This is a genomic window from Niabella terrae (assembly GCF_054783135.1).
In genome coordinates, this window is the sequence record NZ_BAAGRD010000014.1 from 57672 (window position 1) to 115342 (window position 57671).

Sequence of the window (57671 nt, forward strand, 5' to 3'; positions counted from 1 at the left end):
TCAGGATGTAAAATTGGCAAGGTTTGCTGACTAGGACAATACCGGAAAAACAGGATTTTACCAACTACCCGATAATGGTGAATCCCACCGGTTAGCCCTTCATTGCCCCGCATGGCCTTACCTTGTTATATAGCGCTTACAGGTGGTGGAAAGGTCACTGGTTAAAACTCTACTAAAAATTTCATTTGTTTAAATTAATTCCGCATCTTGCATGGATTTATGATAAGATCCGGCATTTTTACACTGCTTATTCTGTTAACCTTCGCCTGTAAACAAAAGGAGACCAAAGTTGCAACGGCACCTGTTGATACGGTAGCGGTGAAAAAAACCGAACCCAAAGAGGCGCCCAAACCGACCTACACCTATCAGTTCATGCCCAAAAAAGACTGGCAGGCACTCAAAGACAGTTTTGAAGGCCATTCTCATCTGAATATCCTTAATGCGATCAACCGCGTGGATACTACCCACCTGAAAAGACTGGACAGCATTCTGGTACCCAATGATTACAGCGGTGAAGTGAAGGATTATCTGCCCTTCCCGGATCATCTGGCGGTATTGGATCCGGTCAATAAGATCATCCTGTTCTCCAATCCGACCCAGGCATTTGCGGCTTATGAGAAGGGGCATATTGTACATGCCGGGCCCACCAATACAGGCCGTAAAAACAATCCTACCCCTTCGGGACTTTATTTTACCAACTGGAAGTCCAAAAAATCTGTCAGTACAGTCAGCGATGAATGGATCCTGAAATGGAATTTCAATATCGATAACCGCCATGGCATCGGTTTTCACGAATATGGTCTGCCGGGTTATCCCGCCTCCCATAGCTGTATGCGGCTGTTGGGCGCCGATGCCCAGTATTTATACTATTGGGCGGAACAGTGGATATTAAAAAATTCCCGGGAACTGGCCGCCAGCGGCACGCCGGTCCTGGTGCTGGGCAAGTACCCCTTCGGCGAAGACAAACCCTGGCTGCAGCTGGCCAGTGATCCCAAAGCATTGAACCTGTCTGAAGACAGCCTCACTGCTGCCATCCAGCCGCATCTTCAAACCATCCTTGACCGGCAGAAGCAGCGCCGGCAGCTCACCGCTCCGAAGACGATAAACGACAGTCTATCCGCTTCATCACGGTAATTAACTTGAACAGGGGATTAATCCGGTTGTAGGCGCCTGTGAAATCAGGGCATAAATTACATTCGGCATAATTGGCCTGATTTTTCTACATTTGACCGGATCATCCAATAGCTATAAACGGTTGCCTTACCCCCGATAATAAACCGCTGTCTGTTCGCCTGAACATCAGTCCGGCGTACGTCTGTTCCGTTCAGCTGTTGAATAGCTTGAACTCAAAAATACACGCATGAAAAATCAACGCAGCCCCAGGATGCAATTCCTGACCATCTATGCCATTATCTCTTCACTAGCCATTTTATTTTTGTTTTATTCCTTTACGGTCAAGGACCGACAGTTGACAACCGATGAAATCACCGCCAAGAAAATTAATATCATCGGTGAGGACGGCAGTCTGCGTTTGGTACTCAGTAATGAAGACCGCCAGCATTCGGGTATTGTCGCCGGCCGGAAGTTACCCGCCAGGCAGCGACCCGCAGGCCTGATTTTCTTTAATAATCAGGGAGACGAATGTGGCGGACTGATTTATGAAGTCAGTGGGGATGGCCAGGACACCACCAATGAAATGATCCTGACCATGGATAATTATCATGACGATCAGGTAGTCCAGATCCTGAATAAGGAAATATACCGTGACGGCAGTCCCCGCATCACCCGGGGCCTGCAATTCAATGAATACCCCGAGGGCACTTCCCTGATGAGTCGTTATGATCGCTATAAGGAAATTGAAAAAATCCGGGACAGCAGCCTGAGATCCGAAAAAATTACAGCCATCCATAGCAGGGAGGAAGCCAGAAAGCGGCTGTTTATTGGCCGGAATGCCGATGAAACCACCGGCCTTTTTCTATACGACCAGCAGGGAAGGCCCCGAATGAAAATCTACCTGGATAGTACCGGCGCACCGCGGATGGAGATTCTGGACGTTCAGGGCCGGAGCCGGCAGCTCCCCCTGGACTAGCATGCTCAATTAAAAAACCGGTACCAACTGCAAAGCCCCGCGATGCGGGGCTTTGCATAAATTCCTAAGAAAGATATTTTTATTGCAACACCGGTTCCAGCCAGCCATAGCTGTCACCCAGTTTATTTTCCTTGTAATCCAGAAGCTGCTTTTTCATCTCTGCTGAAATGGTCATTTTGTCCACATCAAATTCCATAACAAAATCCCGGTACCTGAGCTCCCGTACATGGGAGATGGTAGCCGCCGTTCCGGCACCGAAGACTTCTTTGAGCTGTCCGGCTTTAAAAGCCTCAATCAACTCATCGATGGAAACCCGGCGCTCCTCTACCGTATGGCCGGCATCCTTGAACATCTGAATCAGACTCATCCGGGTAATACCGCTCAGGATGGTACCGTCGGTAAGATCCGGCGTAACGATCGTATCTCCGATGATAAAGAAAATGTTCATAGCCCCCACTTCCTGTACATACTTATGTTCCAGGGCATCCATCCAGAGTACCTGATCATAGCCTTCCTTTTTGGCTTCTGCAGAAGAAAGCAGTGATACGGCGTAATTACCGCCGGTCTTGGCAAAGCCGGTACCACCGGGTACCGCACGCACAAATTTTTCTTCCACATAGATACGCGCCGGGGCGGAAAAGTAAGAGCCTACCGGGCTGAGGATGATCATAAATTTATAGGTACTGGAAGCTTTTACGCCCAGTGTTTCCTCGGTGGCAAACATAAAAGGCCGTATATACAGGGATTCATCATAACCCCCGGGGATCCAGGCCTGTTCCAGTGCGATGAGCTGTTTCATGCCGCCGATGAAAATCTCTTCGGGAATTTCGGGCATCGCCATGCGGGCAGCTGAACGGTTGAACCTTTTGAGGTTCTCATAAGGCCGGAAAATATGGATCTGGCCCTGTTCATCCTTATGGGCTTTCTGGCCTTCAAATATCGTCTGGGCATAATGCAGGACGGATAGCGCAGGTAGAAAATCCATATCCTCATAAGGCTTGATCTGCAGATTGGTCCACTCCCCGTCGACGAAATCGGCTTCCAGCAGGTGATCGGTAAAATACTTGCCAAAACCCAGATTACTGAAATCAACTTTTGCTAATTTAGACTCTTTTACTCTTTTTACGGGTATCTGCGCTGCCTCTATCATAATATACTATTTTTGAACACTATTAATGCGAAGATACGAACAATCGATGGTCAAAATAACGACTGTTCGGGGATTAAAAACAAATTCTGTATCCATCCATGAACAATCTCAATGATATACAGTTACCCGCCCAGGTAGTAGCAGATTTATACCCCACAAGTCTGGTGGGCGCCGGCGATCCGGAAGTCCCCTGGAAATTTCTGGGCAATAACCGGCAGCAGGTGCTGGTCGTCGTTCAGGTTCCCGGCGTGACGCACCTGCCGGATGACCAGCTGGAACTGCTGACCCGCCTGTTACAGGCCTGCGGTATGGACCTGGGCGATGTGGCCATCCTCAACCATACCCATTACAAAGCGCTGCCTTATACCCGGATCCTGGAATATTTCCATCCCCGGATCCTGCTGCTTTTCGGTCTCAGTACTGAGGCTTTCGGATTCCCGTTTGAAGTTCCTGCTTATCAGGTGCAGTCTTTCACCGATTATACCGTGATCCATGGCCCCGCACTGGATGCCCTGGCTGATGACAAGGAAGCCAAGGGATTATTATGGGCGGGATTGAAAAAAATATTTAAGCTATGACCCTGATATTTGCTACCAATAATGCCCATAAAGTCGCTGAAGTCCGGGATGCGCTGCATGGTGAGATGGAGATCATCAGCCTGAAAGAAGCGGGTATCGACCAGGAGATTCCGGAACCCCATCCTTCCCTGCAGGACAATGCCCGGCAAAAAGCCCGGACTATTTATGAACTGACCGGCAGTAACTGCTTCAGTGAGGATACCGGTCTGGAAGTCGATGCCCTGAACGGTGAACCCGGGGTAAAAAGTGCCCGCTACGCCGAGGGACAGCCTCAATACAAAGGTATTGTCGATAAACTGACGTCAAAGATGCAGGGACAGACCAACCGGCGGGCCCGGTTCCGGACGGTAATTTGCCTGATCCTGGAAGGCAACGAGACATTGTTTGAGGGCATCTGTGAAGGCCGGATTACCGACAGCGCGGCGGGCAGTCATGGTTTCGGATACGATCCCGTTTTCATTCCCGAAGGTGCGGACAGGACCTTCGCGCAAATGGAGCTTTCGGAAAAAAAAGCATACAGTCACCGGGCCAAGGCCCTGACCAAATTAATTAATCATCTGAAAATCATCAATTTAACAAATAATTAGTCGCTACACCTCCCGGCGATGCTGCCCCACCGGCAATCCTGGAAGGACCAAAAATTTACAGTGTAAATAGGCGCATGTTGATATATTTGAAGAACTTTTTAAATATTTAAAGAATTTGGAATCTGTAAGCAACCATACCATCCCGGAAAACGACTTAATTACAGGATGCATAGAGGGCGACCGAAGAATGCAGGAAGAGTTGTACCGGAGGTTCTCTCCGAAAATGTATGCGGTCTGTCTGAGATACGCTTCCAATACAGAAGAAGCTCAGGATATTTTGCAGGACGGCTTTATCAAGATCTTTAAAAAACTGGAAAGTTTCAGGGCCGATGGTTCTTTTGAAGGCTGGATCCGTCGGATTTTCGTTAATACGGCAATCGAGTATTTCCGAAGAAAAAAATACCTGCAGCCTGTTACCGAGAAAGAGGAAAATACGATCGAAGGTAAATATGTATCGGTGCTGGACGAGTTGGGAGAAAAAGACATCATGGACCTGATCGGTCAATTATCGCCGGGCTATAAAACGGTTTTTAACATGTATGTGGTCGAAGGCTATTCACATAAGGAAATTGGAGAGATGCTGGGCATCAGCGAAGGTACCAGCAAATCCCAGTTGTCCCGGGCCAAGGCCATCCTGCAGGACCTGGTAAGAAAACATTTGGATACAAGAAAGTAATACGGAGCATTTTTGAAATGGACCCCTTAGAAAAAATAAAAGCTTTTGAAGTCAGACCTCCCGAAGGACTCTGGGATCAGATTGCCGAGAAACTGGATCAATCCGATGCAGCGGAGCGGCTCGCCACAAAGATCCAGGCGGTGGCTATCCAGCCGCCTGCGGGCATCTGGGACCGTATTGCTCAAACCCTGGACGAGGAAGCACCTTATTTACAACTCGGGCAGCGACTTCAGGCTATCGAAGTCCCGCCGCCAACAGCTGCCTGGAATCAGATTTCCTGTCAGTTGGACGACAGTCAGGCGCTCCAGATCATTGAACAGAAACTGGCGGATATGGAAATGACGCCCCCGGCTGCTGCCTGGACGCATATCCGCGCCGAACTGGAAGGCCGCACCCCTGCCAGGCTGGTTCCGATATCCGGTGCACACGGCTGGCTCAAATATGCCGCTGCGGCCTGCGTGATTGCTATTTTCAGCATTACCGGCTATTTTATTTTTAGTGATGGCGGCGACGCTGCCCCTTATACGGCGCAGGATAAAACCAGCGCCAAGAGTGGCTATGCAGGTTCCCCTGGAGATAACGGGCGTATCCAAACAGTAAAAAACCAGGGTACCCGTAGGGTTAGTACCCCGCAGGAACAAATGATGGCCACCGTACGCACCAAACTGGGCAACACTTATACCACAACCCTGGAGAAAAACAGGGAACTGGAGGACCGTTATATCGTGCTGATGACCCAGGACGGAAATATCGTGCGGATGTCTAAGAAACTCGGCAAGATGGCAGACTGTATTGCAGGCGCAGACCATAGCTGTGACGAACAGATTTCCAAATGGCAGAAGGAAATGGCGGCGATGCCGGCTAGTGCTACGCCGGACAACCTGCTCAGCATACTAGATATGGCTTCGGGCGAACAACCCGCGACACCGCCCGACGGCATGTAGGTCTTCCCGTCTTTACCCAACAGTTCCTGATACCTGATCCCGACAAATCTCATGGCTATTCACCCACCGGAGCCCCAGATTCCAGAAAAGAGGGCCACCTAAATAAAGACCCCAGTTTTTTTCTCTTCGTCCATCTCTTTACCGTGAAGCAGCGCGGAGCGGTAAGAAAAGTCCTGACTTGCGGGGCTTCTTTGCTATCGGAGTTTAAATAAGACAGTGTCGGGCTTTCCGCCTTTACAACCAACTGTAAAGGTTGAATCACTCAAAACAAATTGTAGTGTCGTGTCCTCTTTTATTTCGTAACTAATCAAAAACAGTATCTCTCGTAATCCTGTAATACTGTTTCATTATCGCGTTAAGCAATTGCCTACCTGAATAATATTTTGAGCCGCTGCATTTCCTTTCTTAGCCCATTCCTAAAAGCCTGGACAAAAATTGAAAATCAATTCAGGCATAGTAAATGTATGGACCATGGCAAAAACAAAAAGACCGTTCACCCCTGAGGAGACATACAGTGTCCTCCGGGAATATATTTTATGTAGCATCCGAGCTTTGTCAAGTCCGGAGAAGCGCTATTTTTGATAAAACCCCGATTATGGCAAGAGTAAAACTATCACTCCCCGAAAAATTTTCATTCCGGACCCGGATACCCGTCCGCATTACGGATTTGAATTACGGCGGTCATCTGGGCAATGATGCCCTGTTGGCCATTATTCATGAAGCCAGGGTCCGGTTTCTCCAGCAGTTGGGGTATACAGAGATGAACCTGGAAGGTGGCGGTCTGATTATGGCAGATGTGGCGGTAAGTTTTCAGCAGGAAGCCTTCTATGGGGAAGAACTGATTGTCGGGGTCACGGCAGCCGATATCAGCCGGGTAGGTTTTGATCTGTATTACCTGCTGGAAAAAAATACCGCACAGGGCATGGTACGGGTCGCGTCAGCCAAGACCGGTATGATCTGTTACAATTATGAGCAGAAAAAAGTCAACACCCTGCCGGAAAAAGCAGCCGCTGCTTTAAATAAGGGTTAACCCCTCCTTGAGACCTGTCCGGTACAGCTTAGAGCGCCTGGCGGATGCGAACCAGTTGTTCCAGCAGGCCCTCCAGCAGATCCAGGCGAAGCATATTGGCACCATCGCTTTTGGCTTGCGCCGGGTCGGGATGGGTTTCGATAAACAGCCCGTCTGCACCCGATGCGATCGCCGCTTTGGCGATGGTCGCGATAAGTTCAGGATTGCCCCCGGTGACGCCACTACTTTGATTGGGTTGCTGCAGGCTATGGGTACAGTCCATGATCACCGGCACCTGGTGCGCCTGCATCCAGGGTATATTCCGGTAATCCACTACCAGATCCGTATAACCAAAGCTGTTTCCCCTTTCTGTCAGCATCACTTTTTCATTGCCGGCTTTATTGATTTTCTCCACGGCAAATTTCATGGCAGGACCACTGAGAAACTGCCCTTTTTTGACGTTGATGACTTTTCCGGTGGCTGCCGCAGCTTCCAATAGATCGGTCTGGCGGCAGAGAAAGGCCGGTATCTGCAGTATATCAGCATAGCGGGCCGCCACCACGGCTTCTTCATGGGCATGGATATCTGTTACCGTAGGCAATTGAAAATGCTGTCCCAGTTTACCCAGTAAGGCCAGTGCCGCTTCATCCCCGATGCCTGTAAAGGAGGCACCGCTCGTGCGGTTGGCTTTGCGGTAGGAGGATTTGAACACATAGGGAATACCCAGTCGTTTGCAAATGCTACTGACTTTTTCGGCCACTTCCATAATCAGTGGTTCCGACTCGATGACACAGGGGCCCGCCAGCAAAAAAAAATTCTTTTCATCGTATTGCTGCTGTCGGAATAAGGTTGGGAGAAAGTCTTGCATCCTGCAAAGCTATTGAAATCCCTGCTCCTGTCAAAAGATGGTAACCGGACCTGCCCCAGTTGCCTGCGACCCTATGGAAGGAGCCGCAGGAACCATTCCCAGACGCGGGACAGGGCTTAATAACCAGGTAAAACGATTGCGCAGCTTTCGCAACAAAACAGTTAATTCAATATGTTTGCAACTCAACTGTTTTGCTATGGTAAAAGAAAAAATCCTGGTTATCGGATCTTCTGGTCAGATCGGTGTGGAACTCACCCTGGCCCTTCGGAAAATTTACGGCAATCATAATGTGGTGGCCTCAGATCTCAGGGAGGAAAATGAACTGCTCAAGGGCACCGGGCCTTATGTCAGCCTGGATGTGATGAACAAGGAAATGCTGCATGTGCAGGTCATCCGGCAGAATATCACCCAAATCTACCTGCTGGCTGCCATCCTTTCGGCCACCGGCGAGAAGAACCCCGGACTGGCCTGGCACCTGAATATGCAAAGTCTGTTGAATGTGCTGGATATTGCCAGGGAAGAAAACCTGAAAAAAGTCTACTGGCCCTCTTCCATTGCGGTGTTCGGGCCTACCTCACCCAAACAAAACTGCCCCCAGCAAACCATCATTGAGCCCACTACGGTCTATGGAATCAGTAAATATGCCGGGGAGTTTTGGTGTAATTATTATCATATTAAATATGGTATCGATGTCAGAAGCCTGCGCTATCCGGGACTGATTTCCTATAAGTCTGCACCCGGCGGGGGCACTACGGATTATGCCGTTGAAATCTTTCATGATGCGCTGACCGATAAGCATTATACCAGTTTTCTGAATGAAGACACTTATCTGCCCATGATGTACATGCCGGACGCCATCCGGGCTACGATTGAACTCATGGAGGCACCACAGGAAAATATTACGGTCAGGACCTCCTATAATCTGGCGGCATTGAGTTTTTCACCGAAAGAGATTGCGGCGGAGATCAGGAAGCAGATTCCGGAGTTCACGATCAGCTACGAACCGGATTACCGACAGGAAATCGCATCCAGCTGGCCCCAGAGCATCGATGACAGTACGGCGAGGAAGGATTGGCACTGGAAACCCGAATACGACCTGGTCACGATGACCAGTGACATGCTTAAAAATGTACCGGACATGCTGGAGGGCCAGTAAACAGGCTGCTCAAAGCATGATTTTTACCACCAATTCTTTCAGGAGGTCTTCTTCTTTTACTTTGGAGCTGTCCACGCCAATCAATTTTAAATTATACTGGTGCAGGAGCAGCAGGATCTTTTCCACCCCCGTATACCCGTAAGTTTTCGCGGTGCGCTGGTAATCTTTCAGAAAATAGGGTGAAACGCCCATCTGCCGGGCCAGGTCATTGTCATTGCCGTTAGATCCAAAAAGCATGTAAACCTTGGAGAAAAAAGCATATAAGGTCGGCAGAATCATTTGCATCGGTGCTGATTTCGGATTATCACCGAAATAACGGATGATCCGGGTGGCTTTGGCCATGTTTTTTTCCGAAATCGCTGACCGGAACTCAAAGGCATTGAATTCCTTACTGATGCCTACAAAGCGTTCCACATCCTCTTCCGTAACAGATTTACGATCTTTCAGATTGATCAGGATCTTATCCAGTTCGTTCTTTATCCGGCTGAGGTCATTGCCAATATGATCCACGATCAGTGCAGTAGCTTTTGGCGTCATGGTATAGCCCATACCGGACATCACCTGCTGCACCCAGCCGGGTAATGCCGATTCACTGATTTTCTTGGAATAAAAATACTGGGATTTTTCTTTTACCAGCTTGGCGAAGCGCGTCCGGCTGTCCAGCTTTTTCTCTTTATAGGCGACCACAAAGACCGTGGACGCCAGTGGGTGGACCAGATAGGGCTCCAGTTTATCCAGTTCCCGCATCTGTTGGGCTTCCTTGAGCAGGACCACCTGCCGGTCTGAAAACATGGGATATTTGCGGCAGGCATTCAGGATATCGGCCCACTGGGCATCCTTACCATAAAAAACCGTGAGATTAAAGGATGCTTCGCTTTCGTCCAGAATCCGGTGCTCGGCGTAGTCCACCAACTGGTCAATATAGTACTCCTCCTCTCCTTCCAGCCAATAAACCGGTTTGAATTCTCTTTTTTGCCAGGCGTTCAGGATATTCTCCACACTCATTTTGCAATATTACCGGTAAAAATTCACAAATTGGAAGCAAAATGGTATGATAATTGATTTTGATGCTCTGTTTGGCATAGTTTATGTTCTGCTAGGTCAACAAGGTTTTTCAATTTCATTAAGAACTTTAAAATCAATGCTGTAGGTAGAAACAGCAGTTAAAATTTCATTTTTTATGGCAAATACAAATTACCCCTCTGCATCTCAACCGTCCGGAAATACAACGCCCAGTTCTGGAGGAGGTAGAAATGTAATTATCGGACTTTTAATCGCCGCCTTATTAGGAACATGGGGCTATATGTTATGGAACAAAAATTCCAATAAATCCGCAACTGACGGAATACCCAATTCAGAAATCCAGTCAGAAACCGCCATGTCTGAATCCGATTCACTCAGACAAATGTTCAACCTCGCAGAAATGCGTCTGGATTCCATTACCGGTGCCAATAACAGCCTGCAGGGCGAAAAGACGGCCCTTCAGAAAGAAATCGACACCCGTAAATCCGAAATCAACAGAATCTTAAATGACCGGAACGCCTCCGCTGCTGACCTGAAAAAGGCCCGCCAGCTGATCGGTGAACTAAATGGTCAGATCGGCCGGCTTGAAGCGCAGGTCACCCAGCTGAAAGGTGAAAATCAGGAGCTGACCGCCCGTAATACCCACCTGACCTCCGAAAAAGATGTACTGACACAGAACCTGGCTACCCGCACTTCTGAAAATGATGAACTGGCCAGCACGGTAGATGTCGCCAGCACCCTGAGTGCCTCCGGCATGTCCATCACACCGCTGAAGGATAAAAGAAACGGCAAGGAAAAAGAAACCAAGTTTGCCCGTAAAGTGGATAAACTCAAAGTAGCTTTCAATATCGAGAACCGTATTACCACTTCCGGCCCTGCCGATTTATATGTGGTGGTTACCGATCCTAAAGGAACGATCGTTCAGAATATCGATCTGGGTTCCGGTGCCATGACCACCCGTCAGGATGGCGACCGTAATTTCACCGCCAAAGTCCCGGTAGAATATGAAACCGGCACCCGCAAAGGGGTTTCTTTCCCGATTAAAAATCCTGATGGATTTGTACCCGGTGATTACAAAATCGAAGTATACCACAACGGGTTCAAAATCGGCGAAGGCATCAGAAGCTTAAGAAAAGGATTATTTGGTTAATACCAAACAACGTATCAAAAACCTCAATTATATGGCCGCCTTTTCGGGCGGCCTTTCTTATAGCCGGTTGAGCCGCCATAAGAAAGGAGCTGAAACCCCCATTCGGCAAAGACAGTGTTGCAGGGGCTGCGATAAGAATACTTACCGCTCACTGCCCGCATTTGGTTTTGATCGCTATTCCGCGACAACCGCAGTGGCTTCCAGGCGGGATGCATATTTACCCAAAACATCCCAAATCCCATAAAAACAATCATTGCCTTTCTTATCCGAAATGCTGGTATTACACATCATGATTCTCCCAGTACTTGTCCCGGGGTCAAAAAAGAGCATGGACAATACCCCGGGGTCGCCCCCGGTGTGCCCGATATAACCGGTATAGCCAAATCCAATGAATATCCCTACATTGTACGACTCACTGTAAGGGTTTTGCTCATTGCGATCGTTGAACTGGGAAGCTTTCAGCTGCGGCGCATAAAACTCCCGATAGGAACTCTTTGAAAGCAGTGTCCCCTTCCCGTTGTATCCTTTAATCAACTCTGTCAGTAATTTACTTAAATCCGATACTGAACTGATAAAACCCCCATCCGGATAAGTAACCAATTCATAATAAGGCAGTGGCGTTTGGGGGTTTTCATACAATCTCGCGCATGCAGCAAACGCTACATCCTGAAAACCCCAGCCGGAATCTTCCATGTTCAATGGTTGCAGCAGGTATTCCCGGGTAAATTCCCGAAAGGACAGCCCGGTGGCTTTTTCAATCATAAAGGCTGCCAGTGTGGTTCCCATATTCGAGTATTCGTAGATCGCGCCCGGCTTATCCCTGGAAAAACTATTCCGGTTCCATTTCCCCTCCACCGACAGCACATTTTTCAGGAATTCCTCCAGCATCGTAACCAAATCCGGGGATAGGAATGACTGCGCTTCATCAAAGCTCAATGTCACTCCTTTCAGGTCCTGACCCCGCTTGAGATAATAGTTTCTACTGAGATAGAACTCATTATCCGTTATGGAGGAACTGTGGGTGGCCAGTTGCCGGATCGTGATCTTTTCGCGGGGGAAATAGGGGTTCACAACAGGAAATGACAGGTAGTTTTCAATCGGGTCGTCCAGGTCCAGTTTCCCCAGTTCCCGGGCTTTTAACAATGCCATACCCACTAGTATCTTGGATACTGAAGCAATATGCTGAATCGTCCTGGTGTACTTTTTTTGGTTAGCCATATCGGCCCATCCAAAACCCTGTTGGTACAGCACCCCCTGATCCCCCACAATGGCAACGGCAAAACCGTTAAATACGCCTTCCTTATTCCATTCGCTGACCTCCCGGGTTATGGCGTCCTGATAACGCGGGGCGACCGGTTGTCGGGACCGGTTGCCGACCTGGCAGGAAGCCAGAACAAAAAGCCCACTGACGAACATATAGCATGGCCTCATAAACTGATTTATGCACAAAAATAGGCTTTCATGTGCTGGTGAGAAGGACAATGTTACATCCGGACCTTCCAGACAGCCTCCTAGCGAATTTACCCCGGGCGCTTAAAGAATCTCGGCTTCTTCCAGAACCATAAACAGAAGAATGCAGCCGGAATCTTTACCAATGGCGGGGGGTATTCCTTTTTGAACCCGTTACGCTATCTCGTTAAAAAATTCTACGACAGGCAAACAGCCATCTATTGTCCCAAGATGTTTCCAACAAATATGGATCGGAAAACACCATCCGATTTTGTCATATTTAATGGTCAAAATCGCACATTGACGAGATGATCAAAAAAGGTTCAGGAATATATTGAAAGTAATTTTACACGGATAATATCCTTCGAAGAAGCGCTTCGGGAAACCCGCAGTTGGCCGAAGAAACTTCGATCGCAGATTTACGAAAGCCACCGGCAATACCCCACTTGACAACCAGCAAAGGGTAAGATTTGAAACCGCTAAAAAAAGCACTGGGAACTACCCGAGAAAATATCTATGAAGTCATGTATGAAGTCGGCTATTCAGACCTAAAGGCATTCGGGGAAGTGTTCAGGAAAATAACCGGCATAGCTCCCCTGCCATACAGCACCAAATATAACGGGTATGCCTGAAATCGATCTGAATCTAACAACCATACCCCACCGCATTTTCGGGGAAAGACAAAATACAGCTGGCTAGTTCACAAAACCCCAATACACGCCAAAACGGATCATCAGGCCCGGATACGGATATTCGGGGGCGGCAAAATTATTATTGGTAAAGCCCCAGTTGCCATTCAGGTTGCGGTAAGTATTGAGGTTTTCTGCCCGCAGGAAAGCCCGGAATGAATTAATCCGGAAATGTACATAGGCGGCAATATCCGGCAGATTATAATGAACATTGGTGCTGTCCTGATAGAAGAACTGGCCCAGTACCGGCGAGTAATTATTACCCTTGAAATCAGTACGGTAACGGGTATCAAAACCAAAGGCAATGTTTAACTTGTTAAAGCCCAGGTTCCCTTCATACCCCAGCCGGTTACGGGTAAAAATGGTGGGAATATTAACCGGGGCACCACCCAGCACCTGCTGAAAATAGACATCGGCATACCAACGCCACTGCTTGTGCCGCCCTACGGCAAAAACCTTGCTGGCGGCTATCTGCAGCACGTTGAACAGGGAACTGTATTGCTGCAGCTTGTAAAAATCTGTATAATAAACATAATTACTAACCAGGTAGTAATGACCGCTCAGCCCCAGCTTTATCAGCGGCTGGTAGATATTGGCGTAGAGATGGGTGTTATTTTCCTTTTTCAGATCCTTGAGTTCCGGATCCAGGTAAAAGGCACTATTGGGGTTGGTAATATAGGAAGGTGTCCGGTTAACATTCTCAAAACCGAGCTTAAGGGTTCCTACTTTTTTGCCCAGGGATCGCTGCAGGCTGGCAGCCGCATCATAATCTCCCAGGTTCATCCCTGCAAAATATAATTTACCGCTGGCCAGCATATCCCATTTCTGATTCTTGGTGCGGTTGCGGTATTCCGCATGTCCATATATATTCACGCCGCTGTAGGAGGCGGTATCGGTACCATAAAAATGCCCGGTGAGGTTTTGCATGGCCACGCCCAGTTTGACAAACTGCTGGGTATTTTTTTCATCCGGAAAAGTATAAATCGAAAAATCATTCACCAGCTCCTTCCAACTGTCCAGTTTTTGCAGGCTGTCACTACTGGTTGCCAGATCCATATTATAATAGTTCTGATAATAGGCCGGGTCAGGGGACGCATCGATATAATTGAATTTATATTTACTGTAGCGAATGGTATGTTCCAGCCGCACCCGTGGGAAAAACAGCGGAATGGAAGCGCTGTCAGTAACGATCGAATCTTTTCGTCCCAGATCGAATTGCTGTCGCATCAGTATATTAAAATCTGTATAGCGGTTCCCGGTTTTGATGTCGGTATTGAAAAAGTTCCGGCTATAGGCTTCATCTCCTCCGATTTTGGTCGGGATCGAATACCGGTCATCATAGTTGGGATTGTCCAGATAGTTCTCCGAAGTATCAATACCTCCGTTCTCGGAGTTCCGAAGGGTATTGGCTGCAATGATAAAGTAGTTGTTATACCGCTTATTGGTGGAATGCACCCAGTTCGTAATTAAGTAGTTGCTATGGGCGGCTTTCTGGCTTTTATAGATGCCGGGGGCACTGATCATACGGTAACGCAGGGCGATGTTCCAGTTGGGAGACCTATTCTGGGTATGCATCAGTTCAATATACTGTTCGGCACGGGTTCCCAGCAGGTAAGTGATTTCAGAATAAGGTCGGGTCACGGTATAAAACCGGGCCTTGTCGACAGTGAACTTATAGACATCCAGGGAATGAAAACCGGCATCCCAACCTGAGCGCAGGGCCGGCTCAAATAGAAAAGACTGTGTGGGGTTACCGGTATTGCCTAAATAATAATGATCCGCCGGAATCGGGTATTTAATGGAGAAGTCGCCGATCGAAGAATCCAATCTGTAGGCCCGGGCGGTATCCAGCAGCCGGTACGTGATCGTTATGGAATCCTCAAATTTGTCGCGCTTGCCCAGGGAATCACTACCGCTACCCGCATTCTTGATGCCGCTGAAGCGATCACCCACACTGCGGATAGGATTCTGGGCCCGGGTTACCGTAGCCAGCATCATGATCCCTACCAAAACTAAAACTGCCCTCATGAAGCGCTTATTATATGATTTTGATCAGTTCCGAAAATATCCGTGCCAGCCGGGGTGCCGCAGCATTGGCGGCTTCCAGCACTTCCTCGTGGGTAATTGTATTGTCCTGCTCCCGAATACCCAGATCCGTAACGACACTGGCTGCAAAAACCTGCATGCCCATATGGTTGGCAACAATGCATTCCTGGACCGTACTCATACCCACCACATCTGCACCTACAATTTTGATCAGCCGGTATTCTGCACGGGTTTCAAAAGTGGGTCCGGTCACGGCAAAATACACACCCTGTTGCAACGGAATCTGCAATTGTCTGCCCAGGTCCAGGGCTTTCCGGATCAGGTCTTTTTTGTACGGCTCGCTCATATCCGGAAAACGGGGTCCCCACTCCTCCACATTTTTACCGATCAGCGGATTGGGTGTTCCGAAACTGATATGATCATTGATGATCATGATGTCTCCGATCCTGAAATCCGGATGGACGGCACCAGCGGCATTGCTCAGCAACAGCGTCTGCACCCCCAGCTGTTTGAATACCCGGATGGGAAAAACCACTTCCTGCGGACTATAGCCTTCATAATAGTGGAAACGTCCGCTCATAGCCACTACCGGCTTACCGGAGACCCTTCCGAAAATCAGCTTTCCGGAATGTCCCTGTACGGTAGAAACCGGAAAATTGGGAATATCATGGTAGGCCACTTCCTGCTCAATATCAATCTGGCGGGCAAAATCTCCCAGTCCGCTTCCCAGCACAATGGCTACCTGCGGTTCCAGTGACGATTGCGCCTTCAGATAGGCCGTGGTTTCCAGTACACGTTCGATTAGTTCCTGCGCCATTGTATAGCATTCATTAAGTGAGCAAATATAACGAAAGCCCTGCTGCCTGAAACTTCAAAAAAAGTTAAGGCCTTGATAAGGTCTGCTTTCCCGCCTGCCGACAGCCCGGCCATGACATCGGCCAGTATCTCGATACCCGAAAGTCGCCTTGAAGCAAAGGTTAAACACATCGGTATAAAAAATTAAACTTTTTTCGTCTGTAAGTATTGATTTTTCGGGAATCGCCGGGATTATAGGCCGCCTTAAATCTCAAATTCTCTTATCTTCGCGGCAAAAGTTTTACAATGAATCTTCATGAATATCAGGCCAAAGAGTTATTAAAAAAATATAATGTTCCGGTACAGGAAGGTTATGCGTGTAGTTCTGTTCAGGAAGCCGAAGAGGCTTACCGAAAAATCAAGACTGATTCCGGCAGTAAGTTCGCCGTTATCAAAGCGCAGATCCATGCCGGTGGACGCGGTAAGGGTGCCATCAAGGAAAATGGCACGAATGGCGTGAAAGTCGTGAAGTCCCTGGAAGAAGTTGCTGAGATTTCCCAGGCTATATTGGGTGGTACGCTGGTCACGGTTCAAACCGGTCCTGCAGGAAAAGTCGTCAATAAGATTTATGTCGCCCAGGATATGTACTATGACGGACCTTCAGAACGTCAGGAATTTTACCTCTCCATCCTGCTGGACAGAAGCAAAGGCGAGAATGTAATCATGTACAGTACGGAAGGTGGAATGAATATCGAAGATGTCGCTCATGACAGTCCCGAGAAAATTTTTAAGGAGTGGGTACACCCTTCTGGTGGTCTGCTGCCCTTCCAGGCACGCAAAATCGCCTTTAACCTGGGCCTGAAAGGAGAAGGTTTCAAAAACTGCGTCAAATTTGTGACCAATTTATACAATGCCTATGTAGGACTGGATTGCAGCATGTTGGAAATTAATCCCTTGTTCAAAGCAGCTGATGACAAAATTATTGCCGTTGACTGTAAAATGAATCTGGATGATAATGCCAGCATCCGCCATGCTGACCTGGCTGCCCTCCGTGATATTACGGAAGAAGACCCCACAGAAGTGGAAGCAGGCAAATACAACTTAAACTTTGTGAAACTGGACGGCAATGTAGGTTGTATGGTAAACGGTGCCGGACTGGCCATGGCTACTATGGACATGATCAAACTCAGCGGAGGTGAACCCGCCAACTTCCTGGATGTGGGCGGTACGGCCAATGCACAAACGGTGGAAGCCGGTTTTAAGATCATCTTGAAAGATCCGGCAGTAAAAGCCATCCTGATCAATATCTTTGGCGGTATCGTCCGTTGTGACCGTGTCGCTGCGGGCGTGATTGAAGCTTATAATAATCTGGGGGATATCAATATCCCGATTATTGTTCGCCTGCAGGGAACGAATGCTGCAGAAGCGAAAAAACTCATAGATGAAAGTGGTCTGAAAGTACAGTCTGCGATCTTGCTGAGTGAAGCCGCCGACCTGGTGAAAGCAGCCGTTGCCTAAAATAAGCTTTTCAAATTTGAAACAAGATATACTACCCGCCGCTCCGACGGGTATTTTTTTGTACGGGGCTGCCTGGCAGAATTGCAAATCCGTCCATCAACAAGTGCTAAATAGAATCTAAAACTGATTTAATGCCCTTTTTTTCGGGATCGCAGGCTAAAAACAGCAACGCCGGCAAGAACTTGCCGGCGTTGGTTTCCTATATGGAAATAAAATTGAAATCTGTTAACCGATAACGCGCAGTTTCAATACGCCTTCGATGCCTTTTATTTTTGCCAGTACGTCTTCACCTACAGGCGATTCAATATCAGCAATGGTATAAGCATAGTCGCCGCGGCTCTTATTGATCATGTCTTTGATGTTGACATGACTTTCTGCCAGCGCGGTAGAAATCTGGCCCAGCATATTCGGGATATTTTTATGTGCAATGGTAATCCGGGCGCCACCGCCATATGCCAGGGCACAATTCGGGAAGTTCACGGAATTCTTGATATTCCCTGTTTCCAGATAGTTCTTGGTCTGACGGGCGGCCATTTCAGCGCAATTGTCTTCAGACTCAGGAGTGGAAGCACCCAGGTGCGGCACTGCAATGACGCCTTTCTGGTTAATCATCTGTTCGTTTGGAAAATCCGTCACGTAAGTACCGACTTTTCCGGCGGCGATGGCTTCCAGGATATCGGCATCGACAATCAGTTCACCTCTGGACAGATTGATGATCCGGACGCCATCTTTCATTTGCGCAAAGGCTTCCTTATTGAGCGTGCCTTTGGTTTCCGAATTATAAGGCACATGCAGGGTAATATAGTCGGCGTTCTCATAAATTGTCTTCAGGTCGTTGGCCTTACGTACCGCTCTGGAAAGTCCCCAGGCTGCATCTACTGAAATATACGGATCGTAACCCAGCACTTCCATGCCCAGACCGGCGGCTGCATTGGCGATCAGTACCCCAATAGCACCCAGGCCAATAACGCCCAGCGTTTTGCCTTCTATTTCGGGGCCTACAAACTGAGATTTCCCTTTTTCTACTTCTTTGGCTACATTTTCTTTCAGGCCGTTGGTCCAGTTGATACCGTCAACGATTTTTCTGGAAGAGATCAGCATCGAAGCAATGACCAGCTCCTTAACTGCATTGGCATTGGCACCGGGTGTGTTAAACACCACAATCCCTTTTTCCGCGCATTTATCGATAGGAATATTATTGACACCGGCCCCCGCACGGGCAATACTCAGCAGGGACTCGGGAAACTCCATTTCATGCATGGAAGCACTTCTCAGCAATATCGCATCAGGTGCCGCTGTATCATCTATAACTTCATATCCTTCTCCGAACTTTTCCAACCCTGATTTGGCAATTTTATTCAGGGTTTTAATCTTATAACTCATTTTTTGTGTTTTATGTGTATGACAGAAAGGGCAAACATCGTCAGGCTGGATTATTTATTATCCAGTTCAAATTGCTTCATGAAATTTACCAGTTGCTGTACGCCTTCCTGAGATATCGCATTGTAGATACTTGCGCGCATACCACCGACGGAACGGTGGCCTTTGAGCTGTACAAAACCGGCACCTGCCGCTTCTTTGATAAACTTAGCATCCAGTTCTTCATTACCAGTAACAAAGGGCACATTCATAATGGAACGGTCAGCACCTTTTACCGTGCTTTTAAACAATGAAGACCCATCCAGGTAATTGTACAAAGTGGCGGCTTTTTCATTATTTATTTTTTCCATGGCGTCCACACCTCCCTGTTCTTTCACCCAGCTCAGCACCAGACCCATCAGATAAATACCGAAAGTAGGCGGTGTATTGTACATGCCGTCGGCATCAATATGTTCTTTATAGTTAAACATGGTCGGCGTAATCTCCATGGCGTTACCAGCCAGGTCTTCACGTATGATGACAACCGTGACACCCGCAGGACCCAGGTTCTTCTGCGCGCCCGCATAGATTAGACCAAAACGGGAAACATCATAATTTTTGGAAAGGATGTCTGAAGACATATCACCAACCAGAGGCACCGCACCTGTATCCGGCAGTTCAGGGTAACGGGTTCCGTAAATGGTATTATTGGTGGTGATATGGAAGTAATCTGCATCCTTGTCAAAAGAAGCGGTATCCAGTTGTGGAATATAATTGAAGAGCTGGTCTTCGGAAGAACCAACCACATTCACCGTTCCATAACGCTTGGCTTCCTTGATCGCTTTTTTTGACCAGGTACCGGTATTCACAAAATCCGCCTTTTTATTCTTATTCATCAGGTTCAGCGGTACCATTGCGAACTGAGAAGAAGCACCACCCTGTAAAAACAGTACTTTGTAGTTTTCAGGAATATGCATCAGCTCCCGCAGCGTTGCTTCAGCTGCATCCTTTATGCCCATAAAATCCTTCGATCGGTGGCTCATCTCCATCACACTCATTCCGGTAGTTCCGTAATTCAGTAATTCACTTTGAGCTTTTCTTAAAACGGCTTCGGGCAATGCAGAGGGACCTGCAGAAAAATTGTAAACTCTTTCCATTATATAATGTTGGTTTAATTAACAGAGGCGCAAATTTAACCTTATCGGCTCTATAAACCATCATGCGCTGTCCTTTTTTAGCGGGTTATGCACAACCGGTGCATAAATCGGCAGGTTTCAGTAACCCTAAACCAACAGCCGTTAGTCTGCCCGGAAGCCCGAAAATCTTATTTTTGTCTGAATGAATCCCGCTCCGAAAGAAGTCGCCGCTTTGCTGAGCCTGATTGAAGATCCGGATCAGGAAGTTTATGAAGCCGTTTGCAACCGCATTATCGCTTACGGCACCCCTATGATACCCGACCTGGAAGGTCTCTGGGAACAAACCATCGATGGCGAAATCCAGGAGCGCATTGAATCGCTAATCCACCGGTTACATTTCACAGCACTCAAAGAAGATTTTATTCAATGGTCACATTCCGCACACCACGAGCTGGTACCCGCCACTTTGCTGGTAGCCAAATTCATGTATCCTGATCTGCATTCAGCCAAAGTGATCCAGGACATCGACCGTTTACGACGCAATATCTGGATTGAGATCAACAATTATCTCACACCACTCGAACAGGTGAATGTCATCAACAGTATCCTGTACAATTATTTCGGACTGAAGGGGCAGCCCACGGATCCCGAGAAACCCAATCTGTTCCTGATTCCCCATATCCTGGAATCCAAAAAAGGCAATCAGAGCGGCAACGGCGTATTATATCTGCTGCTGAGCGAGTTGCTGGATATTCCGATACGATTGATTCCGGTACCTGGTCAGTTCGTACTTGGTTTTTTTAAGCCCGAAGCGTTGGCAGCGCCTGAAAAACTGCACCTGAATATAGAATTCTTTATCGATCCGACTTCGGGACAGCCTTTTACCCACAACGATCTGCATAATTATCTCAACCGATCTGAAATTCCAGTGCAGCCTGAATTCTTCAAAGCCCGCAGCAATAAACAGGTCATCGAGCATCTCCTGCTGGACCTTTCGGTTTGTTTCTCGGCACCCGCAAAAAAATACCTGCTGGATGAAATACAGGAACTGGTCGAAATCCTGAGAAGCTGATAGGCTGCAAGGATTTGTTAAAAATCCCTATCCCGAAGCTTTTCCTTACGAAGGAAATCGTAAATTGCAAAAAATGCCTTTAATGATGCAGGAATCCAAATCCTTAAAACCCACGGAGAGCGAACTGGAAATTTTACAGGTGCTCTGGGCCCGTGGCAATGCGACGGTAAGGGAAGTTCACGAACAACTGACCGTAACCAAACAGGTGGGTTATACAACCACGCTTAAACTGATGCAGATTATGCATGATAAAGGACTGGTCCACCGGGACGCCAGCGTTCGCACGCATATCTATAAAGCATCGGCCAATAAAGAACATACACAAAAGTTTTTACTGAATAAATTCATCCGCAACCTCTTTGGCGGCTCCTCTTCAGAACTGGTACTGCAGGCCCTGGGTAACAGCGAGGTTTCCCATGAAGAACTGGATGAAATACAGTCAATGATCGACAGCCTTAAAAAGAAAGACTGAACATGAACGATAGCTTGCAACATATCGGTTATGCCCTGGGCTCAGCCATACTGAACAGTTTCTGGCAGATGGGACTTTTATGGCTATTGGTGAACCTGACCAGCCGGCTGCATAAGAAGATTTCCACCGGCGCGCTCAGCAACCTGAGTTTTGTAGCATTAATGACCGGGCTGTTGGCCTTCGCGGGCAGTTTCTGTTTGGCGCTGTACAGTCAGCCGGAACAGGGCCTGAAATTTGCTTTCTGGCGAGTGGATGCATTGAGCCGCATCCTGAACTATACGGCGCTGCTGTATCTGGTACTGCTGATCCTGCCCGTAACCAGGTTGTTTCAGGGTAGCCGGCAATTATACAAGTTGCGGTATACCGGCCGCAGCCGGGTGCCGGGACATTTAAAGATATTTCTGTTGAATGCTTCTAATTACCTGGGGATTAAGCGCCGGGTACAGATTTTTCTGTCTACGCAGGTGAGCTCGCCATTGACACTCGGCTGTCTGCGCCCGGTCATTCTGTTGCCGGTCTCCCTGATTACACAGCTAAGTCCTTTGCAATTGGAAGCCCTTATACTCCACGAATTGGCCCATATCCGCCGCAATGATTACCTGATTAATTTTTTAACTCAGGTCGCCCTGACCCTGCTGTATTTTAATCCCTTTGCCCGGGCGCTGACCCGGACACAGCACCTGGAAAGGGAGAAGGCTGCCGACCACTGGGTCCTACAATTTGAGTATAACAACCATATGTACGCATCTACCCTGCTGCAGCTGGTTCGGGAGAAAATATCAGGGAAGGGATTGCTGGCTGTAGCTGCCACAGGGAATGCTTCTCCCCTCTACCACCGCATCGAATGGATCATGGGAAGAAGACAACGCAGGGGCCCGGCTGCATCCAAAATATGGGGGGCAGGACTGAGCAGCCTGCTGCTTTGCTGTCTTTGCCTGCACCTGAATCAACCGGTACATAATGGTTCCTTTACCGATACTTTAGCCCAACATCCACCCCGGGTAATTCACCTGGTACCCGTACCCGCTACCGCCATGCTGCCAGTGGAACTGCCGGTACAGGCCACCAGGATTTCGGTAGTCCATACCGTAAAAAAGAAAAAGGCAGCGGCTGCTACATCACAGGAAAAGACAAGGACCGAACCTTCCGCCAACAAACAGGCGCCGGCAACGGAAACCGAAAAGCCGCCAGTACCCCAATGGCCCGGCCGAGAAATTCCTGAACCCGGAACAGCAGTTATTAGTTTTATCAGCCATACCGCGACAGGAGCGCCGATATTGTCCGCACAACAGGAACAGCAATTACAGCGAAGTCTTCAGGCAGCCCGCAGGGTGATCGCCGAAGCCCGCTGGAAACAAATAGCCGTTTCACTGGGTAATGCTGTAAGCCCGCAGCAAAAGGCAGCCCTGAAGGCCTCTTTTATCTCAGCATGTATGTCTACTGCATTGTCTGAAGAAACGACGGCCCTGCTCCGGACGCATTTCAACGAAATTGACTGGGAAAAAGTCAACAGGAATCTAGTGGTTGCCTTAGGTGAGATACGTCTGGATAGTCTGCATCATCAATACCTCTCCGACCTTGAGCAATTACGCAGCGACCGGAAAACGGCGCAGCAGCACCAGGAAAACAGTCGTGATTCCCTGAAAACAACATCCACGCAAGTAGATACGCTTAGCCAAAAAATAGCGGTCGTTCATCAGCAATTGGTTCAGGTGGACAGCCTTCGCCGCCAGAAAATCGTAGAGCTCTAGCAACCTATTTCACATGTTAACAGAAATCCGTTTCAACCGCCGTCAATATGCTGCGTTGCAGTTCCGCGCCGCTTAACTCCCCCCGCATGCCTGCTGACCTGCTAAAACGGGTCATGTACCATCCAGGTACGCACATAAAATCAACACACGTGACCCGACGACAATTACTACCGGTAGGCCAATCTGCTTTCGCAATTCACCGGATTTAACCTTTTTCAGATTTTTTGTAACCTTTCCTTTTTTCGTCTACTCTAATAGATAGATAATGGCGTTCAGGTACAAATGTTAATCGTTCATGACTTCCCCCTTACAGAAGGGGCATGCAGTCCAAATACCCGGCAAATGAACTATCCGAAACCATGACCAAAGTTTTTAAGTACCTGGATGAAGAGCCGGTGTCGTTAAAACCCCTACTGCGCTTACGGAAATAATCTCCTTCCCGGCTGCATCAGGGCTGATTTGTAAAACACACGCAATTAACAATTAAAAAACAAACAAAATGGAAGCAAAAAATTCACAACAGACACTGAAACAAACATTCAATCTTCTAAAGTACAGTTTTGTCATTGTTCCCATTGTCGCGGGCGCTGATAAATTCACCAACCTGCTTACCGATTGGGAGCAGTATTTAAACCCCACCATTGCCGGGCTCCTGCCCTTTTCTGGCTCGACCTTCATGATGATTGTAGGTATTATAGAAATAGCCGCGGGTATTATTGTCCTGAAAAAATCCGAACTTGGAGGCTATATCGTAGCAGGATGGCTGGGCCTTATTGCGCTAAGTTTATTGATCGGCTTCAATTATGTTGACGTAGCAGTACGTGACCTGGTCATGGCAATTGCAGCTTTAGCAATGGCAAAATTATCCAAAATCCTGGAATAAGGTTATGGCCCAGTATCAAAATTTTACCGAAGCAGAAGTCATCGGCCGTGTGCTTGACGGTCAAAAAGCGCTCTATGAAATTATTGTCAGGCGCTTTAATCCCTATCTATACAAAATCGGGAGGTCCTATAATTACAATCACCAGGACACCCAGGATTTAATGCAGGAAACCTTTATCGATGCGTATAAAAATCTCCGGCAATTTGAAGGGCGCGCCAATTTTAAAACCTGGATTATCCGGATAATGATGAACAACTGTTATCGGAAAAGTGAAAAGGCGAGTTTTAAAAATGAAATTATGCAGGATGCAAACGAAAGCGCAACCCCGATGTTTAGTAATGAAAATGAGGGCACCGACAAGCGCGTCCAAAACCGCGAGTTGGGGCAAATTATCGAAAAAGCACTTGTAAAAATTCCGTTTGACTATCGAATCGTCTTCTCGCTCCGTGAAATCAATGAACTGAGCGTTTCAGAAACCGCCGAAACATTACACATTAGCGAATCAAATGTAAAAGTCAGATTGAACAGAGCCAAAACCATGTTACGCAGAAATTTAGCGACCGCTTATGCTGCCAGGGAACTATTTGATTTCAATTTGGTGTACTGTGATCCAATCGTAGAAAACGTAATGAAGAAAATTAATGAACTTGGTTAAGACCGAATTGAAAACTCAATACATCCCGCTTCCAAAACAATTGTAATAGACGATTTGCCACTGAAAGACCTTTTGGGTTGATCCCCAGGAACACGCTCCAGATTTCGATTGGGGATAGTTCAGTCTGTTGCCCGATGCACAGGGCGTGAATCAGGAAGAAACTCAGTTTGCCCATCGAATGAAGAAAGAGAAGAAGCATAAAAGGCAGACGGTTGTAAAACATTTGATAAGACCGTAGATAATACATCAGTTAATTATCAAACCTGCAGTTGGAACAGGTTTTGATAATGTAAACGAATAACCAGCTAACCAGACTTTAATTTGCAGCAACGGAGGCCGCTGGTCTATCCGGAAACACATTAGAAAAATTTGGGTACATTTGACTTGTCAATTCAGTTCACTTTATGCAGATTACCGCAGACAACAAGTTCAAGAAACTAATCGTCATCGGCGACCGGGTATTGATCAAGCCCTTGAAACCAGACGAAAGAACGGCCTCCGGCCTTTACCTGCCTCCCGGGGTACAGGAAAAGGAACAGGTGCAACAAGGCTATGTGATCAAGACCGGACCGGGTTATGCAATTCCGGTACCGGTGGAAGATGAAGTCTGGAAAACAGAAGAAGAGCAGGTAAAATACGTCCCCTTACAGGCCCGTGAAGGAGATCTGGCCATTTTTCTGATTAGTGGTGCCACTGAAGTACAGTATGAAAAAGAGAAGTTTTTTATCGTCCCGCAGGGGGCAATTCTGATGCTTGAGCGGGAAGAAGATCTGTAAACTCAAAAATGCTATATCATGAAAGGATTCAGAGGGAACATTGAAAAATTAACCGTCGAAAACAGCGATTTCAGACATGTACTATATACCGGCAAGCATCTGCAACTGGTACTAATGACCATTGAGCCTGGTTCTGAAATTGGCGAAGAGGTTCATGACGAAAACGATCAGTTTTTTCGGTTTGAAGCTGGAACCGGTATCGTGCTCATCGATGGCAATGAGTTTGAAGTCAAGGACGGCGATGCCGTCATCATACCCGCAGGCGCCCGCCATAATGTAGTCAATAAAGGCAGCGATCCCTTAAGGATGTACACCCTCTACGCTCCTCCTCATCATAAGGATGGCATCGTTCGGGCTACCCGTCAGGAAGCCCTGGACAACGAAGAAGATTTTGACGGTACGACAACCGAATAAGGATCTGAAATTTCGGGATTATCATGGCCGCACCCGTTTTTTCAGGTCGCTTACTTCCAGGTTCATCATCCTGCCGACGCGACGATCCCCCTTATAAGTAATCACTCTGAGTCGTGAAGCGTCTTTGGGTATGAGCAACGGCTCGGTGTATTTGGGATAATAATTGTCCGGCGGTGAATTATCAAAACTATAATGGATATCCAGTCCCGCTATTTCCGGGGTAAGCGTTACACTATAGCGCAGGGAATCCAGTTTTTTGACCGTAACAGACGGGTCGTACATCGAAGGTGCATAATTGATGCCTGCCTGACGGAACCGCTTAAAATGTTGTTCCGTCTTGGTTACAAAATGGTTCCAGTCTTTTTTATTTTCAGGTGACCATAAAGATTCCGCGATGGCAAAACCTCTTGGCCAGGTCATGTACTCGGCATAACGGATATTATAGATCTGCTCGGTCCATAAATTGGCCTGTCCGCCCAGGATATACTTCGCGTTCGCCCCTTTGGGAATCGGATTGAACTGATAGGCCTTATTCAATCGCAGTGTCGCATAAACCGGCGCTTCCAGGGAGGCATCGCCCTGCATATAGTCAATATAGGCAAAGCTGGTCGGACTCATAACTACATAATGTTGCTGATTGGAAGCTTCGATACCCGCCTGTTCGCCCCGCCAGCTCATGATTGCGGTACTGGAGGATACGCCGCCTTCCAGCAGTTCATCCCAGCCCATCATTTTCTTGCCTTTCTTTTGTACAATTTTCTCGACACGTTTCTCAAAATAGGATTGTACCTGTGGGATGGTCTTAAGATTTTCTTTCTTCATCAGGGCCTGCACCTGCGGATTCTTTTCCCAGAAATTATGGGGTGCCTCGTCACCGCCCAGATGAATGTATTCAAAGGGAAACAAAGCCGCTACTTCGGTGATCACTTTATCCATAAACTGATATACTTTCTCATTGGCCGGGCAAAGGGTATTATCCACCAGCGCGATAGGAGGCGCACCATGGGACCAGTCCATAATCGCTTCGCCCGAACGTACATTGTACTGGTCGGCACCTGGTGTGCAGGAAAGTTCCGGATAAGCCGCTATGGCTGCCAGACTGTGACCGGGCACATCTATCTCGGGTACGATCTCGACAAATCGCTCCTTGGCATACCGAATCAGCTCCCGGATCTGATCCTGGGTATAGAATCCACCATAATCCTTGGGCTCATCCGGTAAGGGCTTAGAAAAATTACCGAAAGTACCCGTCTTGTTGACCCTCCAGGCACCTACCTCAGTCAACTTTGGCAGGCTCTTGATTTCCAGTCTCCAGCCCTCATCGTCTGTCAGATGAAAATGCAGGCGATTGTATTTATACTGCACCATGGCATCGATATACTGTTTTACTTCATCCAGGGTAAAGAAATGTCGCGACACGTCCAGCATCAGACCGCGCCAACCTACTTTCGGATAGTCCAGGATTTCCACTGCCGGAATATTCCAGTTCCGTTGTTTTACTTTCTTTTCGCTTTGTATCTGTGGTGGCAAGAGTTGTAGCAGACTCTGGACCCCATAATAGATGCCGGCCGGCTGGTTGGCACGGACGGTAATTTTATCCTTATCGACCAGGAGCCGGTATCCCTCCTTTCCCAACTGATTGTCGGTTGTTTTATTCAGTTCCAGCAGGATCTGTGCGTGAGCAGCCGGACCTGATTTCACCTGGAAACCGGTGGGCGCAGATAAACGTTGGGTCAGCAATTCAACACTGGTCGCCAGTTTGCCTGCACCATCTGCGGCGATAGTAATCTGTTCAGGCAATTGAAAGTGCCCGTCCCCCAGCTGAATGGATACCGGTTCCGGTATTATGGCAGGTGCTTTTTGAGCGGATGCCAGCAGGGCAATACAAAGCAGGGGTGTAACAAGCAGTGAATAATAGATCGTCTTCATATAGAAAGAATTTTAAGCATTTGCAAAGCTTTGAAGATACTGATTTTACGCCAATAGCACCGCATACAATGGCTGTCCAGCGGTCGGGAACCGGATAAAAATCCCTTTCGGGCTTTGGGCCTGAAACGGGAACGATCAGTTGCCTTTCATTCAATTCTCCTGAGCATTTAAATTGCATTGCATCCCGGATCGGGCTTAAAGTAGTCAATTGCCTGCTTTTTGTATTTTTATGCCCGTCATCAATTACCCTACTATGAAATCTTACAGCTTGCTCCTACTGGTGGTTCTAATCGGTCACAGTTCCGTCGCTCAGACCGAGGGTCCGGACAGAATCCGTAGTTACCGCAAATACCTGAAAACGGTAATGACCCAACCGCAGATGAAAATGACCGAACTAAAATCCCTGGCACCCGGCATCGTCTACGATTTCAGGTATGCCACTATTCATAATTTTATGCATCGCCAGATGTACCGGCCGGCAACCCAAAAGACCTATATGCGCCAGCCGGCTGCAGCTGCTATTGCCCGTATTCAGGAGACAATTGGCAAAAAGGGACTGGGTCTTAAAATCTTTGATGCATACCGCCCCTGGTCCGTGAGCCTGGCTTTCTGGCAATTGCTGCCCAACAGTCTCTATGTTGCTAATCCTGCCCATGGCAGCAATCACAACCGGGGCACAGCCGTTGACCTGACACTGATCGATCTGAAAACCGGAGCGGAACTGCCCATGGGTACCGGATTTGATAATTTTACCGATAGTGCCCACCATAATTTTAGGGCGCTTCCGGACAGCATATTAAGCAATCGGCAGCTACTGAAAACTACCATGGAATCCTTCGGTTTTAAGGCTTTGGAAACAGAATGGTGGCATTATACCTATCGTATGACACCCCCGCCGGATATACTCGATATCCCTTTTAAAAAATTCCGCAAATGAGACGATACTAAGTTGTGCTATCGGTTGTCGGTCTTGCAGTAGTTGGTTTAAAAAACAAATATTGCAGCAGGAGGGCAATCAGCCATACCAGTAGTGCACCGATCACATTCAGCCACAAAAATCCGAGCGCAATCCATTTAAGTTCGCTGGCCAGAAATAAGGCAATGATAAGGCCCTCCGTAATTACCGCCGCCAGGAAACAGGCTTTCCCCTGAACTTTTTTCGCATAAAAGGCCACCAGAAAAACGCCCAGAATGGTTCCATAAAAAAGCGAACCCAGTTTATTTACTGCTTCAATCAGGCTGTTGGCCCTGTTGGATACCAGCATGGCAGCGATAATACAAAATACACCCCATAGCAGGGTATATAATCGCGATAGCCGGAACTCCCGATCCGGATGTTCCCCCGGTCTGTAGCGTCGGTGAAAATCCACCATGGTGCTGGAAGCCAGGGAATTGATGGCTGCAGCAATACTGCCCCAACTGGCCAGAAAGATCATCGCGATAACCAGACCCACCAGGCCAGTAGGCAGGTAGTCGGTTACAAAACGCAGAAATATATAATTGGTATCATTGGCGTCGCCACCATTTGCTTTAACCAGTTCTTTAACGCTGGCCCTGATGCCGTCCACGCTGGTTTGCAACTCCCGCATCCGGGCTACGGCGGTTGCTGAGCCATTCTCGACATAGTCATTCAAATAGACCAGCTTTTCGGCCTCAATCGCATCCAGCTGCTGTTCCAGGTTGGCAAGTTGTCCGCTGTAGGGGGATTGTTCCAGGCGTTCGAGTTCAAACCGGTTAAAAAATGCCGGCGCACTGAAGAACTGATAAAAAGTGAAGACCAGTACCCCCAGCAACAGGATCAGAAACTGCATCGGTATTTTTACAACGCCGTTCATCAACAGCCCCATCCTGCTTTCCCGCAGGGATTTACCGGTAAGATAACGCCCCACCTGGGACTGATCCGCGCCAAAATAAGACAACAGTAGAAAGAATCCGCCGATGATCCCGCTGAAAATATTGTAGCGGTCTCCCCAGTCAAAACTTCCGTTTTCAAAACCGGTGGTTATGACATTGAATTTACCCATTTTCCCGCCCACTTTGACAGCTTCTGTAAAACTGACCTGCCCGGGCAGGTGACGAACGATATAATAACCCGCCAGAAAAAGGGCTGCCATGATTATGACAAACTGCAGTTGCTGGGTATAGGCGACGGCCCGGGCGCCTCCAGAAACCGTGTAAATAATTAACAGGCCGCCCATCAGTATATTGGTCAGGTAAATATTCCAGCCGAATAATACCGATAGGATGATGGAAGGCGCATAGATACTGATGCCCGTGGAAATCCCCCGCTGTATCAGAAAGAGCAGCGATGTAAAGGTCCGGACCCTGCCGTTAAACCGCTTTTCCAGAAATTCGTAGGCGGTGTAAACCTTCAATTTTGAAAATACGGGCAGAAAGGAAATACAAATTACTATGGCAGCCAGTGGCAGTCCAAAATAATACTGTACAAAGCGCATGCCGTCGGTATAAGCCTGCCCGGGCGCTGAAAGAAAGGTAACGGCACTGGCCTGGGTGCCGATAATACTCAACAGGATGATGTACCAGGGCAGGCTGCGATTGGACAGAAAATACCCGTCCAGGTCGCGGGTACTGCGGCTCTTATAAATACCATAAATGATAATTACAAGTAAAGTCAGCACCAGTACAATCCAGTCCAGTGGTTTCATGACAACTTGCCGGTTAAATAATAAAAGAGACTGATCCAAAGGACCAGACTGGCAATCACCAACCAGTACCAACTGCTCCAGGACCGGAACAAAGGTGGTCGCTGGTCATCTTGTTGTTCTTCCATGGCCTATCGTTTTATCCGTAAATTATTGACAAAGACAATACCCAAACCGATGATCAGTCCCAGCATCAATCCCAAACGAACTCTTTTAATCAGGGAACCGACGATCAGGCCGATCACGATGGCCGCCATAAATGCAGCTTCTCCCCTGCGAATATCAATAAAAGGTTTCTTTTTATCCTTCATACGGTCTTGGATTTTATGCATTCAACAAATTTATTTTTCCAGCCGATATGCCTGTTTCCGGCGAATCGCTATTGCTGATTCAATGCAATCAGGTTGGCAAAAAGCCGTAAGGCACCGGGAACACCGGCTGGCAATTCTCTGAAAAATACCAGGCCGGTATAAGTAAACCAGCCTTTGCCGTATTTACCAACCAGCAGACTGCCTTCATCCGGATTTTCACCGGGATCTGCCATGGACAGCAAAGGATGCAGCTGTGAGTCCCAACCGCTGCCATGGTAAATACTTCGCTCCTGTATCCAGCCGTCAAAATCGGCCGCCCCAATCTTATTGGGGAAATTAAATACCTGGTGTGCCGGATCCAGGATCCGGACCGCTGCCGTCTCATCTGTTATGCGGTTGCGGCTGATCGTAAATGGATAAGGTCCGATCCTGCCCTGTAACCGGCCCAGGTTATTATTGGTATTGTATTGAACGATCAGGTTCCCGCCTGCCTGGACATAGGCCATCAGCTTGGAATAATAATCATTCAGCCAGGGATTGGTATTGTAAGCACGCACCCCGGTAATGATGGCATCAAAACTGTCCAGCACTGCTTTGGCCAGCGCCGGTTCATCGAGCTCGGTGACCTGATAACCCATCAGGGAAAGTATCTGGGGCAGTTTATCGCCTGCCCCTTTGATATAGGCGATCCTGCGGCCGGCGGTCTTTAATTCCATGTTCAGACCTTTGATATAATCGGGATAGAAATAGCGGATGGCAGGAATATGATCATAATGGATGGTCCGGAGGTTCAGCTGCCAGCGACTGGTATCTCCCTGACTGATTGCCGTCACCTCCGGGGTAATGGTAAAAGCTTCTGTAGGTTCATGATCATCGCGGGCGTTCAGCTTCCAGTTGCGATGTTCACCGGCTGCCGGCGGTCCGTCCGCAGTTGACGCTGATGTAGGGCTGAAATCAATACCTGTGAGACCGGGATGCAAAGCACCCGTCAGCCCCGTATTGGCCAGCAGGTTGACCTGTACCTGTCGGTTCAGCGTTCCCTGATCCTTGTTAAATAAGAGCAGATCCGGACTGGCACTCACCAGTGCCTGCGGTACGACGATCAGGGGCTGGTATTGCTCGCCTTTCACCGGATCGGTATGTCTGTATTGTACCGGTCTGTCAAAATCGAAATCCTGTCCGGCAATGCGCACCCGGAATCTGGTGGTAAAAGCCGGTTCAACGTCCGCACGACCGATCAGCTGCTGGTCACTGACATGATAACTGCCTTCATCCATCGGATCACGAAGCCAGTAAGGCTGGGTGAGCGGATGGTCCGCCGCAATGGTGAGCTGAATTTTATCGGAATAATTCTGATTCGGCGCCAGGTCTGTGGCCGGAGAGATCGACTTGCCATCCAGACTTACCGAGATCAGTTGCGCTGCGGCTCCCTGCCGGTTGTTCACCTGTAACTGTACGTCCAAAGCCTGGCTGCGCACGGCATAGGCCTGGTTAACCCAGGCATCCATATAGAGCCCGCTGCACTGGGCGATCAGCTCCTTAAGGTCAGCTTTCTTGCGGGTTACCCCAACCACAGGGTCCAGCGCATTCAATTGCTGGTAAACAGCTACCAGGGCCGGTACCGAAGCTGCCGGTTGCAGCGGATCAAATTGTTTTTCGATCTGTTGTAGGGACTGATCAATCCTGTTACCCTGACTGCCCAATCTGGACCAGCCAGCTTCCACACCGTCCATCAGATCCTTCACCGGGGCTGTTCCGCCGGTAGTTTTAAAATATTCCAGGCTGATTCCCCGGGAAGGAGTAGCGCCAAATCCCTGGGACTTATGCTGACTGCGGCTGGCAGCAGCGATCTCTCCATAACTGCGCCCCAGCAGGCTGTTGAATCCGCCGACATCAATTTGAAACTGGTCGCTGGCTGTGGTATTCCTTCCTCCGAAATTAAATGTATTCCAGAGGATGCGCCGGGCCTGCCAGGGTTTGACCCAGCGGAGTTGCTCCGGAAACATCTTCGGATCGGCAGCTGCCTTGAAAGCCTCATTGGCCAAGATGGCGCTGGCCGTATGATGGCCATGGCCGCCTTCACCGGTAACCGGAAAACGGGTAATAATCACATCCGGTTGAAAACGCCGGATGACCCATACCACATCTGATAAAATTTTTTCCTTACCCCAGATCCGGAACGCTTCTTCGGGACTTTTGGAATAACCAAAATCAAAGGCCCGTGAGAAAAACTGCTGACCGCCATCAATGCGGCGGGCGGCAAGCAATTCCTGGGTACGGATCAGTCCCAGCTCGATGCCCTGTTCATCCCCAATAAGATTCTGTCCTCCATCTCCCCTGGTAAGGGAAAGATAGCCGGTCCGGTACCGCTTATCATTCGCCAGATAGGCAATCAATCGGGTATTTTCATCATCGGGATGGGCCGCAATATACAAGACAGAACCCAGCACCCGAAGGCCGCGGATTTGTTGTAATAATTCAGCGGCGTGGAGTTGACGGGGTGCCTGTGCCTGCAGCGCGGTTGTATATATACTTGCCAGAAAAACAAAGATCCATCGGTTCATCCCACGAAAATAAGGACTTAAGATAATGCATCCCCTATCCGCTATCAATTAATAGCAATGCTTATTCCCTCCTATTGCGGATTTTTGCAATTAAATGCTGGTTTTATCCAGTTTTTATCGCAGTTTTTGGGTACAACCTGTATCTTTAACCTGCATAATATAATGACTGTAAATGATGCTACGCTATCTTTCTTTTAGCTTTCTACTGTTTTTGAACCTGACGGTATACGGACAGGCTTCACTGTTTAAAACCCAGAAACCTTTCGCATTTACCTCGATCAAGTCCGTCCGGGTTTCGGGGGGGGTCGTGGTTGCTGCGCATCCGCTGGCCAGCGAAGCGGGTCGCCTGATCCTGGAAAAGGGCGGTAATGCGGTGGATGCCGTAATTGCCACCCAATGGGCGCTGGCCGTTGTTTATCCAGGTGCAGGAAATCTGGGCGGCGGTGGCTTTATGGTAGCCCGGCTGCAAAATGGTAAAAAGCTGGCCCTGGATTATCGCGAAATGGCACCGGCAGCTGCCTTCAAGGATATGTACCTGGATAGTTCCGGCAATCCTGACGCCCGTAAAAGCCTGTATGGCCACCTGTCCTGCGGCGTACCGGGCACCGTTGCCGGATTATTTGCCGCACACCAGTATGGCAAACTGCCCATGAAAATCCTGATTGCACCAGCCATCGAACTGGCCGAAAAGGGCTATGCGATTACCGCAGCCGAAGCCCGCAACCTGAATAGTACCAGGGAAGAGTTCATAAAATGTAATACCATCCGTCCGGTTTTTGTTAAAAATGAAGACTGGAAAGCGGGAGATATCCTTATCCAAAAAGATCTGGCTGCCACCCTGAAGCGGATCAGCCAGCTGGGTGCCGCCGGATTTTATGAAGGCGAGACAGCGGAGAAAATCGTCGCAGAAATGTATCGCGGCAAAGGCCTGATCAGTTTCGATGACCTCAAAAACTACAAGGCCAAATGGCGGCCGGCCCAGCAGTTTGATTACCGGGGTTACCATATTGTCAGCATGCCGATGCCCAGCAGCGGCGGTGTCCTGCTTTGTCAGATGTTGAAAATGATTGAACCCTTTGATATTGGTAAGATGGGATTCCAAACCCCGGCCTCCGTACAACTAATGATTGAAGCCGAGCGCCGTGCTTATGCCGACCGGGCCCGGTATATGGGTGATCCCGATTTTTACAAAGTGCCGGTGGCGGCGCTCACCAGCGACAGTTATATTCAAAGCCGGATGAAAGATTACCGACCCGATCGCGCCGGCAGCAGCAAACAAGTCCGGGAAGGCGTTGTACCGGGTTATGAGAGCGAGGAAACCACTCATATCAGTGTAATCGACAATCAGGGCAATGCGGTGGCCGTCACCACGACCCTCAATAATAATTATGGCAGTAAAACGGTCGTGGCAGGCGCCGGTTTTCTGCTTAATGACGAAATGGATGATTTTAGTGCCAAACCCGGGACGCCGAACTTTTACGGCGCAGTAGGCGGAAAAGCCAATGCCATTGAACCCGGTAAAAGAATGCTGAGTTCAATGACCCCCACCCTGGTTTTAAAAGACAACCAGCCTTATCTGGTAGTGGGTACGCCGGGCGGAACAACCATTCCCACTTCGGTTTTCCAGAGTATTGTCAATATCATTGATTTTGGTCTAAGTCCTTCTGATGCCGTAAATCAACCAAAATTTCATCACCAGTGGCTACCTGACGAGGTCTCCCTGGAACGCGGTTTCTCAGCCACCACGGCTAAGGCATTGGAAAAAATGGGCTATGAACTCAGATCCAGAGGCGGTATAGGACGTACCGAACTGATCAAAGTTTTACCAGACGGAAGTTTTGAGGCGATTGCTGATTCCAGGGGTGACGACAGTGCCGCCGGATGGTAAATCCAAATGGTTTAATTTTAGTTAGCGCCCTGTCAACAGCGCAGCTTCAGAAGCGACAAATAGCCTGACGGGCGATATCGAATTCCTGCATCACGCGTTGAACAATCACAGCTGCAGGTGGCATATCGTCCAGCAAGGCACTTACCTGCCCGATTTCCAGTTCACCCGCTGCTATATCTCCCTCAAACATACCCCTTCGGGCCCTTCCTTTACCCAGCAAAGCCTGCAGGGCTTCCCTGTCGGCGCCTTCCAGTTCTGCCTGAAACACTGCCCTTGAAAAGTCATTTTCCAGGAGGCGTACCGGCGTCAATTGTTTCATGGCGAGCCGCGTCGATCCCTCGGCGGCCTGTATTACCTGTAATTTAAAATTCAGATGCGAGGAAGCTTCCTCACTGGCGACAAATCGGCTGCCCATCTGGACACCATCCGCCCCGAGACTTAAAGCCGCCAGCATCTGGGCGCCGGTCGCGATACCTCCGGCAGCGATGACCGGAATCTTTACTGCCGCCCGAACCAGCGGAACCAGCACCATCGTCGTCGTTTCTTCGCGGCCATTATGACCGCCGGCTTCAAAACCTTCCGCCACAATCCCATCACAACCTGCCACTTCCGCTTTCTGCGCAAACTTGCTGCTGCTGACGACATGGACCACTATAATCCCCGCCGCCTTTAGTTGGGGCGTCCAGGTAGCCGGGTTACCCGCACTGGTAAATACGATGGGAACTTTTTCTTCCAGGATAACGGCCACCTGTTGATCAACACCGTGGTAGAGCAGCGGCAGGTTCACCGCAAATGGCTGTTTTGTGGCAGCCTGGCATTTTTGGATATGGGTCCTCAAAACATCAGGAGACATTGAGCCTGCGCCGATGACACCCAGTCCACCGGCACTACTGACTGCAGCGGCCAGGCGCCAGCCACTGGCCCAAACCATGCCGGCCTGGATCAGCGGATACCGAATCTGAAATAATCTGGTAACCGGTGTTTGCATATTTCTAATTGATGGGACTTAGCCCAGTGCAATGTCCGTATTGTCGCCGATATTCAGGCTGCGGGTTTCGCCGTTCACCCGGGTATCACTGCCAATCAGTGATTCGTCAAGCACAATATCAGCAATCTGGCTATAAGCACCTACAATCGAATTTTTTACAACCGACTGCTTCATATGGGTATATTCTCCCAAAGTAACATTCGGGCCAATTATGCAGTTTTCAATGGTACACCCCTCTCCGATGCTCACCGGCGGAATAATCAGGGTATTACGGTATCGGGACGCATCGGCATTCAGCCTGAACTTCCTCAACAGGGTCGCATTGGAGCGAAGCAGGGTATCCTTATTACCGGCATCAAACCAGTTGTCCACCTTAAAGGAGTTGAACTGTACCCCTTTTTCAATCATACAGGCTATCGCATCCGTAATATTAAATTCACCATGTGTCAGCAGTCCCTGGGCAATATTATGTCCCAGACATTCAAAAAGGGTATTCGTCTCCACAATCTTGTAAACACCTACCATGGCCATATTGGACTTGGGTATATGCGGCTTTTCTATCACCGATTCAATACGGCCTTCAGCGTCCAGTTCTGCCACCCCAAAATCCCTAGGATTATCAACCTTACGCACACCGATCAGCGACCCGGGGGTTTGCAGGACATGTTTGACATCGTATTCACAAATCGTATCTCCCAGGGTAATTAAAACCTCATCTCCGTTGACCAGGTCCTGAGAAAGGCTTACGGCATGGCCAACACCCCTGCGGTCTTCCTGGCTGACAAAATAGGCATTGATATCGCTATGCTTCGTTTTCACATAGTGATAAATCTTGTCGCCCAGATAGCCGATGATAAAAATAAAATCTTCAACACCCGCCTCTCTTAGCTGATCGATAATAATACTTAAGACCGTTTTATGTGCAATGGGAATCAGGGCCTTAGGTTGTGTATAGCTGTGAGGCCTTAATTTAGTTCCGGTACCTGCAACGGGAATGATTGCTTTCATTAATCCATGCCAATTTTATGCAAATAATACCGCTGCGGCTGAATGCCGGGGTATCTAATTGGCTGTGAAGATAAGAAAATGTGGGCCGGCACCCGCATTAATACGGAAATTGTTGATTGAATCCATGCTGACGGACTGCCCTTCAGACAAGTTTTCAACATCAAAGAAAGGTCCACCATTAAATTTGTTGCAAGCCCCTAACTTTGCGCCATGCAAAAAGATACCATAGTAGCAGATTTGCTTAAAAAAGAGCTGGAACGCCAAAGAAATGGCATTGAATTGATTGCATCTGAAAATTTCACCTCCCTGGACGTTATCCAAACCATGGGATCGGTTGCGACCAATAAATATGCGGAAGGCTATCCCGGGAAAAGATATTATGGTGGCTGTGAAGTAGTTGACGAACTCGAAACACTGGCCATCGAGCGGCTGAAGAAAATATTTAATGCGTCCTGGGCGAATGTGCAACCCCATAGTGGTGCGCAGGCCAATGGAGCCGTATTTCTGGCTGTTCTGAAGCCGGGTGATAAGATCATGGGACTTAACCTGAGCATGGGCGGACACCTGACCCATGGCAGCCCTGCCAATTTCAGTGGCAAACATTATCAGGTAATCTCTTATGGCGTCGATCGTGAGACGGGACTGGTAGATTACGAAGATCTGGAAGCTAAGGCACTGGCGGAAAAACCTAAAATGATCATTTGTGGAGCTTCTGCTTACAGCCGGGACTGGGATTATGAGCGGATCCGGGCTGTAGCCGATAAAATAGGCGCCCTGGTAATGGCAGATATTGCCCACCCTGCCGGTCTGATTGCCAAACAATTATTAAAAGATCCCTTCGATCATTGTCATATCGTCACCAGTACGACCCATAAAACCCTGCGCGGGCCTAGAGGGGGTATTATTATGTTGCGTCATGATTTTGAAAACCCCTGGGGCATCAAGGATCCCAAAGGCAATATCCGCAAAATGAGTCAGCTGCTGGACCTGGCCGTATTCCCTGGTTTGCAGGGAGGACCTTTGGAGCATGTCATTGCAGCCAAGGCGGTATCTTTCGGTGAAATTCTCAGTGATGATTTCCTGTCCTACGGTAAACAGATCATTGCCAATGCCCAGGCGATGGCAACCGCCTTCGTCGATAAAGGTTATAACCTAATCAGTGGCGGTACAGATAATCATCTGATGCTGATTGATCTGCGCAATAAAAACCTCACCGGTAAAAAAGCGCAGGAAACACTGGACAAAGCACATATAACTTTAAATAAAAATGCGGTACCATTCGACGATAAGTCGCCATTTGTCACTTCCGGCATCCGCGTCGGTGTACCGGCCGTTACCACCCGTGGCTTAAAAGAAAAGGATGTGGTACAGGTGGTAGACTTTATAGATAAAGTCCTGATGAATGCTGACGAACAGCAGGTAGTCGACACCGTCCGCAATGAGGTAAAGACCTACATGCAGCAGTTTCCACTCTATCCTGAGCTGGGATAAGATTTACCAGATTATTATAGCAAAGCGCCTCAGTTTTTTTCGGGAAACTGAGGCGCTTTTTTAACATCGGATTACTCCAAGGTCCTATCGGTTATTTGCGATGAAACAGGTTTTGAGGAACTTTTCCCTTCAAATCGCCACCCATATCGAGTTGTAGGAACTGACTGACAATCGGTGCAATATCCAGCAAGTGCATCTGTCCCAGATCTGTGCCGGGAAGAATACCCGGCCCCACTGCCATTAATCCTGTCTGGATCTTGGGGCCCAGTGGGTAATGGCCATGGGTTCCTTTCGTCTTTCCGATGCGGAGAAATTTCCCATCTGCTGATCCGCCAAAAGCTACGCCATCCTGTGCGGACAATGCCAATACGGCGTTAGGATCTGCACCGACCTGTTGCATTTCTTTTTTGCTGATGATCCGGAAATATCGCTGCTGATCCAGCGGTAATTGACTGAACAGCTTTCTGACCTGCGCCGCGATCTTCGGATCCTGGTTCTTTACATACAGGAACGCGCCCCCGCCCACCGTGTTAAAACGGGCTTTCCAATTCTGAAGGTTCTTAGGGTCGAGTAAACCAGCTTTTGCCAGCAGTACATTGGGCATCAGCCTCCGGTCATAGTCAAAAAATCCATGGTCGCCCAGCACAATTAATAATGTATTGTCTGCAATACCTGCTTCCCGAATGGCAGCCCGTATAATCCCCACACAACTATCAACTCTGCTAAGAGCCGCTTCCACCTCAGGCGCCTCCCGTCCGTGGTCATGTTCAGCGTGATCGAGTTGAAACATATGTATGCTCATCAAATTCGGCTTATTATTCCTGATAACCCAGGCAGCAATCTTAGCCACAGACCTATCATCTCCTATGTTTATTTTTTCAGCACCATCCAACACCTCTCTTCTAAGGATATCCGTAACGCCGTCAGGCTTACTGTACTTCTCCAGGACCTCAGTGCCCATCCCTCCGATATCAGGTATATTAAAATCCACCGGTGCATCTGCAGATACAGGCCAGACCAGAGAAGCAGTGCTAAGTCCCTTCAGGCGGGCGGCTTCCCATAAGGTCAGACTTTTGTTTTCTTTGAAGTTCCAGTAAATACGATTCGCGGTTTGCGCTGGAGTAAAAACCGTATTATAATATATTCCATGGGTCTGCGGCGTGACGCCGGTCACCATCGTAGTATGGGAAGGAAATGTCATTGCGGGAAATACACTTGTCACGGCACGGGCATGCGCACCTTCATCTACCAGCTTTTTCAACTCCGGCGCATGCCAATCCTTCGACATGTAAAATTCCGGTCGCATGCCGTCCAACGTGATCATAATCACGTGTTTCTTCGACTGGGCTTGCAGTTGCAGGCTCCAAAACACAACCACCAGTATGCAAATTTTTTTCATTATGGCGCTGCTAGTAAGTTTTAAAATAAACGAAACTAAAAAGCTCAAAACTCAACACATCAATTATGTTGAACTTTATACAAATGCTCAATTGAAACCCTTCAGTTCCGGTTTTGGCACTATCAGTTAGTATTGGCTTTTTCTTTAGATTCTTTCTTCCTGTCTTTTATGATCAGGTAAATAGAGATGATAAATACGATAAAATAAAGAACATCTAAAACCGGGTCTTTAAGTGTGAGGTTTTTAAAGTCAATATGTTTAAACAACGTCCATCCTAAAATAATTGCAATAGTTGCAAAGAAAAAGTTTATCCCCTTTTTATTTTCCATAATTTATTGTCTAATTTTTAAGTCGATTAATATACCGAAGATAATTGTAGTCATCGTAAAATTCAACACTCCCAGGAAATAAGCAAAAAAAGATTGCACATATCTTGCCCTATTTGATTTGTCAAAAAAAAATACCAATTGCCCAAATTTCATAGACAAACCATCACATCTAGGAGAACCTGTTCATACCGAATTGAAATTTTTAGTGCCTGGATCCCTGCCAACCGAACAAGTCTTTGCGATTTCGACGGAGATTCTTTACCTTCGCGCTGTTCTAAAATTAGAACATGATGTCCACCAAAAGGTGGGCAGGTTCCCGGGGTGCCGATCCGACCTGAAGGTCAGAAAAGCTGAGATAATACCCGTAAACCTGATCAGGGTAATGCCTGCGCAGGGAAGGAAAACGAAAGATCCTTTCTCCATTCAGCATTTCCCTCTCATTATTTTTTTTAATTGGTTAAAAGAAAAACAAATGAAGAGGATTTTACTATCCGGCTGCTTTGCGGCCCTGAGTCTGGCTGTCTACGGCCAGCAAATTGATTCCACCCTGAAAGCCGATACAACCGGTCAGCCCCTATTCTCCAGCACCCTGGCTCCCATAGAAGTGCGGGCCCTGCGCCTGAATGAGAAAGCGCCTTTCAGCGTTACCAATATCAGTCAGCAGCAAATCAGCAGTCAGAATCTGGGCGCCAGTTTCCCCTACCTGCTTTCCCAATTACCCTCGGTGGTTACCAGTTCTGATGACGGCATTGGTGTAGGTTATGCTTCTCTGCGGATCCGGGGGTCGGATATGGCCCGGACCAATGTCACCTTTAATGGCATACCAGTCAACGATCCGGAATCTCAGGGCGCTTTCTTTGTCAACTTCGGTGATCTGGCTTCTTCAGCCGCATCAGTACAGATCCAGCGGGGTGTCGGGGCTTCCACAAATGGGGCAGGCGCCTTTGGCGCTTCCATGAACATTTATACCCTGCAACAGGATCAGCAGGGCTCCGCCCGCATCAGTAATTCCTATGGCTCCTTTAATACCTGGAAACACACACTGCAGGCAGGAACCGGTAAACTCGCCGGGGGCTTTCAGTTTGATCTGCGTCTGTCACGGATCAGTTCCGATGGATATATCCAGCGGTCGGGAACACTTCTAAAGTCTTTGCAGTTCCTGGCAGGCTGGACTTCTAAGGATGAGCAAACCAATATCAAATTCAACCTGCTTTCGGGTAATGAAAAAACCGGGCAGGCCTGGAATGGCATTGGCACCTATTATACCGACCAGGATGATCCGGCAAGTATCGACTATAAAAAGCAACTCGAAGCTGCGGCGCCTGCAGGGCGCCGGTCGAATACCCTTGGGCAGATTAATGATAGTACTTATTATGAAGACCAGACCGATAACTACCAACAGGATTATTACCAGTTCTTTGTTAACCATAAGTTCAATTCCGGATGGTCCGCAAACCTGAGTTTTTTTATGACCCGGGGGCGCGGTTATTATAATGAATACAAGGATGGAGAATCCCTGGCGGATTACGGGTTGGAACCGGTAGAAGTCGGTGGTACGACCATTGAATCCACCAATCTAACCCGTCAGCTCTGGCTGGATAACTATTATTATGGTACCGTATTCTCCGCAAACTACAGCAAAGGCAATACAGATTTTAATGCGGGTGGCGCCTATACCAGTTATGACGCCCGTCACTATGGTTTTGTAAAATGGGCGGAATGGGGCGTCCCCCTGGACTACCGCTGGTATCATCTTTCCGCTTATAAAAAGGATGCCAACCTCTACGCTAAGCTGCAACAGCAGATCACCAGGGGGCTATACGGTTATCTGGACCTGCAACTCAGAAATGTCCATTACGATATCAATGGGTTCCGGAAGAATCCCGCATTGGATTCCATCGACAATAATTATACTTTTTTCAATCCCAAGGGCGGTCTTAGCTACTTGATCACTCATGCCCATGAAGGGCTGAGTAAAATTTATGCTTCCCTGGCATTGGCCCACAAAGAACCTAACCGGGACGATTTTGAAGCCGCTGGTCAGCAGGCTCCGCGTCCTGAACAACTCACCGATGTCGAACTGGGTTACCAGTACAGCCGACCCGGCTTCGAAGCCGGCATCAACGGCTATTATATGTACTATAAGGACCAGCTGATTCTGACCGGGAAAATTAATGATGTGGGTGCCTATGTGCGGACCAATGTGGACCGCAGTTATCAGGCCGGCATCGAATTAACTACAGCCATCCAACCCTGGAAGAGGCTGCTAATCCATGCCAATGCAACCCTGAGCCGTAATAAAATTAAAGCAATCACGCAGTTTAGCGATGATTATGATAATGGCGGACAACTGGAGCAGTCGTTTAGTAATACGGACATTGCCTTCTCACCCAATACCATTGCGGGTGCCAGCCTTCGACTAGAGCCCTTTACCGACCCGGCGGGCAGCCGGCATTTCTATCTGGAAGTCCTTGAAAAATATGTAAGTCGCCAGTACCTGGACAATGCCCAGGACGAATTAAAAAGTATTAACCCTTATGCATTGACCGATGTCCGGGTGGCCTATCAGTTTACCAACCGCCGTTTCAAAGATATTAGTCTGATCCTGCTGGTCCGCAATCTGCTAAATCAGGCTTACGAGAATAACGGATATACCTATAGTTATCTGTATGGAGGTAGCCTGACTACGGAAAACTATTATTATCCGCAGGCAGGTACGAACTGGAATTTCGGAGTCAATATCAGTTTATAATATTTGGCAGAAAATAAGACTGCGGATACTTGCTCACCAATCATTGACAAGAATGACCAGGTATTTCTGCTTGAAATTTGAACTATTTTAAGTTATAACCTAAATAAGTCTTACAAATACCATTTTTTTACGGTTATAGCCCTAAAAACTTATACTATATCGGGAACACGGAAAGATTACTGCGGCAGGCGTTTTACCTTTTCTGTGAATTAAATACCAGTAAATTTAATCAAGTTCCTGCAATCGGGTAATCAACCTTTTTGCATGTTCTTTTGATCTACCCCTTACCTCTTCTTCCGCAAAACCGGCGGCCAGGGAAGTTCCGTGAAAATAAACCGGCTCTATATAATTCATTTGTGTATGGTAAGCGGTTTGCTCCAAATGTTTACAAAATTCATGTACTCTAAAATGTTGAAAGCCTAATGCGGTATAACTGCTTTCTGATGAACCAACGGTAAAACTTGGCACAAAATTTTTCCCTTTCAGCTTATCTCCATGTGAGCCGAATGCGAATTGGTGTTGAAAGACTTCGTCAAACCAATGCTTTAAAATTGCCGGCATACTGTACCAGTAGAACGGGTATTGCAACACAATTGTCTGGTGTCGCATCAATGCTGCCTGTTCCGCTTTCACGTCAATTTGGTAATCGGGATACAAGTTGGGAATATTCCTGATTTCTAATTCTAAGTTGCTTTTCTCCAATTCTTCGATAATCGTTCGATTAGCAAGAGATCTATCAAAATTCGGGTGTGCTAAAATAATCAATGACATACTATAATATTTATAGTTGCAAAACTAATTTTAGTAAATTACATTTGCAATAACTATCCAAATAGATAGGTTCAAAAAAATGTGAAATGAAAAATGAATGTATCGGCGACTTTGTCAAACTAAAAGGGAAATCTTATCCCTGTACGATAAGTCTGACAATGGATTTGGTAGGCGGAAAATGGAAAGCGGTTATTCTCTACCACTTAAAGGACGAACCCAAAAGATACAACGAACTACGTAAAGAAATGATGTCCGTTACTGAAATGACTTTGAGCTTGCAATTGAAACAACTGGAGAAAGATGGTCTCGTTTCAAGAAAAGTATATGGTAAAAAACCTCCTATTAAAGTTGTTTATGGCCTGACTGATTTTGGCAAAAGCTTTATTCCTGTTCTGGAAGCCATTACTGAGTGGGGCAATCAGGTTGTCAGTGAAAAAGGTGAGTTTCTGGAAAAAGTTTAGCGTTAATTACCCGCTCTTTCAGAAGCAGCGGAAAATCACCCCTATCTTGAATTAAATTGGTAATTGGATTTATCCAGTTAAGTTAAATCAGGACCAAGGATTTTGAATAACCCTTAGCCCTGACTTTGAATAAAACTGCCCCGAATACAAACCTTTTTGTCAAATTTTTAAAGCCATCGGTGGATTGTAAAATAAAAGATGTTATTCGTTATTCCCGAATGAATTCTTGTTTTGCGGAAGTTGCTAAATTTTTTCGCTTAAATAATCTCAAAATAACTGGGAACAATAGCATGGTAAATGTAGTAACAACTATATAACGTATTTCCCTATCCGGCCTTTCTATGTATATGGAAAAAGCAAACCTTTTCGTAAAAAAGGAAAATATCAAGCCTATGATACCACTTAAAGCCATAAAATAGAAAAAGCTCAACGGGCTTTTTTCCCAAACAATAATTCCAAAAATAATGACGCAAAAAAACCAAGAACGAAAAGCATAAGCTATCGTATAAGCTATGTAAAAAGTAAATCTTTGGCTAAATGAGCGATGCTGACATGATTTGTTATTTAGAAAGCATAGTAGATAGTCTGTCAACGTGGTGAGTATTGATGACACCAGCACCAAAATAAGCAATACCGCTAGAAATTTTAAGACTAAGCTCAAAAAGTATCTCATAGTAATCTGATTTAGTCGTTACATCCTAATTTTTCTTACAGCTCATCCAAAGAAACATTTCCCTGCAAATAATCTATTACGTCAGCAAAGCCTGTGAATATCTCTTAATTGGGTTAGTACTTCTGAAAACATACCCCGCGGTAGTAATGTTGAAGACTCCATATATCCTGAACTAATTTTATAAGAGTAAAGTTCAGGATTTTAACCGGAATCAGAAAAGCAGCCAGAAAATCGCTCCCCAAACAGATTTTTATGCAAATATCATAAGCCTTCCTCGTTGGATGTTTACCTATGGCCCGTCAGTTCGGACGAAAACCGAAGCTGTTGCCCAGAAAACGGGCTCCCAAATAGGGCTTAATAGTTGCAGTAGGGACTGTTGATTTATAATCGTGAGTTAAATCCGTTCGTTAATGGTTCGGTCCTTCGTCCTTGCTGTGAGGCTTCCCTCGGCTCCTTTACGGGCGACGGGCTCGTTTCGGGCTTACTATGACCTCGGCTGACTTCTGACAGTTCAGACCAGTGTCCCCACTGTTGTTGTCCCGGATCGGAATACCGCGCGTTCCTGCCGCAAACCGACTGTCAGGTCTCCCCGGGTAAGATGCATTTCTGTCACGCTTATACCTACCGTATTTACCAGTTGTCTTTCCGGGTAAGTATCGGACTTTGGAGATATTAGTCCCCTCATCCAGACAACGGGCCTCATACGATTCCTGTGCGTCAGGTCGGCGTTTTGCCTTCGGCTTCCTTCAGATCCCTGGTCACCCAGGGCACCCTTGCCGCTGAAGCTAATTGTTCCCCTTACCGGGCCAATACAGGTCTCACACCTCCTAGAAATGCAACATGCCGGGCGCACTAAAGAAAAAGGCCCCGGAAAACCGGGACCTTTACTTATTTCAGAAGAAAGAATCTTAAGCTACTTCTACTTCAGCACCAGCTTCTTTCAGTTTTGCTGCTACTTCATCAGCTTCAGCTTTAGCTACACCTTCTTTGATAGGCTTGGGAGCACCATCAACTAATTCTTTGGCTTCTTTCAGACCTAAACCAGTTAAATCTTTAACGATTTTAACTACGTTCAGCTTGTTAGGGCCACCAGATTTCAGGATAACGTCAAAAGCTGTTTTTTCTTCAGCGGCAGCAGCACCACCGGCAGCAGGGCCAGCAGCAACAGCTACTGCAGCAGCAGCAGGCTCGATGCCATACTCTTCTTTCAGAATTTGAGCTAACTCGTTTACTTCTTTGACAGTCAGTCCTACTAACTGTTCTGCAAATGCTTTTAAATCTGCCATTTTACATTTTTTTAATAACCGCCTTCATAGTGCCTCCCGAATAATTCAGGATACCGGACTCCGGCGGAGGGTTATAAATTTGCCTTCACTAAATTCCCGAAGGCTTGGGATACCGGCGCTGATTACCATTTTAGTGACCAACCTACCGGAATATTTTTGAACTTAAAAAGAACTACTTATCGGGCAGGCTTATTCAGCCGCTTTTGCTTCCAGTGCTTTTACCAGCGAAGCCAGTTTGTTACCTGCATTCAGTGCAGAAATAACATTCTTCGCAGGTGACTGCAGCAGACCGATGATCTCACCAATAAGATCCTGTTTGCTTTTCAGGGTAGTCAGCGCTTTCAGGTTCTCATCACCTTCGTATACGCTACCATCTATAAAAGCAGCTTTCAGAACCGGCCTTTCCAGTTTACTTTCTGTACGGAAAGCACTCAGGATGACAGCGGGTTCTTTGGGGTTCTCAGAGAACATCAAAGCGGTCACTTTGTGCAGTGAACCATACACATCATTATAGCGATCGGTATCAATTGATTCCAGTGCTTTTTTGATCAGTGTATTTTTGGCGACACGCATTTCGACATTTTTGTCGAAGCAGGCGCGACGCAGTTTTGTAATTTGTTCTACACTCAGCGATTCGGTATCGGTGATATAGAAGTTATTATATTGAGTGAACTTGTCCTTTAAGACTTCGATCACTTCGTTTTTTTGTTCTTTAGTCATTGTTAAGATATTTTTTTAAGACGCCTGGCGCTTCCTTTAAGATGATCCGTTGCGGCTTAATGAACAAATGATTTAGTATCCAGTGCGATGCCAGGGCTCATGGTGCTTGCCATGCTGATGCCCTTCAGGTAAGTACCCTTGGCAGTAGACGGTTTTGCTTTAACCAGTGCATTGATCAGTTCCAGACCGTTAGCGGCCAGTTTCTCAGGATCAAAGCTTACCCGTCCGATGGATGCGTGAACAATTCCTGCTTTATCTACCTTAAAGGCAATTTTACCACCTTTCACTTCAGTTACTGCCGCAGCCACATCATTGGTTACGGTACCTGTTTTGGGGTTGGGCATCAGGTTACGGGGACCGAGTACTTTACCCAGTTTACCAATTTTAGGCATCACAGCCGGAGTAGCAATAATAACATCAACATCCGTCCAGCCACCTTCAATTTTCTGGATAAATTCATCCAGACCTACATGGTCAGCGCCTGCACCTTGTGCATCTGCTTCTTTATCGGGAGTGCAGAGTACCAATACTCTTTTGGTTTTACCTGTACCGTGGGGCAGGGTAACTGTACCGCGGATGGCCTGATCTGCTTTCTTGGGATCAACACCCAGACGAACGTGCAGGTCAACCGAAGCATCAAATTTTGCTGTATTTATTTCTTTTACCAATGCGGAAGCCTCATTCAGCGTATACGCTTTATCGGCAGCAACTTTCGCATTTGCAACTTTTCTTTTTTTAGTAATAGCCATTGTAATTCTTTTAAAGATTTTGGAAAGTTTCTTACCGGGCTTTAGTTTTCCCAGGGAGCAGCTCCCTCAACTGTGATGCCCAGGCTGCGGGCAGTGCCGGCAACCATTTTCATCGCGCTTTCAACTGTAAAGCAATTCAGGTCAGGCATCTTATCTATTGCGATAGCTTCAACCTGCTCCCAGGATACTTTACCTACTTTGACACGATTGCTTTCCTTGGAACCTTTCTGAATTTTAGCCGCTTCCATCAGCTGGACAGCTGCCGGAGGTGTTTTAATTACAAATTCAAAACTCTTGTCTGCGTAAACGGTGATTAATACGGGGAGAACTTTCCCTTGTTTGTCCTGTGTGCGCGCATTGAACTGCTTACAGAATTCCATGATATTAATACCCTTGGAACCCAGCGCCGGACCGATCGGAGGTGCAGGATTGGCCTGTCCACCCTTACACTGCAGCTTTACATAGCCGGTGATTTCTTTTGCCATTTTTTAATGATTTATTGGTTCAAACGTTCTGCTGCCAACCGGGCAACTGAACTCCCAAATTCCTCTTCCCGGGAAAACCGGGATCAGTTTTGGCTCAGCAGATGCAGCTGATTACAACTAACATTCCGAGCCATCACTTTCGTTAAAAGAACTAATTGGGGCTGCAAAAGTAGCAAAAGCTTTTGATTTGGTGAAATTTCAGGGTTTTTTATTTTTGATCTCATTTAGTAAGGATTACTGCCGCCTGTTCCCCACCATGGGGCAAACCACAACTGCACAAATATACTCTTTATCAATATTTTACGGTTAACTCCTCCCCGATTAACGGAAATCCTGCAAAAGGGATCTGCATTTTGCAGGGGTATGATTATATTCACAATATGAAAATCTACCGGATCACAGTTGGTACCTGCCTGCTGGCAGGACTGCTAGCACTGCAGGCTGTGGGCCAGCCTGAGGCGCCTGCCTTTTTTGACTCTCTGGGGATCGTTTCGGGACATTCAGCTGCCCTGACCCGGATTCAACACACCTTCCATTTCACCGAGGGTCCGGTGGCTGACGGGCAGGGACGGGTATACTTTACCGACCAGCCCGACAATAAGATCTGGCGTTATGATCCCGCAACCACCATACTCTGGAATTTCAAATCAGCGGCAGGCCGCGCCAACGGCCTGGCCATTGACACCCTTGGTAATATTATTGCCTGCGCTGATGAAAACAATGAGATCTGGTCGATTGATTCCCGGGGACTGACGGTGAAAGTGCTATTAGGTAAAGTGGAGGGCAAAAGGCTCAATGGTCCTAACGACCTGTGGATTGACCGCCAGGGTGGCATTTATTTTACCGACCCGTTTTACCGAAGGGATTATTGGAAGCATCAGATGCCGGAGCAAAACCAGCAACGGGTCTATTATCTGCCACCGGGCGCCAGCAGCCCCATGGTGGTCTGTGACGACCTGACTACGCCTAACGGGATCATCGGCACAGCCGACGGCCGGTACCTGTTTGTGGCAGATCTGGGAGATCAGAAGACCTACCGTTATCGCATCCTGCCCGATGGCCGCCTGACTGATAAAACCCTTTTTGTGGCCCAGGGTTCTGATGGTCTTGCCCTGGATGAAAAAGGCCATCTTTACCTGAGCGGTAAGGGCGTCACCGTTCTGGACAGTATGGGCCATCGAATCGCCTTTATTCCGGTCCCTGAAAAATGGGTAGGGAATCTTTGCTTTGCCGGCAAAAAGCGGGACCTGCTTTTCATTACCGCGGGGCCTTCTGTATATACACTTAAAATGAATGTAAAAGGCAATTAATACTAATAATCAATATTTTATTAAATGAAATAATAGTAAATAATCGCAGCCGAAGTATCCGGTTGCGGCCTTAAAACCAAATCCATATGAAACCTGCTACACTCAAACCTGATTTCAGTGAGGCGGAGAAAATCGGCCTTACCCAACAGAAAACATTGCGTAAACTGGTGGGCATCCTGGGCATGGCCCTTCCCCTGCTGCTGTATTTTTTTACCCTGGCAGACACCGGCTATACCGCACCATTGGATTCACTGAGCCATTATTATTTTACCCGGGCCGCCAGTCTATTTTGTATGGTCGTCAGTCTGCTGGCCATTTTCCTGATTATTTACAAAGGGAAAGAGCCCATTGATTTCTACCTCTCCTGCGCCGCCGGATTTTCGGCACTCTGCCTGGTGCTGTTTCCGACCTATAATATAACTGATATTTGTTGTGACGCCGATTACCGCTATGCCGTCACCGTACTTAAAACCGGAACTTTCAGAGCGTTATTTCATTATATAGCTGCCGCCCTGTTTCTGCTCTGTCTGGCGGCATTGTCCTTTTTCGTATTTACCCGCTCGTCCAAGGCACCCGCCCACCGATCTGCGGCCAAGAAACGGCGCAACCGCACTTACCGGGTCTGCGCCCTGGTCATGGTGCTGGCACTGCTTATGATCTTCTGGGGTGGCTATCTGGGTGGCATACCAGAATCGGACTACAGCCGTCTGCATCTCACATTCTGGATGGAAACACTGGCCATTGAAGCTTTCGGACTCTCATGGCTGGTGAAGGGTGCGACTGCCTGATAAAAGATTTCCTCCTTCCCGATAGCCACGGTACATATGGGCAAATACCAGTAAATGAACCAGCCGGCAGCGGAATGGCGCTGGCAACAGCCTTAACTCGGCCAGTTTTTCCAGGATCTTTTCCGGTAGCAGGGTATACAGCAAGCCCGCCCGGGGACTCCTTAAAAAGCCCAGCTTAAAAATATCGTCCAGCTGGGGATGTTTGCGCTCGATATAACGCAGACCGCTGCCGGAAAAAACACGGCGTTGTTCCAGTCCCTCTGCCAGGCTTTTATTCATCTTACCCGTCACCGTCGCTCCGGGGTTATAAATAAACCCCGGATGGTATTGCTGGAAAATCCGGGCAGCAAGTTCCAGATCCTCCCCTCCATAACCGGTAAATTTTTCATCAAAACCTCCTGATCCAAGAAAAATATCAGTGGCCATTGCCGCATTGCCACTCTCAAAATACTGAAAAGGGAGCCCGGCCCTGGCCTCATAACGGTACATGCCTCTAGCCTGCAGGTAATCCCGCCAGATACCTCCCGGTGCATAAACCACTGCGCCCACCGACACCTGCCGGAGCTGCACTATTTCCAGATGGCGCTTTAAAAAATCCGGTCGGGGACAAAGGTCCGCATCCAGCAGCACCACATAATCTGCCTTCAGATACCCGAGGGCCAGATTACGGGTCGCTGCACGGCCCCGGTTTTCATTACCGGGATGCTGCAGTACCTGATAAGAAAAGGCATATACGGGATCGGACCGGAAATATTCCAGGGTTCCGTCTGTAGAACCATCCACACAGATCCAGACCTTAAAATCCCGAAGCTCCTGGGATGCGAGACCCTCCAGACAGGGCTTCAGTTCTTCCAGGTTATTATAAGTTGGTATGATAATATCAAACAACATCGTTGAAGTCTTTGATGAACAGAAGTCAGGCCAGTCCGTCAGTTATAAACTATCCCTTAAAACTGCCCGGCCTGCTCATCGGATCAGGACCATTTTACCATACCCCTTGTTAAAGTATCTGTCGGTATTATCCTCTTTGGCTTTGTACTTATCCAGACCTTTACCATTGAGGTTGGTCAGTACCCGGTAGAGATAGACGCCATTCGCCAATTTCTGACCATACATATCCGTGCCATCCCATTTGAATTCTGTGATATTGCGTCCGATCCGTATGGGACCCAGCTCGGCCTTGGTGATCTCGCGAACGATCTTTCCGGTAATGGTCAAAATCTGTATCCGGATATTCTGCGGCACTTCTGAACCGGTCAGGGTAAATACAAAGGCCGTTGAACTGGTAAAGGGATTGGGATAATTCAGCATATTGGAGATCATCGGCTTATTGATGACCTGAAAGGATACTTTATAAGAGATATCCCCCGCTGTGTTTCCGGCATTATCTTTACCGCTTACAATGAGTTCATACATACCGTCTTCCATCAAATGTGGTCGGAAGTGAATGGTGGCGGTATTCGCCGCATTACTGCCTTCGCCCGGTGGTGTAAATACCAGGGTATCGCTATTGAAATCATAGTCTCTCAGACTGCCGTCCGGATAGCGGAGCTGCAGTTGTACCAGATCTTTATTATTGAGTAACAGGTACTGTGCATCATCGGTTAAAGTAATCAGTATGTCGGGTTTACTGGAAACAATATCCCGGTTCAGAATACGCACGCCGTCAAAAGTCACATCCATATAAGGATTCAGTGTATCGCCCCTTACAAAGAAATTCTTATACAGAAAATTATTAAACGAGAACTGTTCGGGCTGTGCCTGGTCCGGATTGAATTCCAGATAAAGTTGATTCATTCCGGTAAATGCAGTGGAACTGACCGGCACCTGGAATCGTAAAGTATCACCACTAATCAAAGCTTTTTGCAGGGGTACCTCCATTCGGGTTTCAATATTGTTTTTGTTCCGGATGGTCAGTTTGACTTTCAGACTGTCAAAATCGAAATCGCTGATATTCTTAAAAGCCACACCTACCCCCAGGGGCTCACCGGCGTCCAGGGTATCCTTAAACTCAAAAAACAGATTAGGCGCTATGGCACCTTCCGGAACAGGTGTATATAGGAGGCTCCAGTTGCTAAGTTGAAAGGGTGTCAGGCGCAACGAATCTTCCAGTGCCAGCCCTAATTTTAAATAAGGGTAATCAGCCGCACTGATCTGAGAAATATCTACTTCCCGCCGGTCCGGTGTTATGCCTGTCAGCAAAACCTCTTCAGTTCCATTTTTCCGGATACCGGTCAACTGCAGGGAAGTTATATCGGTATCAATGGCATCCATACTACTGCCATTCCATAATAAAGTCTTCCATTCACCGGCCGGGCCCAGTATGGGCGATGTCATGGAACCGACATGATGTTTGGCCGTAATATATGCGGTAAGCGAAATCACGTCTCCGGGGTTGGAGGCAATCCGCCGGGCAATTGCTGTCGTATCCCCTTTCTGCATGATAAATGCAAAAGGCAGGTAGACACTGTCGGCTTCTCCGAAATGGATGCCCATACTGGCAAATTTGTCGTAGAGCGTCGTACCCGCAGGTCCATCTGTCTTCCAGATATTGGGAACCACCGTCGAGACCCGGGGGCTGTTGGTCAGGATATAATAATAGTCCTGAGGTATGGAATCCAGAAATTGCATCACCTTGTTTCTCCCTTCAGCAGTTGCAATATCAAACTGGAAGAACCAGGGAACGGCAGCGCTGTTGAGTGCTACCGGGCTGTAACTGCCGTACATCCCGGAGGATCCCTGAACCTGATTTTTTACGGCCGCCAGCTGGTTGTTCTCAATCAGATAAAACCTTAAGCAATTGGCCTGAGCAGCAATCGGCCGGATATAGCCCCGCTGGTCGACCCGGTCTTCTACCGTTAACTGGAAGTTGGAGGCCTGTTCATTTGAATTCAGGGTACCAATGGCGGTCGTTACGGAAAGGCTGGTTTGCCGCTCATCGAATTCGAACCGGCGCCGGCTGCTATCCAGTTTCATATCGACAAATTCATTCTGCAGCCATTGATAATAATGCGACATGCTCAGGCCACGCTGGCCGCCGCCGATATAAGTAAAGGAAGCACTGCTCCATTTCGTAGGTTCGCCGTCGGTGGGAACGGAACCCACCCGCCAGTAATAAACCGTGCTGTCGGTAAAACTCACGGTTGGATTGAATTCCACGACACCGCCGGCCGCTGTCTTTGTCTGCGTACGTTTCATCGAAGAATTGAAAACTGCCGTCGTATCCACTTCAATGATATACTCCCTTTGCGTTGCCAGCGGATTGGCGGTTGAGGCGCTAAAAACGACAGGCGACCCGGTAACAATGGCATAGGGATAGGGATATACCGGCCTTAATTCATCTTCATAAATAAAGACATCCTTGGTAACGCTGTTATTGGTTTCAAACAATTCGTCAATACTGTTCAGCGGATCCAGGGTAATGGTCAGTTTATTCAGGCCTTTGTCACGAAGGGGATCGATGTCGAGATGCCAGCTCAGTGAATCGCTGTACCGCAGTCCCTGAATGGTGTCTCTTTTAACCAGCTGCACGGTATTGTTCGGATAAGTTCGTTTCAATTCAACGATCAGCGGCAGGTTCGGGGCCTTACCCAGATTGTATAGGGTAGCATGTACGTCAAAACCCGTTTCGGCCACCGAGATAAAAGCAGGATCCACCCGAAGCTGCTGGTCTTCTATCGCATAATCAGGCTTGTCAAACTGATAGAGGCGCAGGGCCGGATCGCCGTTCAGGGTAAACTCTTCACATTGGGAGCGTTGTAGCTGGTGGGATTCGCCGTTGACCGACTCGAAGGTGTTGATGATGGTATGTTGCATCAATGTGCCCAGCGAAGCGCCGTAATCTTCCCGGGCCAGCAGTTTATAAAACTCCCGGTTATAACGATCCAGTACGGAAGGGTAACCCAGTGCCGTGCCCGCCAGCATGGCGATGCATCCACGTTCAGGTGCAAAAACATACTTTTCAGAAATCGTCGGGTACAGGTTCAGGCGGTTCTTGTCATAAATAAAGATGTCGCCCACATTGCAGCCCATCATATTAAATACCGGATACTTTCCATTATTGGTATAATTGGCGGGATCATCCAGATTGAATCCCAGAACATTACTCGCCGAGTGCCCGAAATAATTAAGGAAAGCAAGGCCACTGTTGATCAAAGCTGTCAGTTTCACGGCATTGGACTGCTGGGTCGCTGAATTATCACTCTTAACAAAATCGGTCACCTGCGCGCCATATAGTGTATCGGTAATAATAGGCTTTTGCTGGTTGAGCAGCATATACAGATAATCGATTGTAGGCTGATCATTGGCGCCGATCATATGGGCAATCTGTTTCTTCCAGTTGCTTTCATTGATCGACGCCGCGGGGGATGCCAGTGCTGCTTCGTATTCCTTTACTTTTTCCAGGTAGATGGTCAGCTCGTTGCCGTTGATCACCGGCACACGGCCAATCGGCGTCAGGGGTACCGAACTGCTGCCTTCCGCAGCCAGCAGCACGTCGGAGGCCGGATCTCCGAATGTGGGCACCAGGTTCAGTCGGGCCATTTCCGGAGCCGATTCATAGGTACGGGCAGAAGTATATTTCACTCCCTTGGCGGCAATAAACACATAGGCCGGCGGCACAGAAAAATGCTGACGGGCCCAGCGAATAAAATTACGTACTGCCAGCGGATCCTGCTTGATGCCGAAGGCAAACTGATCAATCAGCTGATCAATCATATATATCCGGGCCTGAAAGCCCCCGCCTGCAGCAGAACTGCGATAGGCCCGGTAAGCTTCCACAGGCTGGCTGCCATTCGCACCGGTCAGGATGGCCGAATGGGTGATGATCAGGTAGTTGCCCTGATTGGCCGAAGTCAGGTAATTGGTAAAATTTCGGGCTTCGAGCGCCGCAATCGTTCCTGTAGAAGCCGGACTCGTCAACACCAGTTCCCGGGTACCGGATGCAGGCAAATAGAATTTCAGGATCGCCGGATCCGTGATCTCGGCCAGGTAGCGTCTTCCATTGGCCAAATCGTACAAGACGGGCGTACCCGTATAATTAAATCCTGTAATTTCCAGATACTTTCCTGTGCTGCTGCCATCCAGCCGGAAATGAAAGCTGCTGGCACCGCCGAAATTAAAACTGCGGGGATAAGTCAGTTCCAGTAGCCCCACCCGCAGCCGGCTGTTGCCCTGATCACTGGTATTGGTGACCGCCAGCTGATTGGTACCGCTGGTAAGCAGACTTAGTGCCACCGGTTTTACAAACCGGGCATAATTGTACTGGTTCAATGCACTGTCCACCAACAGGCTGTTATTAACCTGAAGCTGCAGGGTCCTTGAAGTAGGTGCATTGCCAACGGCATGAAGTCTTATGGTCGCGCCGGGTGCACCACTGCCCTGATAGGGAAACAGATTCGTCAGACTAAATATCCTTGTCTTGCCGGCTGCGATATCCGAGCTTGTCCAGCCTTCTGCGTGTTCATAGGAAGATGTATACAGGGCTTCCGAGCCGGAACCATAGGGCTGACCGGGGTGGATGACTTCATTAACCGGTACCGTTGCTGTATACATAAAATAGGTCTCCCGGCCCACCCCTGTCGGAATGGTATTGGGCGTGGTCTCCAACCTTCTGTTCGCAGTTGTCGTATTAATGGTCAGGAAATAACTGGCACTGTCGGTAAACAGACTCCGGGTATCATTGATCTGATCAGCGGCATTGCGATACAGTGGCAGATCTGCCTGGCCATCATTGGCCTGGCCCCAGAATTCAATATAGCCATCGCTACCCAATATCCCGCTGGTGGCAGACGTATACATTGGTTGTTCCACGCCGTTGCGCCATAACTGTAACTGGCTGACATCTGCAGTACCCAGACCGGCAGCTGCCAGCACAGACTGGGGGATCCGGTACAAGCCGGTGCTTCCTATCTTGAACTTATAATAGGTATTACCATAATTAATCCATTCATTATTGAAGGACTGACCACCGGCCGCAAGCGAGCTCCAGGCGAATACTATGAATAAAAGCCGTTTCATTCGGGTTGAACTATTTCAAAAGGCAGTAACTTTCTTTTGCGGTCAATATCAATTTTAAGTGAGAAAACATGGGTAAACAGCGGGTTGGACTGGTTGGCCAGATTGGCAAAAGCATAATCCACTGTCAGGGATTTTATTTTGAAGCCCACCCCTACGCTGGGCTGGTAGATCCATACTTTTTTCTGATTCAGGGTATCCCCGTCCGCCAGGCCCTGCTGGAAATTATTGATCCCGCCCCTGACAAAGAAAATATCCCGGTAGCCGTATTCGAGGCCGATCTTTGGATCTATACTAACCGGGTCTCCACTGATGACTGTATTGCGCCGGCCGTCAAAGGTCAGGTCCAGATCGGTTTCTGCCAGGATCGAGGAACGCTCACCGATCCGGAACCAACGGGCAGCCCCCAGGGTCAGCCGTGGCGAAGTCAGCTCAGTGGATTTTACCGGTATATCGTTATTGGTCAGGTAAAGGACTTCTTTTTCTTTTTCCGTAAAGGAGAATGCCCAGCTGTTAAAAGTAGTGGTAATATCCCTGGCCATTACACCAAAGCGCCATTGCTCCGTCAGCACCTGAAGACCTGCATCCAGCCCGAATCCCCAGGCTTTGGCAAATTTACCAACGCTGCGGTGAATGATTTTTGCATTCAGCCCAAAATGAACCTGCTGTTTTGCTGTTTTTTTCAGTTGCTGGCTGTAGGAAAGCAGAAAGGCATAATCGGCGCTGGAAAAAGGCTGGATATTATTATAATTCAGGGAACCGTCAGGCTCTACCAGAAACAGGGTGTTCATGATATCATCCACGGCAAAACGCAGCGCCGTAAATCCCAGGACCCGTTTTTCATTG

General features: G+C 48.0%; 49 protein-coding genes and 1 riboswitch (1 of these 50 only partly in view). Of the genes, 24 read left to right on the forward strand and 25 right to left on the reverse strand.

Features of this window, described 5'->3' with window-relative positions:
* The first annotated feature begins 318 nt into the window (after positions 1-318).
* The gene (locus ACYVI9_RS14410) at positions 319-1134 is read left to right on the forward strand and encodes a L,D-transpeptidase (RefSeq protein ID WP_460765615.1); all 816 of its coding nucleotides are present in this window, start codon (positions 319-321) and stop codon (positions 1132-1134) included.
* A 226-nt stretch (positions 1135-1360) separates the two neighbouring features.
* Positions 1361-2089: a hypothetical protein gene (locus ACYVI9_RS14415; protein ID WP_460765618.1), complete on the forward strand. Its 729-nt coding sequence runs from the start codon at positions 1361-1363 to the stop codon at positions 2087-2089.
* A gap of 79 nt (positions 2090-2168) precedes the next feature.
* Here ACYVI9_RS14415 and ACYVI9_RS14420 read toward each other — a convergent pair whose 3' ends face one another.
* Positions 2169-3239, reverse strand: coding sequence for a branched-chain amino acid aminotransferase (locus tag ACYVI9_RS14420; RefSeq protein WP_460765621.1), 1071 nt, complete (start codon positions 3237-3239; stop codon positions 2169-2171).
* A gap of 98 nt (positions 3240-3337) precedes the next feature.
* On the opposite strand from ACYVI9_RS14420, the gene ACYVI9_RS14425 reads away from it, so the two are divergent.
* The 5 genes from ACYVI9_RS14425 (at position 3338) to ACYVI9_RS14445 (ending at position 7054) form a co-directional block, all read left to right on the forward strand.
* Positions 3338-3817: a hypothetical protein gene (locus ACYVI9_RS14425; RefSeq protein ID WP_460765623.1), complete on the forward strand. Its 480-nt coding sequence runs from the start codon at positions 3338-3340 to the stop codon at positions 3815-3817.
* Positions 3814-4404, forward strand: a complete 591-nt coding sequence (gene rdgB, locus ACYVI9_RS14430) for an RdgB/HAM1 family non-canonical purine NTP pyrophosphatase (protein WP_460765626.1) — start codon at positions 3814-3816, stop codon at positions 4402-4404. Before ACYVI9_RS14425 ends, rdgB begins: the two co-directional genes overlap by 4 nt.
* Positions 4405-4519: 115 nt before the next feature.
* Positions 4520-5080: an RNA polymerase sigma factor gene (locus tag ACYVI9_RS14435; RefSeq protein WP_460765628.1), complete on the forward strand. Its 561-nt coding sequence runs from the start codon at positions 4520-4522 to the stop codon at positions 5078-5080.
* 17 nt (positions 5081-5097) lie between these two features.
* Positions 5098-6024 (forward strand): hypothetical protein, encoded by a 927-nt coding sequence (locus ACYVI9_RS14440; RefSeq protein ID WP_460765630.1) that lies wholly within the window; start codon positions 5098-5100, stop codon positions 6022-6024.
* A 595-nt stretch (positions 6025-6619) separates the two neighbouring features.
* Positions 6620-7054, forward strand: a complete 435-nt coding sequence (locus tag ACYVI9_RS14445) for an acyl-CoA thioesterase (RefSeq protein ID WP_460765633.1) — start codon at positions 6620-6622, stop codon at positions 7052-7054.
* Between the two features lie 28 nt (positions 7055-7082).
* Here ACYVI9_RS14445 and kdsA read toward each other — a convergent pair whose 3' ends face one another.
* Entirely contained in the window at positions 7083-7901 is an 819-nt protein-coding gene (kdsA, locus tag ACYVI9_RS14450; RefSeq protein WP_460765635.1) for a 3-deoxy-8-phosphooctulonate synthase, read from the reverse strand.
* Positions 7902-8097: 196 nt separating this feature from the next.
* Between kdsA and ACYVI9_RS14455 the strand changes: the two genes are divergently transcribed.
* Positions 8098-9057: an NAD-dependent epimerase/dehydratase family protein gene (locus ACYVI9_RS14455; RefSeq protein ID WP_460765638.1), complete on the forward strand. Its 960-nt coding sequence runs from the start codon at positions 8098-8100 to the stop codon at positions 9055-9057.
* Positions 9058-9066: 9 nt separating this feature from the next.
* On the opposite strand, the gene holA is transcribed toward ACYVI9_RS14455, so the two are convergent.
* Positions 9067-10062, reverse strand: coding sequence for a DNA polymerase III subunit delta (gene holA, locus ACYVI9_RS14460; protein WP_460765641.1), 996 nt, complete (start codon positions 10060-10062; stop codon positions 9067-9069).
* A 175-nt stretch (positions 10063-10237) separates the two neighbouring features.
* Between holA and ACYVI9_RS14465 the strand changes: the two genes are divergently transcribed.
* On the forward strand, positions 10238-11230 hold the full coding sequence (locus ACYVI9_RS14465; RefSeq protein WP_460765643.1) for a hypothetical protein: 993 nt from the start codon (positions 10238-10240) through the stop codon (positions 11228-11230).
* Positions 11231-11404: 174 nt separating this feature from the next.
* Here the strand turns inward: ACYVI9_RS14465 and ACYVI9_RS14470 are convergent, their stop codons facing one another.
* The 3 genes from ACYVI9_RS14470 to ACYVI9_RS14480 form a co-directional block, all read right to left on the reverse strand.
* On the reverse strand, positions 11405-12661 hold the full coding sequence (locus ACYVI9_RS14470) for a serine hydrolase domain-containing protein (RefSeq protein ID WP_460765646.1): 1257 nt from the start codon (positions 12659-12661) through the stop codon (positions 11405-11407).
* A 713-nt stretch (positions 12662-13374) separates the two neighbouring features.
* Entirely contained in the window at positions 13375-15396 is a 2022-nt protein-coding gene (locus ACYVI9_RS14475) for a putative porin (protein WP_460765648.1), read from the reverse strand.
* Positions 15397-15406: 10 nt separating this feature from the next.
* Positions 15407-16231, reverse strand: a complete 825-nt coding sequence (locus tag ACYVI9_RS14480) for a purine-nucleoside phosphorylase (RefSeq protein ID WP_460765651.1) — start codon at positions 16229-16231, stop codon at positions 15407-15409.
* 284 nt (positions 16232-16515) lie between these two features.
* On the opposite strand from ACYVI9_RS14480, the gene sucC reads away from it, so the two are divergent.
* Positions 16516-17727, forward strand: coding sequence for an ADP-forming succinate--CoA ligase subunit beta (sucC, locus tag ACYVI9_RS14485; RefSeq protein ID WP_460765654.1), 1212 nt, complete (start codon positions 16516-16518; stop codon positions 17725-17727).
* Between the two features lie 225 nt (positions 17728-17952).
* Here sucC and ACYVI9_RS14490 read toward each other — a convergent pair whose 3' ends face one another.
* Positions 17953-19110 (reverse strand): phosphoglycerate dehydrogenase, encoded by a 1158-nt coding sequence (locus tag ACYVI9_RS14490; protein ID WP_460765657.1) that lies wholly within the window; start codon positions 19108-19110, stop codon positions 17953-17955.
* A 50-nt stretch (positions 19111-19160) separates the two neighbouring features.
* Positions 19161-20243 carry a 3-phosphoserine/phosphohydroxythreonine transaminase gene (gene serC, locus ACYVI9_RS14495; RefSeq protein WP_460765660.1) on the reverse strand — a complete coding sequence of 361 codons (1083 nt, stop codon included), beginning with the start codon at positions 20241-20243 and terminating at the stop codon, positions 19161-19163.
* 181 nt (positions 20244-20424) lie between these two features.
* Between serC and ACYVI9_RS14500 the strand changes: the two genes are divergently transcribed.
* The 7 genes from ACYVI9_RS14500 to ACYVI9_RS14530 all read left to right on the forward strand — a co-directional run bounded on the left by ACYVI9_RS14500 (position 20425) and on the right by ACYVI9_RS14530 (position 26245).
* Positions 20425-21294, forward strand: a complete 870-nt coding sequence (locus ACYVI9_RS14500) for a transglutaminase family protein (RefSeq protein WP_460765663.1) — start codon at positions 20425-20427, stop codon at positions 21292-21294.
* Positions 21295-21367: 73 nt separating this feature from the next.
* The gene (locus tag ACYVI9_RS14505; RefSeq protein ID WP_460765666.1) at positions 21368-21766 is read left to right on the forward strand and encodes a BlaI/MecI/CopY family transcriptional regulator; all 399 of its coding nucleotides are present in this window, start codon (positions 21368-21370) and stop codon (positions 21764-21766) included.
* A gap of 2 nt (positions 21767-21768) precedes the next feature.
* Positions 21769-23517 carry a M56 family metallopeptidase gene (locus ACYVI9_RS14510; protein ID WP_460765668.1) on the forward strand — a complete coding sequence of 583 codons (1749 nt, stop codon included), beginning with the start codon at positions 21769-21771 and terminating at the stop codon, positions 23515-23517.
* A gap of 499 nt (positions 23518-24016) precedes the next feature.
* The gene (locus ACYVI9_RS14515) at positions 24017-24400 is read left to right on the forward strand and encodes a hypothetical protein (protein ID WP_460765672.1); all 384 of its coding nucleotides are present in this window, start codon (positions 24017-24019) and stop codon (positions 24398-24400) included.
* 4 nt (positions 24401-24404) lie between these two features.
* Positions 24405-25055, forward strand: coding sequence for a sigma-70 family RNA polymerase sigma factor (locus tag ACYVI9_RS14520; protein ID WP_460765674.1), 651 nt, complete (start codon positions 24405-24407; stop codon positions 25053-25055).
* 404 nt (positions 25056-25459) lie between these two features.
* Positions 25460-25831 carry a co-chaperone GroES gene (locus ACYVI9_RS14525; protein ID WP_460765677.1) on the forward strand — a complete coding sequence of 124 codons (372 nt, stop codon included), beginning with the start codon at positions 25460-25462 and terminating at the stop codon, positions 25829-25831.
* An 18-nt stretch (positions 25832-25849) separates the two neighbouring features.
* A complete protein-coding gene (locus ACYVI9_RS14530) occupies positions 25850-26245 on the forward strand; it encodes a cupin domain-containing protein (RefSeq protein ID WP_460765680.1) in 396 nt (131 codons plus the stop codon).
* A 21-nt stretch (positions 26246-26266) separates the two neighbouring features.
* Here ACYVI9_RS14530 and ACYVI9_RS14535 read toward each other — a convergent pair whose 3' ends face one another.
* Entirely contained in the window at positions 26267-28174 is a 1908-nt protein-coding gene (locus ACYVI9_RS14535; protein WP_460765683.1) for a beta-N-acetylhexosaminidase, read from the reverse strand.
* 253 nt (positions 28175-28427) lie between these two features.
* On the opposite strand from ACYVI9_RS14535, the gene ACYVI9_RS14540 reads away from it, so the two are divergent.
* The gene (locus ACYVI9_RS14540; RefSeq protein WP_460765686.1) at positions 28428-29111 is read left to right on the forward strand and encodes a M15 family metallopeptidase; all 684 of its coding nucleotides are present in this window, start codon (positions 28428-28430) and stop codon (positions 29109-29111) included.
* 7 nt (positions 29112-29118) lie between these two features.
* On the opposite strand, the gene ACYVI9_RS14545 is transcribed toward ACYVI9_RS14540, so the two are convergent.
* Genes ACYVI9_RS14545 through ACYVI9_RS14560 form a run of 4 tightly spaced genes read right to left on the reverse strand, consistent with a single transcriptional unit; the run spans position 29119 to position 33712 of the window.
* Positions 29119-30840: a sodium:solute symporter family protein gene (locus ACYVI9_RS14545; RefSeq protein WP_460765689.1), complete on the reverse strand. Its 1722-nt coding sequence runs from the start codon at positions 30838-30840 to the stop codon at positions 29119-29121.
* Complete coding sequence (locus tag ACYVI9_RS14550) at positions 30837-30965, reverse strand: hypothetical protein (protein ID WP_460765691.1); 129 nt, start codon at positions 30963-30965, stop codon at positions 30837-30839. The genes ACYVI9_RS14545 and ACYVI9_RS14550 overlap by 4 nt, the downstream gene beginning before the upstream one ends.
* Positions 30966-30968: 3 nt before the next feature.
* A complete protein-coding gene (locus tag ACYVI9_RS14555; protein ID WP_460765693.1) occupies positions 30969-31169 on the reverse strand; it encodes a hypothetical protein in 201 nt (66 codons plus the stop codon).
* A gap of 47 nt (positions 31170-31216) precedes the next feature.
* Positions 31217-33712, reverse strand: a complete 2496-nt coding sequence (locus tag ACYVI9_RS14560) for a PIG-L family deacetylase (RefSeq protein ID WP_460765696.1) — start codon at positions 33710-33712, stop codon at positions 31217-31219.
* 172 nt (positions 33713-33884) lie between these two features.
* Here ACYVI9_RS14560 and ggt point away from each other — a divergent pair, with 172 nt between their 5' ends.
* On the forward strand, positions 33885-35600 hold the full coding sequence (ggt, locus tag ACYVI9_RS14565; protein ID WP_460765699.1) for a gamma-glutamyltransferase: 1716 nt from the start codon (positions 33885-33887) through the stop codon (positions 35598-35600).
* Between the two features lie 46 nt (positions 35601-35646).
* Here ggt and ACYVI9_RS14570 read toward each other — a convergent pair whose 3' ends face one another.
* On the reverse strand, positions 35647-36588 hold the full coding sequence (locus ACYVI9_RS14570; RefSeq protein ID WP_460765702.1) for an NAD(P)H-dependent flavin oxidoreductase: 942 nt from the start codon (positions 36586-36588) through the stop codon (positions 35647-35649).
* A gap of 18 nt (positions 36589-36606) precedes the next feature.
* Positions 36607-37596 carry a sugar phosphate nucleotidyltransferase gene (locus ACYVI9_RS14575; RefSeq protein ID WP_460765704.1) on the reverse strand — a complete coding sequence of 330 codons (990 nt, stop codon included), beginning with the start codon at positions 37594-37596 and terminating at the stop codon, positions 36607-36609.
* 210 nt (positions 37597-37806) lie between these two features.
* Between ACYVI9_RS14575 and ACYVI9_RS14580 the strand changes: the two genes are divergently transcribed.
* Positions 37807-39087 carry a serine hydroxymethyltransferase gene (locus ACYVI9_RS14580; protein WP_460765706.1) on the forward strand — a complete coding sequence of 427 codons (1281 nt, stop codon included), beginning with the start codon at positions 37807-37809 and terminating at the stop codon, positions 39085-39087.
* Between the two features lie 91 nt (positions 39088-39178).
* Here ACYVI9_RS14580 and ACYVI9_RS14585 read toward each other — a convergent pair whose 3' ends face one another.
* The gene (locus tag ACYVI9_RS14585) at positions 39179-40486 is read right to left on the reverse strand and encodes an alkaline phosphatase family protein (protein ID WP_460765709.1); all 1308 of its coding nucleotides are present in this window, start codon (positions 40484-40486) and stop codon (positions 39179-39181) included.
* Positions 40487-40608: 122 nt separating this feature from the next.
* Positions 40609-40815, reverse strand: coding sequence for a hypothetical protein (locus ACYVI9_RS14590; protein WP_460765712.1), 207 nt, complete (start codon positions 40813-40815; stop codon positions 40609-40611).
* A 307-nt stretch (positions 40816-41122) separates the two neighbouring features.
* A riboswitch (TPP riboswitch) is annotated at positions 41123-41230 on the forward strand.
* A gap of 57 nt (positions 41231-41287) precedes the next feature.
* On the opposite strand from ACYVI9_RS14590, the gene ACYVI9_RS14595 reads away from it, so the two are divergent.
* The gene (locus ACYVI9_RS14595; RefSeq protein ID WP_460765715.1) at positions 41288-43567 is read left to right on the forward strand and encodes a TonB-dependent receptor; all 2280 of its coding nucleotides are present in this window, start codon (positions 41288-41290) and stop codon (positions 43565-43567) included.
* 225 nt (positions 43568-43792) lie between these two features.
* Here the strand turns inward: ACYVI9_RS14595 and ACYVI9_RS14600 are convergent, their stop codons facing one another.
* Positions 43793-44338 (reverse strand): NAD(P)H-dependent oxidoreductase, encoded by a 546-nt coding sequence (locus ACYVI9_RS14600; protein WP_460765718.1) that lies wholly within the window; start codon positions 44336-44338, stop codon positions 43793-43795.
* Positions 44339-44424: 86 nt separating this feature from the next.
* Here ACYVI9_RS14600 and ACYVI9_RS14605 point away from each other — a divergent pair, with 86 nt between their 5' ends.
* Positions 44425-44799, forward strand: coding sequence for a winged helix-turn-helix transcriptional regulator (locus ACYVI9_RS14605; RefSeq protein ID WP_460765721.1), 375 nt, complete (start codon positions 44425-44427; stop codon positions 44797-44799).
* Between the two features lie 1581 nt (positions 44800-46380).
* On the opposite strand, the gene rplL is transcribed toward ACYVI9_RS14605, so the two are convergent.
* The 4 genes from rplL to rplK all read right to left on the reverse strand — a co-directional run bounded on the left by rplL (position 46381) and on the right by rplK (position 48712).
* Positions 46381-46758, reverse strand: a complete 378-nt coding sequence (gene rplL, locus ACYVI9_RS14610) for a 50S ribosomal protein L7/L12 (protein ID WP_460765723.1) — start codon at positions 46756-46758, stop codon at positions 46381-46383.
* 189 nt (positions 46759-46947) lie between these two features.
* A complete protein-coding gene (rplJ, locus tag ACYVI9_RS14615) occupies positions 46948-47478 on the reverse strand; it encodes a 50S ribosomal protein L10 (protein WP_460765726.1) in 531 nt (176 codons plus the stop codon).
* Between the two features lie 56 nt (positions 47479-47534).
* On the reverse strand, positions 47535-48227 hold the full coding sequence (gene rplA, locus ACYVI9_RS14620) for a 50S ribosomal protein L1 (protein WP_460765729.1): 693 nt from the start codon (positions 48225-48227) through the stop codon (positions 47535-47537).
* Positions 48228-48268: 41 nt separating this feature from the next.
* Positions 48269-48712, reverse strand: coding sequence for a 50S ribosomal protein L11 (gene rplK / locus ACYVI9_RS14625; protein WP_460765732.1), 444 nt, complete (start codon positions 48710-48712; stop codon positions 48269-48271).
* 380 nt (positions 48713-49092) lie between these two features.
* Here rplK and ACYVI9_RS14630 point away from each other — a divergent pair, with 380 nt between their 5' ends.
* Both ACYVI9_RS14630 and ACYVI9_RS14635 read left to right on the forward strand, forming a co-directional pair.
* A complete protein-coding gene (locus ACYVI9_RS14630) occupies positions 49093-50022 on the forward strand; it encodes an SMP-30/gluconolactonase/LRE family protein (protein ID WP_460765734.1) in 930 nt (309 codons plus the stop codon).
* Positions 50023-50108: 86 nt separating this feature from the next.
* Positions 50109-50810 (forward strand): hypothetical protein, encoded by a 702-nt coding sequence (locus ACYVI9_RS14635; RefSeq protein WP_460765737.1) that lies wholly within the window; start codon positions 50109-50111, stop codon positions 50808-50810.
* On the opposite strand, the gene ACYVI9_RS14640 is transcribed toward ACYVI9_RS14635, so the two are convergent.
* From ACYVI9_RS14640 to ACYVI9_RS14650, 3 genes are all read right to left on the reverse strand, one after another.
* Entirely contained in the window at positions 50781-51701 is a 921-nt protein-coding gene (locus ACYVI9_RS14640; RefSeq protein ID WP_460765740.1) for a glycosyltransferase family 2 protein, read from the reverse strand. The two genes, ACYVI9_RS14635 and ACYVI9_RS14640, sit on opposite strands and share 30 nt — an antisense overlap.
* A gap of 75 nt (positions 51702-51776) precedes the next feature.
* Positions 51777-56828 carry a putative type IX secretion system sortase PorU2 gene (porU2, locus tag ACYVI9_RS14645; protein ID WP_460765743.1) on the reverse strand — a complete coding sequence of 1684 codons (5052 nt, stop codon included), beginning with the start codon at positions 56826-56828 and terminating at the stop codon, positions 51777-51779.
* On the reverse strand, positions 56825-57671 hold the 3' portion of the coding sequence (locus tag ACYVI9_RS14650; RefSeq protein ID WP_460765746.1) for a putative type IX sorting system protein PorV2. 296 nt of this gene lie beyond the right edge of the window; 847 of the gene's 1143 nt are visible here — the last part of the coding sequence; the start codon falls outside the window, past its right edge; its stop codon occupies positions 56825-56827. Before ACYVI9_RS14650 ends, porU2 begins: the two co-directional genes overlap by 4 nt.

Coding starts and splice junctions, on each gene's coding strand:
- ACYVI9_RS14630 (WP_460765734.1), top strand. CDS start 49,093: ATGAAAATCTACCGGATCACAGTTGGTACCTGCCTGCTGGCAGGACTG.
- ACYVI9_RS14445 (WP_460765633.1), top strand. CDS start 6,620: ATGGCAAGAGTAAAACTATCACTCCCCGAAAAATTTTCATTCCGGACC.
- ACYVI9_RS14590 (WP_460765712.1), bottom strand. CDS start 40,815: ATGGAAAATAAAAAGGGGATAAACTTTTTCTTTGCAACTATTGCAATT.
- ACYVI9_RS14605 (WP_460765721.1), top strand. CDS start 44,425: ATGAAAAATGAATGTATCGGCGACTTTGTCAAACTAAAAGGGAAATCT.
- ACYVI9_RS14640 (WP_460765740.1), bottom strand. CDS start 51,701: ATGTTGTTTGATATTATCATACCAACTTATAATAACCTGGAAGAACTG.
- ACYVI9_RS14505 (WP_460765666.1), top strand. CDS start 21,368: ATGCCTTTAATGATGCAGGAATCCAAATCCTTAAAACCCACGGAGAGC.
- kdsA (WP_460765635.1), bottom strand. CDS start 7,901: ATGCAAGACTTTCTCCCAACCTTATTCCGACAGCAGCAATACGATGAA.
- ACYVI9_RS14545 (WP_460765689.1), bottom strand. CDS start 30,840: ATGAAACCACTGGACTGGATTGTACTGGTGCTGACTTTACTTGTAATT.
- rplK (WP_460765732.1), bottom strand. CDS start 48,712: ATGGCAAAAGAAATCACCGGCTATGTAAAGCTGCAGTGTAAGGGTGGA.
- rplJ (WP_460765726.1), bottom strand. CDS start 47,478: ATGACTAAAGAACAAAAAAACGAAGTGATCGAAGTCTTAAAGGACAAG.
- ACYVI9_RS14550 (WP_460765691.1), bottom strand. CDS start 30,965: ATGGAAGAACAACAAGATGACCAGCGACCACCTTTGTTCCGGTCCTGG.
- ACYVI9_RS14475 (WP_460765648.1), bottom strand. CDS start 15,396: ATGAGGGCAGTTTTAGTTTTGGTAGGGATCATGATGCTGGCTACGGTA.
- ACYVI9_RS14580 (WP_460765706.1), top strand. CDS start 37,807: ATGCAAAAAGATACCATAGTAGCAGATTTGCTTAAAAAAGAGCTGGAA.
- ACYVI9_RS14465 (WP_460765643.1), top strand. CDS start 10,238: ATGGCAAATACAAATTACCCCTCTGCATCTCAACCGTCCGGAAATACA.
- ACYVI9_RS14525 (WP_460765677.1), top strand. CDS start 25,460: ATGCAGATTACCGCAGACAACAAGTTCAAGAAACTAATCGTCATCGGC.
- ACYVI9_RS14555 (WP_460765693.1), bottom strand. CDS start 31,169: ATGCATAAAATCCAAGACCGTATGAAGGATAAAAAGAAACCTTTTATT.
- ACYVI9_RS14455 (WP_460765638.1), top strand. CDS start 8,098: ATGGTAAAAGAAAAAATCCTGGTTATCGGATCTTCTGGTCAGATCGGT.
- sucC (WP_460765654.1), top strand. CDS start 16,516: ATGAATCTTCATGAATATCAGGCCAAAGAGTTATTAAAAAAATATAAT.
- ACYVI9_RS14440 (WP_460765630.1), top strand. CDS start 5,098: ATGGACCCCTTAGAAAAAATAAAAGCTTTTGAAGTCAGACCTCCCGAA.
- ACYVI9_RS14470 (WP_460765646.1), bottom strand. CDS start 12,661: ATGAGGCCATGCTATATGTTCGTCAGTGGGCTTTTTGTTCTGGCTTCC.
- ACYVI9_RS14420 (WP_460765621.1), bottom strand. CDS start 3,239: ATGATAGAGGCAGCGCAGATACCCGTAAAAAGAGTAAAAGAGTCTAAA.
- ACYVI9_RS14530 (WP_460765680.1), top strand. CDS start 25,850: ATGAAAGGATTCAGAGGGAACATTGAAAAATTAACCGTCGAAAACAGC.
- ACYVI9_RS14585 (WP_460765709.1), bottom strand. CDS start 40,486: ATGAAAAAAATTTGCATACTGGTGGTTGTGTTTTGGAGCCTGCAACTG.
- ACYVI9_RS14575 (WP_460765704.1), bottom strand. CDS start 37,596: ATGAAAGCAATCATTCCCGTTGCAGGTACCGGAACTAAATTAAGGCCT.
- ACYVI9_RS14635 (WP_460765737.1), top strand. CDS start 50,109: ATGAAACCTGCTACACTCAAACCTGATTTCAGTGAGGCGGAGAAAATC.
- ACYVI9_RS14415 (WP_460765618.1), top strand. CDS start 1,361: ATGAAAAATCAACGCAGCCCCAGGATGCAATTCCTGACCATCTATGCC.
- ACYVI9_RS14500 (WP_460765663.1), top strand. CDS start 20,425: ATGAATCCCGCTCCGAAAGAAGTCGCCGCTTTGCTGAGCCTGATTGAA.
- rplA (WP_460765729.1), bottom strand. CDS start 48,227: ATGGCTATTACTAAAAAAAGAAAAGTTGCAAATGCGAAAGTTGCTGCC.
- ACYVI9_RS14490 (WP_460765657.1), bottom strand. CDS start 19,110: ATGAGTTATAAGATTAAAACCCTGAATAAAATTGCCAAATCAGGGTTG.
- ACYVI9_RS14480 (WP_460765651.1), bottom strand. CDS start 16,231: ATGGCGCAGGAACTAATCGAACGTGTACTGGAAACCACGGCCTATCTG.
- serC (WP_460765660.1), bottom strand. CDS start 20,243: ATGGAAAGAGTTTACAATTTTTCTGCAGGTCCCTCTGCATTGCCCGAA.
- ACYVI9_RS14535 (WP_460765683.1), bottom strand. CDS start 28,174: ATGAAGACGATCTATTATTCACTGCTTGTTACACCCCTGCTTTGTATT.
- rplL (WP_460765723.1), bottom strand. CDS start 46,758: ATGGCAGATTTAAAAGCATTTGCAGAACAGTTAGTAGGACTGACTGTC.
- ggt (WP_460765699.1), top strand. CDS start 33,885: ATGATGCTACGCTATCTTTCTTTTAGCTTTCTACTGTTTTTGAACCTG.
- ACYVI9_RS14425 (WP_460765623.1), top strand. CDS start 3,338: ATGAACAATCTCAATGATATACAGTTACCCGCCCAGGTAGTAGCAGAT.
- ACYVI9_RS14510 (WP_460765668.1), top strand. CDS start 21,769: ATGAACGATAGCTTGCAACATATCGGTTATGCCCTGGGCTCAGCCATA.
- ACYVI9_RS14540 (WP_460765686.1), top strand. CDS start 28,428: ATGAAATCTTACAGCTTGCTCCTACTGGTGGTTCTAATCGGTCACAGT.
- ACYVI9_RS14570 (WP_460765702.1), bottom strand. CDS start 36,588: ATGCAAACACCGGTTACCAGATTATTTCAGATTCGGTATCCGCTGATC.
- ACYVI9_RS14595 (WP_460765715.1), top strand. CDS start 41,288: ATGAAGAGGATTTTACTATCCGGCTGCTTTGCGGCCCTGAGTCTGGCT.
- holA (WP_460765641.1), bottom strand. CDS start 10,062: ATGAGTGTGGAGAATATCCTGAACGCCTGGCAAAAAAGAGAATTCAAA.
- porU2 (WP_460765743.1), bottom strand. CDS start 56,828: ATGAAACGGCTTTTATTCATAGTATTCGCCTGGAGCTCGCTTGCGGCC.
- ACYVI9_RS14520 (WP_460765674.1), top strand. CDS start 24,405: ATGGCCCAGTATCAAAATTTTACCGAAGCAGAAGTCATCGGCCGTGTG.
- ACYVI9_RS14560 (WP_460765696.1), bottom strand. CDS start 33,712: ATGAACCGATGGATCTTTGTTTTTCTGGCAAGTATATATACAACCGCG.
- ACYVI9_RS14515 (WP_460765672.1), top strand. CDS start 24,017: ATGGAAGCAAAAAATTCACAACAGACACTGAAACAAACATTCAATCTT.
- ACYVI9_RS14600 (WP_460765718.1), bottom strand. CDS start 44,338: ATGTCATTGATTATTTTAGCACACCCGAATTTTGATAGATCTCTTGCT.
- rdgB (WP_460765626.1), top strand. CDS start 3,814: ATGACCCTGATATTTGCTACCAATAATGCCCATAAAGTCGCTGAAGTC.